54 protein-coding genes and 1 tRNA gene are annotated in these 41,113 nt (G+C 64.5%); 41 read left to right on the top strand and 14 right to left on the bottom strand.

Annotated features, from left to right (window positions below; genetic code table 11):
* Window positions 1-277: 277 nt before the first annotated feature.
* The 20 genes from rpsJ (at window position 278) to rpmD (ending at window position 9,638) form a co-directional block, all read left to right on the top strand.
* On the top strand, window positions 278-586 hold the full coding sequence (gene rpsJ, locus TW83_RS07585) for a 30S ribosomal protein S10 (RefSeq protein WP_042247848.1): 309 nt from the start codon (window positions 278-280) through the stop codon (window positions 584-586).
* An 11-nt stretch (window positions 587-597) separates the two neighbouring features.
* The gene (gene rplC, locus TW83_RS07580) at window positions 598-1,488 is read left to right on the top strand and encodes a 50S ribosomal protein L3 (protein ID WP_045982165.1); all 891 of its coding nucleotides are present in this window, start codon (window positions 598-600) and stop codon (window positions 1,486-1,488) included.
* A complete protein-coding gene (rplD, locus tag TW83_RS07575; RefSeq protein ID WP_045982164.1) occupies window positions 1,488-2,108 on the top strand; it encodes a 50S ribosomal protein L4 in 621 nt (206 codons plus the stop codon). The genes rplC and rplD overlap by 1 nt, the downstream gene beginning before the upstream one ends.
* Window positions 2,105-2,401 carry a 50S ribosomal protein L23 gene (locus TW83_RS07570; protein ID WP_045982163.1) on the top strand — a complete coding sequence of 99 codons (297 nt, stop codon included), beginning with the start codon at window positions 2,105-2,107 and terminating at the stop codon, window positions 2,399-2,401. Before rplD ends, TW83_RS07570 begins: the two co-directional genes overlap by 4 nt.
* Before the next feature lie 93 nt (window positions 2,402-2,494).
* The gene (gene rplB / locus TW83_RS07565; protein ID WP_045982162.1) at window positions 2,495-3,334 is read left to right on the top strand and encodes a 50S ribosomal protein L2; all 840 of its coding nucleotides are present in this window, start codon (window positions 2,495-2,497) and stop codon (window positions 3,332-3,334) included.
* A gap of 3 nt (window positions 3,335-3,337) precedes the next feature.
* Window positions 3,338-3,616: a 30S ribosomal protein S19 gene (gene rpsS / locus TW83_RS07560; RefSeq protein ID WP_045982161.1), complete on the top strand. Its 279-nt coding sequence runs from the start codon at window positions 3,338-3,340 to the stop codon at window positions 3,614-3,616.
* Window positions 3,617-3,621: 5 nt separating this feature from the next.
* On the top strand, window positions 3,622-4,002 hold the full coding sequence (rplV, locus tag TW83_RS07555; protein ID WP_042247864.1) for a 50S ribosomal protein L22: 381 nt from the start codon (window positions 3,622-3,624) through the stop codon (window positions 4,000-4,002).
* Entirely contained in the window at window positions 4,002-4,712 is a 711-nt protein-coding gene (rpsC, locus tag TW83_RS07550) for a 30S ribosomal protein S3 (protein ID WP_045982160.1), read from the top strand. The genes rplV and rpsC overlap by 1 nt, the downstream gene beginning before the upstream one ends.
* A 13-nt stretch (window positions 4,713-4,725) precedes the next feature.
* A complete protein-coding gene (gene rplP / locus TW83_RS07545) occupies window positions 4,726-5,139 on the top strand; it encodes a 50S ribosomal protein L16 (RefSeq protein WP_045982159.1) in 414 nt (137 codons plus the stop codon).
* A gap of 192 nt (window positions 5,140-5,331) precedes the next feature.
* Window positions 5,332-5,538: a 50S ribosomal protein L29 gene (gene rpmC, locus TW83_RS07540; protein WP_045982158.1), complete on the top strand. Its 207-nt coding sequence runs from the start codon at window positions 5,332-5,334 to the stop codon at window positions 5,536-5,538.
* 12 nt (window positions 5,539-5,550) lie between these two features.
* A complete protein-coding gene (gene rpsQ / locus TW83_RS07535) occupies window positions 5,551-5,796 on the top strand; it encodes a 30S ribosomal protein S17 (RefSeq protein ID WP_045982157.1) in 246 nt (81 codons plus the stop codon).
* A 77-nt stretch (window positions 5,797-5,873) separates the two neighbouring features.
* On the top strand, window positions 5,874-6,242 hold the full coding sequence (gene rplN, locus TW83_RS07530; protein WP_022708219.1) for a 50S ribosomal protein L14: 369 nt from the start codon (window positions 5,874-5,876) through the stop codon (window positions 6,240-6,242).
* Complete coding sequence (gene rplX, locus TW83_RS07525) at window positions 6,242-6,547, top strand: 50S ribosomal protein L24 (RefSeq protein ID WP_045982156.1); 306 nt, start codon at window positions 6,242-6,244, stop codon at window positions 6,545-6,547. The genes rplN and rplX overlap by 1 nt, the downstream gene beginning before the upstream one ends.
* Window positions 6,547-7,107, top strand: a complete 561-nt coding sequence (rplE, locus tag TW83_RS07520; RefSeq protein WP_045982155.1) for a 50S ribosomal protein L5 — start codon at window positions 6,547-6,549, stop codon at window positions 7,105-7,107. The genes rplX and rplE overlap by 1 nt, the downstream gene beginning before the upstream one ends.
* A 19-nt stretch (window positions 7,108-7,126) precedes the next feature.
* On the top strand, window positions 7,127-7,432 hold the full coding sequence (gene rpsN, locus TW83_RS07515) for a 30S ribosomal protein S14 (RefSeq protein WP_042247889.1): 306 nt from the start codon (window positions 7,127-7,129) through the stop codon (window positions 7,430-7,432).
* Between the two features lie 16 nt (window positions 7,433-7,448).
* Window positions 7,449-7,841: a 30S ribosomal protein S8 gene (gene rpsH, locus TW83_RS07510; RefSeq protein ID WP_045982167.1), complete on the top strand. Its 393-nt coding sequence runs from the start codon at window positions 7,449-7,451 to the stop codon at window positions 7,839-7,841.
* A 10-nt stretch (window positions 7,842-7,851) separates the two neighbouring features.
* Window positions 7,852-8,385: a 50S ribosomal protein L6 gene (gene rplF, locus TW83_RS07505; protein WP_045982154.1), complete on the top strand. Its 534-nt coding sequence runs from the start codon at window positions 7,852-7,854 to the stop codon at window positions 8,383-8,385.
* A 12-nt stretch (window positions 8,386-8,397) separates the two neighbouring features.
* Window positions 8,398-8,757, top strand: coding sequence for a 50S ribosomal protein L18 (gene rplR / locus TW83_RS07500; protein WP_045982153.1), 360 nt, complete (start codon window positions 8,398-8,400; stop codon window positions 8,755-8,757).
* Between the two features lie 113 nt (window positions 8,758-8,870).
* A complete protein-coding gene (gene rpsE / locus TW83_RS07495) occupies window positions 8,871-9,440 on the top strand; it encodes a 30S ribosomal protein S5 (RefSeq protein ID WP_042247897.1) in 570 nt (189 codons plus the stop codon).
* Between the two features lie 12 nt (window positions 9,441-9,452).
* Window positions 9,453-9,638: a 50S ribosomal protein L30 gene (gene rpmD, locus TW83_RS07490; protein WP_045982152.1), complete on the top strand. Its 186-nt coding sequence runs from the start codon at window positions 9,453-9,455 to the stop codon at window positions 9,636-9,638.
* Between the two features lie 58 nt (window positions 9,639-9,696).
* Here the strand turns inward: rpmD and TW83_RS07485 are convergent, their stop codons facing one another.
* A complete protein-coding gene (locus TW83_RS07485; protein WP_045982151.1) occupies window positions 9,697-10,323 on the bottom strand; it encodes a hypothetical protein in 627 nt (208 codons plus the stop codon).
* Window positions 10,324-10,556: 233 nt separating this feature from the next.
* On the opposite strand from TW83_RS07485, the gene rplO reads away from it, so the two are divergent.
* The 18 genes from rplO (at window position 10,557) to TW83_RS07395 (ending at window position 26,322) form a co-directional block, all read left to right on the top strand.
* Window positions 10,557-11,036, top strand: coding sequence for a 50S ribosomal protein L15 (gene rplO, locus TW83_RS07480; RefSeq protein WP_045982150.1), 480 nt, complete (start codon window positions 10,557-10,559; stop codon window positions 11,034-11,036).
* 110 nt (window positions 11,037-11,146) lie between these two features.
* Window positions 11,147-12,517, top strand: a complete 1,371-nt coding sequence (gene secY, locus TW83_RS07475; protein ID WP_045982149.1) for a preprotein translocase subunit SecY — start codon at window positions 11,147-11,149, stop codon at window positions 12,515-12,517.
* A gap of 64 nt (window positions 12,518-12,581) precedes the next feature.
* Complete coding sequence (locus tag TW83_RS07470) at window positions 12,582-13,163, top strand: adenylate kinase (RefSeq protein ID WP_045982148.1); 582 nt, start codon at window positions 12,582-12,584, stop codon at window positions 13,161-13,163.
* A 155-nt stretch (window positions 13,164-13,318) separates the two neighbouring features.
* On the top strand, window positions 13,319-13,687 hold the full coding sequence (rpsM, locus tag TW83_RS07465; RefSeq protein ID WP_045982147.1) for a 30S ribosomal protein S13: 369 nt from the start codon (window positions 13,319-13,321) through the stop codon (window positions 13,685-13,687).
* A gap of 12 nt (window positions 13,688-13,699) precedes the next feature.
* Window positions 13,700-14,089, top strand: coding sequence for a 30S ribosomal protein S11 (gene rpsK / locus TW83_RS07460; RefSeq protein ID WP_042247912.1), 390 nt, complete (start codon window positions 13,700-13,702; stop codon window positions 14,087-14,089).
* Window positions 14,090-14,203: 114 nt separating this feature from the next.
* Window positions 14,204-15,220, top strand: coding sequence for a DNA-directed RNA polymerase subunit alpha (locus tag TW83_RS07455; protein ID WP_042247914.1), 1,017 nt, complete (start codon window positions 14,204-14,206; stop codon window positions 15,218-15,220).
* Between the two features lie 108 nt (window positions 15,221-15,328).
* A complete protein-coding gene (gene rplQ, locus TW83_RS07450; protein ID WP_042247916.1) occupies window positions 15,329-15,748 on the top strand; it encodes a 50S ribosomal protein L17 in 420 nt (139 codons plus the stop codon).
* Between the two features lie 298 nt (window positions 15,749-16,046).
* On the top strand, window positions 16,047-16,658 hold the full coding sequence (locus TW83_RS07445) for an autoinducer binding domain-containing protein (protein ID WP_045982146.1): 612 nt from the start codon (window positions 16,047-16,049) through the stop codon (window positions 16,656-16,658).
* Between the two features lie 61 nt (window positions 16,659-16,719).
* On the top strand, window positions 16,720-17,310 hold the full coding sequence (locus TW83_RS07440) for an acyl-homoserine-lactone synthase (RefSeq protein ID WP_045982145.1): 591 nt from the start codon (window positions 16,720-16,722) through the stop codon (window positions 17,308-17,310).
* A 63-nt stretch (window positions 17,311-17,373) separates the two neighbouring features.
* A complete protein-coding gene (locus TW83_RS07435; RefSeq protein ID WP_045982144.1) occupies window positions 17,374-18,690 on the top strand; it encodes a replication-associated recombination protein A in 1,317 nt (438 codons plus the stop codon).
* A gap of 32 nt (window positions 18,691-18,722) precedes the next feature.
* Window positions 18,723-19,082, top strand: a complete 360-nt coding sequence (locus TW83_RS07430; RefSeq protein WP_045982143.1) for a CrcB family protein — start codon at window positions 18,723-18,725, stop codon at window positions 19,080-19,082.
* Complete coding sequence (locus tag TW83_RS07425; protein ID WP_045982142.1) at window positions 19,079-20,134, top strand: RluA family pseudouridine synthase; 1,056 nt, start codon at window positions 19,079-19,081, stop codon at window positions 20,132-20,134. Before TW83_RS07430 ends, TW83_RS07425 begins: the two co-directional genes overlap by 4 nt.
* Window positions 20,131-20,787: an HAD-IA family hydrolase gene (locus TW83_RS07420; RefSeq protein ID WP_045982141.1), complete on the top strand. Its 657-nt coding sequence runs from the start codon at window positions 20,131-20,133 to the stop codon at window positions 20,785-20,787. The genes TW83_RS07425 and TW83_RS07420 overlap by 4 nt, the downstream gene beginning before the upstream one ends.
* Window positions 20,784-21,497, top strand: a complete 714-nt coding sequence (locus TW83_RS07415; RefSeq protein WP_045982140.1) for an ATP12 family protein — start codon at window positions 20,784-20,786, stop codon at window positions 21,495-21,497. The genes TW83_RS07420 and TW83_RS07415 overlap by 4 nt, the downstream gene beginning before the upstream one ends.
* A gap of 169 nt (window positions 21,498-21,666) precedes the next feature.
* Window positions 21,667-22,692, top strand: a complete 1,026-nt coding sequence (locus TW83_RS07410; protein WP_045982139.1) for an amino acid ABC transporter substrate-binding protein — start codon at window positions 21,667-21,669, stop codon at window positions 22,690-22,692.
* A gap of 120 nt (window positions 22,693-22,812) precedes the next feature.
* A complete protein-coding gene (locus tag TW83_RS07405; protein ID WP_045982138.1) occupies window positions 22,813-24,069 on the top strand; it encodes an ABC transporter permease subunit in 1,257 nt (418 codons plus the stop codon).
* 1 nt (window position 24,070) lies between these two features.
* Window positions 24,071-25,525 carry an amino acid ABC transporter permease gene (locus TW83_RS07400; RefSeq protein WP_045982137.1) on the top strand — a complete coding sequence of 485 codons (1,455 nt, stop codon included), beginning with the start codon at window positions 24,071-24,073 and terminating at the stop codon, window positions 25,523-25,525.
* A gap of 11 nt (window positions 25,526-25,536) precedes the next feature.
* A complete protein-coding gene (locus tag TW83_RS07395; RefSeq protein WP_045982136.1) occupies window positions 25,537-26,322 on the top strand; it encodes an amino acid ABC transporter ATP-binding protein in 786 nt (261 codons plus the stop codon).
* A gap of 36 nt (window positions 26,323-26,358) precedes the next feature.
* On the opposite strand, the gene TW83_RS07390 is transcribed toward TW83_RS07395, so the two are convergent.
* The 10 genes from TW83_RS07390 to rpmH form a co-directional block, all read right to left on the bottom strand.
* Window positions 26,359-26,877: a histidine phosphatase family protein gene (locus TW83_RS07390; RefSeq protein WP_045982135.1), complete on the bottom strand. Its 519-nt coding sequence runs from the start codon at window positions 26,875-26,877 to the stop codon at window positions 26,359-26,361.
* Between the two features lie 91 nt (window positions 26,878-26,968).
* Complete coding sequence (argB, locus tag TW83_RS07385; RefSeq protein ID WP_045982134.1) at window positions 26,969-27,868, bottom strand: acetylglutamate kinase; 900 nt, start codon at window positions 27,866-27,868, stop codon at window positions 26,969-26,971.
* A 63-nt stretch (window positions 27,869-27,931) separates the two neighbouring features.
* The gene (gene yihA, locus TW83_RS07380; protein WP_045982133.1) at window positions 27,932-28,582 is read right to left on the bottom strand and encodes a ribosome biogenesis GTP-binding protein YihA/YsxC; all 651 of its coding nucleotides are present in this window, start codon (window positions 28,580-28,582) and stop codon (window positions 27,932-27,934) included.
* Entirely contained in the window at window positions 28,579-29,340 is a 762-nt protein-coding gene (locus tag TW83_RS07375) for an MOSC domain-containing protein (protein WP_045982132.1), read from the bottom strand. Before TW83_RS07375 ends, yihA begins: the two co-directional genes overlap by 4 nt.
* Complete coding sequence (yidC, locus tag TW83_RS07370; RefSeq protein ID WP_045982131.1) at window positions 29,337-31,199, bottom strand: membrane protein insertase YidC; 1,863 nt, start codon at window positions 31,197-31,199, stop codon at window positions 29,337-29,339. Before yidC ends, TW83_RS07375 begins: the two co-directional genes overlap by 4 nt.
* A gap of 152 nt (window positions 31,200-31,351) precedes the next feature.
* Window positions 31,352-32,626 carry an EAL domain-containing protein gene (locus TW83_RS07365; protein ID WP_162198031.1) on the bottom strand — a complete coding sequence of 425 codons (1,275 nt, stop codon included), beginning with the start codon at window positions 32,624-32,626 and terminating at the stop codon, window positions 31,352-31,354.
* Between the two features lie 79 nt (window positions 32,627-32,705).
* Window positions 32,706-33,593: a tRNA 2-thiocytidine(32) synthetase TtcA gene (gene ttcA / locus TW83_RS07360; RefSeq protein ID WP_045982130.1), complete on the bottom strand. Its 888-nt coding sequence runs from the start codon at window positions 33,591-33,593 to the stop codon at window positions 32,706-32,708.
* Window positions 33,577-33,840, bottom strand: coding sequence for a membrane protein insertion efficiency factor YidD (yidD, locus tag TW83_RS07355; RefSeq protein WP_045982129.1), 264 nt, complete (start codon window positions 33,838-33,840; stop codon window positions 33,577-33,579). The genes ttcA and yidD overlap by 17 nt, the downstream gene beginning before the upstream one ends.
* Complete coding sequence (rnpA, locus tag TW83_RS07350) at window positions 33,837-34,166, bottom strand: ribonuclease P protein component (protein ID WP_071209473.1); 330 nt, start codon at window positions 34,164-34,166, stop codon at window positions 33,837-33,839. The genes yidD and rnpA overlap by 4 nt, the downstream gene beginning before the upstream one ends.
* 113 nt (window positions 34,167-34,279) lie before the next feature.
* Window positions 34,280-34,414 (bottom strand): 50S ribosomal protein L34, encoded by a 135-nt coding sequence (gene rpmH / locus TW83_RS07345; RefSeq protein ID WP_042247969.1) that lies wholly within the window; start codon window positions 34,412-34,414, stop codon window positions 34,280-34,282.
* 250 nt (window positions 34,415-34,664) lie between these two features.
* On the opposite strand from rpmH, the gene TW83_RS07340 reads away from it, so the two are divergent.
* Window positions 34,665-36,086, top strand: coding sequence for a HAMP domain-containing sensor histidine kinase (locus tag TW83_RS07340; RefSeq protein ID WP_045982127.1), 1,422 nt, complete (start codon window positions 34,665-34,667; stop codon window positions 36,084-36,086).
* Between the two features lie 84 nt (window positions 36,087-36,170).
* Window positions 36,171-36,247 (top strand) — tRNA-Arg (locus TW83_RS07335).
* 596 nt (window positions 36,248-36,843) lie between these two features.
* On the opposite strand, the gene TW83_RS07330 is transcribed toward TW83_RS07335, so the two are convergent.
* Window positions 36,844-37,581 (bottom strand): outer membrane beta-barrel protein, encoded by a 738-nt coding sequence (locus TW83_RS07330; protein ID WP_157001393.1) that lies wholly within the window; start codon window positions 37,579-37,581, stop codon window positions 36,844-36,846.
* A 13-nt stretch (window positions 37,582-37,594) separates the two neighbouring features.
* A complete protein-coding gene (locus TW83_RS07325) occupies window positions 37,595-38,911 on the bottom strand; it encodes an amidohydrolase family protein (RefSeq protein ID WP_239441306.1) in 1,317 nt (438 codons plus the stop codon).
* A 775-nt stretch (window positions 38,912-39,686) separates the two neighbouring features.
* On the opposite strand from TW83_RS07325, the gene TW83_RS19760 reads away from it, so the two are divergent.
* On the top strand, window positions 39,687-40,451 hold the full coding sequence (locus TW83_RS19760; RefSeq protein ID WP_162198030.1) for an alpha/beta fold hydrolase: 765 nt from the start codon (window positions 39,687-39,689) through the stop codon (window positions 40,449-40,451).
* Window positions 40,452-40,891: 440 nt separating this feature from the next.
* Here TW83_RS19760 and TW83_RS07315 read toward each other — a convergent pair.
* On the bottom strand, window positions 40,892-41,113 hold a 222-nt coding region (locus TW83_RS07315), incomplete at its 5' end, for an integrase core domain-containing protein (protein ID WP_045982123.1).

Below are 41,113 nucleotides of genomic sequence, written 5' to 3'. Positions count from 1 at the left end.
CAAGATCATCAAGTGATCCAGGGCCCGAACGGGCCAAGGAACGCTGCGGGAAAGGCCACCCTTCGGGGTGGCCTTTTTCATGCGGCCCGCGGCGCTTGACGGGCAGGCCGATTTGCGGCATAGGACCGCAACGCTGCCGGTTCGCGAAGAATCGTCGGTTTTGCGCGTGGCCGCCTCATCGTGGGCGGCCTGCGTTTTTTTCGTACGGTCCGATGCTGGCGCCGCGTGGTGCGCCGTCAGCCTCTCGACTGGAACTCCCCGCAAGAGGGATGTCTTTATGCAAAGCCAGAATATCCGGATCCGGCTGAAGGCCTTCGATTACCGCGTGCTGGACGCCAGCACCCAGGAAATCGTCAACACGGCCAAGCGCACCGGCGCGACCGTCCGCGGCCCGATCCCGCTGCCGAACAAGATCGAGAAATTCACCGTCCTGCGCGGTCCGCACATCGACAAGAAGTCGCGCGACCAGTGGGAAATCCGCACGCACAAGCGTCTGCTGGACATCGTCGATCCGACCCCGCAGACCGTTGACGCCCTCATGAAGCTCGACCTCGCCGCCGGCGTGGACGTCGAGATCAAAGTCTGAGGAGGCAGATCATGTTGCGTACTGGTATCATCGCCAAGAAACTGGGCATGACCCGTCTGTTCCTCGAGGACGGCCGTCAGGTTCCCGTCACCGTCCTGCAACTGGACGGCCTGCAGGTCATCGCGCAGCGCACCGCCGCGACCGATGGCTATACCGCCGTCCAGCTGGGCGCCGGCGAGGCGAAAGCAAAGCGCACGACCGCAGCGATGCGCGGTCACTTTGCCAAGGCCTCGGTCGCGCCCAAGCGCAAGATCGTGGAATTCCGCGTTGCGGAAGAGAACCTGATCAACGTCGGTGAGGAGATCACGGCTGACCACTACTTCTCGGGTCAGTATGTGGACATCGCCGGCATCTCGATCGGTAAGGGCTTTGCTGGCGCCATGAAGCGCCACAACTTCGGCGGTCTGCGCGCGTCGCACGGCGTGTCCGTCAGCCACCGTTCGCACGGTTCGACCGGCCAGTGCCAGGACCCCGGCAAGGTGTTCAAGGGCAAGAAGATGGCAGGTCACCTGGGTGCCGTCCGCGTCACCACGCAGAACCTGCAGGTCGTCCGCACGGATTCCGAGCGCGGCCTGATCATGGTCAAGGGCTCGGTGCCGGGCTCGAAGGGTGGCTGGGTCACCGTCAAGGACGCCGTCAAGAAGGCGACGCCCGAGAACCTGATCTATCCGGCCGCCCTGCGGTCCGCCGCCCGCGAAGCCGCGCGTCTGGCTGAGGAAGCCGCCGCCGCCGCCGCCGCCGAGGAAGAAGCCGCCCGCGAGGAGGCCGCCCGTCTGGCCGCCGAGCAGGAAGCCGCCGCCCTGGCCGAGGCCGAAGCCTCGATCAAGTCGGACAAGGACGCTGCCGATCCCAACGCGGAAGAGCCGGCATCCAATGACGACGCGCCGGAAGGAGACAAGTGATGAAACTTGATGTGATCAAGCTGGATTCCGGCGCAGCCGGGTCGATCGATCTGGCCGACGACATCTTCGGGCTGGAGCCGCGCGGCGACATCCTGCAGCGCGTCGTGCGTTGGCAGCGCGCCAAGGCACAGGCCGGCACCCACTCGGTGCTGGGCAAGTCGGACGTCAGCTACTCGACCAAGAAGATCTATCGCCAGAAGGGCACCGGCGGCGCACGCCACGGCTCCCGCAAGGCGCCGACCTTCCGCCACGGCGGCGTCTATAAGGGTCCGACCCCGCGGTCGCACGCTTTCGATCTGCCCAAGAAGGTCCGTGCCCTGGGTCTGCGTCACGCGCTGTCGGCGAAGGCCACCGCGGGTGAACTGGTCATCATCGAGGATCTGAACCTCGCCGATGCCAAGACCGCAGCCGTCGCCAAGGCCGTCCGTGAGAACGGCTGGAAGCGCGTGCTGGTGATCGACGGTGCCGAAGTGAACGAGAACTTCGCCCGTGCCGCCCGCAACATCGAAGGCGTGGACATCCTGCCGTCGATGGGTGCCAACGTGTATGACATCCTCAAGCGTGATACACTGGTCATCACGCGCGCCGGTGTCGAAGCTCTGGAGGCTCGTCTGAAATGAGCGCGAAAGCAGAACATTACGACGTGATCGTCAAGCCGATCATCACCGAGAAGGCCACCATGACGTCCGAGAACAACGGCGTCGTGTTCCAGGTCGCCAAGGACTCGAACAAGCCGCAGATCAAGCAGGCCGTCGAGACCCTGTTCGGCGTCAAGGTGAAGGCGGTCAACACCACCATCACCAAGGGCAAGCAGAAGCGCTTCCGCGGCCAGCTGGGTCGTCGCAGCGACGTCAAGAAGGCCTATGTGACGCTGGAAGCCGGCAGCACCATCGACGTTTCGACCGGTCTCTGATAACCGGACGCGATCTGGCGGCCCCGGCATTCCGGGGCCGCCGCAATTGACTGAAACGGACCACCCTGGTCCAAAGCAACGGAAGACAGAAAGATGGCATTGAAGTCGTACAAACCGACGACGCCTGGCCAGCGTGGGCTGGTTCTGATCGACCGTTCGGAGCTTTGGAAAGGTCGCCCGGTCAAGAGCCTCACCGAGGGTCTGACCAAGAAAGGCGGCCGGAACAACACCGGACGGATCACCATGCGGCGCCAAGGCGGCGGCGCGAAACGCCTGTATCGCATCGTCGATTTCAAGCGCACCAAGTTCGACATGGCCGGCACGGTCGAGCGGATCGAGTACGATCCCAACCGCACCGCCTTCATCGCGCTGATCAAGTACGAAGACGGCGAGCAGACCTATATCCTGGCACCGCAGCGTCTGGCCATCGGCGACAAGGTCGTCGCGGGTTCCAAGGTCGACGTGAAGCCGGGCAACGCCATGCCCTTCAGCGGCATGCCCATCGGCACGATCGTCCACAACGTCGAGCTGAAGCCCGGCAAGGGCGGTCAGATCGCGCGTTCGGCGGGCACCTATGCCCAGTTCGTGGGTCGTGACGGCGGCTATGCCCAGATCCGCCTGTCCTCGGGCGAGCTGCGCCTGGTCCGTCAGGAATGCATGGCGACCATCGGCGCCGTGTCGAATGCCGACCATTCGAACCAGAACCTCGGCAAGGCCGGCCGCAACCGCCACAAGGGCATCCGCCCGAGCGTCCGCGGTGTCGCCATGAACCCGATCGACCACCCGCATGGTGGTGGTGAGGGCCGCACCTCGGGTGGCCGCACGCCGGTCACGCCCTGGGGTAAGGACACCAAGGGCAAGAAGACCCGCAGCAACAAGGCGACCGACAAGTACATCTTGCGTTCGCGTCACGCGAAGAAGAAGGGGCGCTGACCTATGGCACGTTCTGTTTGGAAAGGCCCCTTTGTTGACGCCTATGTGCTCAAGAAAGCCGAGAAGGCCCGTGAGTCGGGGAAATCCGACGTCATCAAGATCTGGTCGCGTCGCTCGACCATCCTGCCGCAATTCGTCGGCCTGACCTTTGCCGTCTACAACGGGCACAAGCACATCCCCGTGAACGTCAGCGAAGAGATGATCGGTCAGAAGTTCGGTGAATATTCGCCCACGCGCACCTATTACGGGCACGCCGCGGACAAGAAAGCCAAGAGGAAGTAATCGTCATGGGTAAGGAAAACAATCCGCGCCGCGTGGCGGAGAACGAGGCCTTCGCCAAGACGAAGATGCTTCGCACCTCGCCGCAGAAGCTGAACCTGGTGGCTCAGCTGATCCGCGGCAAGAAGGTCGACAAGGCTCTGGCCGACCTGACCTTCTCGCACAAGCGCATCGCCGGCGACGTGAAGAAATGCCTTCAGTCCGCCATCGCGAATGCCGAGAACAACCACGGTCTGGACGTCGACAACCTGGTCGTCGCCGAGGCGTGGGTCGGCAAGAACCTGGTGATGAAGCGTGGCCGTCCGCGGGCACGTGGCCGCTTCGGCAAGATCATGAAGCCGTTTTCGGAAATCACCATCAAGGTGCGCCAAGTCGAGGAGCAAGCGTAATGGGTCAGAAGGTCAATCCGATCGGCATGCGCCTCCAGGTCAACCGCACCTGGGACAGCCGCTGGTACGCCGACGACAAGGACTATGGCAATCTGCTGCTTGAAGACCTGAAGATCCGGGACTTCATCCGCACCGAAGCCAAGCAGGCCGGCATCAGCCGCGTCATCATCGAGCGCCCCCACAAGAAGTGCCGCGTGACCATTCACGCAGCGCGTCCCGGTGTCATCATCGGCAAGAAGGGTGCGGACATCGAGACCCTGCGCAAGAAGCTGGCGAACTTCACTGACAGCGAACTGCACCTGAACATCGTCGAAGTGCGCAAGCCCGACGTCGATGCGCAGCTGGTCGCCGAGTCGATCGCTCAGCAGCTGGAGCGTCGCGTGTCGTTCCGCCGCGCGATGAAGCGTTCGGTCCAGAACGCGATGCGCATGGGTGCCCTGGGCATCCGCGTGAACGTCGCCGGCCGTCTCGGCGGTGCCGAGATCGCACGGACCGAGTGGTATCGCGAGGGCCGCGTGCCCCTGCACACCCTGCGGGCCGACATCGACTATGCACTCTGCGAAGCCACGACCCCGTACGGGATCATCGGCGTGAAGGTGTGGATCTTCAAGGGCGAGATCATGGAACATGATCCCCAGGCCCATGATCGCCGCGCTGCCGAGGCCCAGGAAGGTCCGGCCCCCCGTGGTCCGCGCCGCGACGCCCGGTAAGGAGTAGAAAACAATGCTGCAACCGAAACGGACCAAGTTCCGCAAACAGCACAAGGGCCGTATCCACGGCGAGGCAAAGGGCGGTTTCGACCTGAACTTTGGCTCGTTCGCCCTGAAGGCAACCGAACCGGAGCGCGTCACCGCGCGCCAGATCGAGGCGGCCCGCCGCGCGATCACCCGTCACATGAAGCGTCAGGGCCGGGTCTGGATCCGGATTTTCCCGGACGTCCCGGTGTCGTCCAAGCCCACCGAGGTCCGGATGGGTAAGGGCAAGGGTTCCGTCGACTTCTGGGCGGCCCGGGTGCATCCCGGCCGGATCATGTTCGAGATCGACGGCGTGAACGACACCATCGCCCGCGAGGCCCTGCGCCTCGGCGCGATGAAGCTGCCGGTCCTGACCCGCATCGTCGCACGCGAAGACTGGTAAGCGTCGGCCCGCCGGGCCAGCGCGAAAGGGGGCCCCGCCGAGCGATCGGCGGGGCCCCTGCCTTTTCCAGCAAACGGGCTTGCCAAACGGGCGTTCAGCCTGTATGCGCAGGCCTTCATCACGAAACTCCACCGGAATCAGGGTGGCCCTGGCGACAGGGGCTCTCCGGTGATGTTGAAAGGAAGACGCGTCATGGACGCCACCGAACTGAAGTCGAAGACGCCCGACCAGCTGAAGGATCAGCTGGTTGCGCTGAAAAAAGAGGCCTTCAACCTGCGCTTTCAGCAGGCGACCGGCCAGCTGGAAAGCACCGCACGCATGCGCACCGTCCGTCGCGACGTGGCCCGCGTGAAGACGATTCTGAACCAGAAAGCGGCCGAAGCCGCGGCCTCAAACTAAGGAGCCCGGCCCATGCCCAAACGTATCCTGCAAGGCCGCGTCACCAGCGACAAGAACGAACAGACGATCACCGTCCTGGTCGAGCGCCGCTTCAAGCATCCCGTGCTGCACAAGATCGTGCGCTCGTCGAAGAAATACCGCGCGCATGACGCGCAGAACCAGTTCAAGATCGGGGACACCGTTCGCATCGTCGAATGCGCCCCGATCTCGAAGACGAAACGCTGGACTGTCCTGACGGACGAAGCGGTCAACGCCTGAAGTCCATCATTACAGATCAGAAATGATCGAAACCCTGGGGCCGCAGTCGGCGGTCCCCAAAGGTCGGGAGAAACCAAATGATCCAGATGCAGACCAATCTGGATGTTGCTGATAACTCGGGCGCTCGCCGGGTTCAGTGCATCAAGGTCCTGGGTGGTTCGCACCGTCGCTATGCGTCGGTGGGCGACATCATTGTCGTGTCCGTGAAGGAAGCCATCCCCCGGGGCCGGGTGAAGAAGGGTGACGTCCGCAAGGCCGTCGTCGTTCGCACCGCCAAGGAAGTGAATCGCGAAGACGGAACCTCGATCCGCTTCGACCGCAACGCCGCCGTCATCCTGAACAACCAGGGCGAACCGGTCGGCACCCGTATCTTCGGGCCGGTCGTGCGCGAGCTGCGTGCGAAGAACTTCATGAAGATCATCTCGCTTGCACCGGAGGTGCTGTGATGGCTGCCAAGCTGAAGAAGGGCGACAAGGTCGTCGTGCTGGCCGGCAAGGACAAGGGCAAGCAGGGTGAGATCACCGCTGTCATGCCCAAGGACAACAAGGCCATCGTGGACGGCGTGAACGTCGCCATCCGCCACACCAAGCAGTCCCAGAACAGCCAGGGCGGCCGCGTGTCGAAGGCCATGCCGATCGACCTGTCGAACCTGTCGCTGATGGACAAGAACGGCAAGGCAACCCGCGTCGGCTTCCGCATGGAAGACGGCGGCAAGGTCCGCTTTGCCAAGACCACGGGAGACGTGATCTGATGCTGGACGACGCCAAGTACACGCCCCGCCTGCGCGCGGTGTTCACCGACACCATCAAGGCCGCGCTGAAGGAAGAGTTCAGCTACAAGAACGACATGCAGATCCCGCGTCTGGACAAGATCGTCCTGAACATGGGTGTCGGCGAAGCCGTCAAGGACACCAAGAAGGTCAAGCAGGCGGCCGACGAGCTGTCGCTGATCGCCGGTCAGAAGGCCATCATCACCTATGCCAAGAAGTCGATCGCCGGCTTCCGCGTGCGTGAGGAGATGCCGCTTGGCTGCAAGGTGACCCTGCGCGGCGACCGCATGTACGAATTCCTGGACCGCCTGATCAACATCGCGCTGCCCCGCGTCCGCGACTTCCGCGGCGTGAAGCCGACGTCGTTCGACGGCCGCGGCAACTATGCGATGGGCCTGAAAGAGCACATCGTTTTCCCGGAAATCAACTTCGACAAGGTCGACGAAGTTCTGGGGATGGACATCATCATCTGCACCACCGCGACGACCGACGCGGAAGCGAAGTCGCTGTTGAAGCATTTCAACATGCCGTTCACCAGCTGATCGCGGAGGGAAAGAAGATATGGCAAAGAAATCCATGATCGAGCGCGAGAACAAGCGCGCACGTCTGGTCAAGCAATACGCTGCAAAGCGTGCTGAACTGAACGAGGTCATCAAGGACCAGTCCCGCCCGATGGAAGAGCGGTTCAAGGCCACGCTGAAGCTGGCCGAACTGCCGCGCAACTCGTCGGCGACGCGCCTGCACAACCGGTGCCAACTGACCGGTCGTCCGCATGCGTATTACCGCAAACTGAAACTGTCGCGGATCATGCTGCGCGAGCTCGGCTCGCACGGTCAGATCCCCGGCCTGGTCAAGTCCAGCTGGTAAGGGGGCACATACCATGATGAACGATCCTCTCGGCGATATGCTGACCCGCATCCGCAATGCGCAGATGCGCGGCAAATCGACCGTCCGCACCCCCGCCTCCAAGCTGCGTGCCTGGGTTCTGGACGTGCTGAAGAACGAAGGTTACATCCGCGGCTACGAGGAAGTGACCACCACCGAGGGCCACAAAGAGCTGGAAATCGGGCTGAAGTACCACGACGGAACCCCGGTCATCCGGGAACTGTCGCGCGTGTCGAAGCCGGGTCGCCGGGTCTATGCCGGGTCTAAGGAAATCCCGCAGGTCCGTCAGGGTCTGGGCGTCTCGATCGTCTCGACTCCCAAGGGCGTCATGTCGGATGCAGCGGCTCGCAATGCCAATGTTGGCGGCGAAGTCCTCTGCACCGTGTTCTAAGGAGGGCAGAATGTCTCGTATTGGTAAGAAGCCGGTCGAACTGCCCAAGGGCGTGACGGCCGAGATCAAGGGTCAGACCATCGAAGTGAAGGGGCCGAAGGGCACCCGTCATTTCACGGCGACCGATGATGTGGATCTGGTGCTGGAAGATGGTTCCGTCGCGGTCAAGCCGCGCGGAACGTCCAAGCGTGCGCGCCAGCAGTGGGGGATGACCCGCTCGATGATCGAGAACCTGACCGTGGGCGTGTCCACCGGGTTCAAGAAGGAGCTGGAGATCCAGGGTGTGGGTTACCGCGCCAACATGCAGGGCAAGGACCTGAAGTTGGCTCTGGGCTACTCGCATGACGTGATCTTCGAGGTGCCGGAAGGCGTCACGGTGTCGTCTCCGAAGCAGACCGAAATCGTTGTGGAAGGCATTGACCAGCAGCTTGTTGGCCAGGTCGCAGCGAACATCCGCGAGTGGCGCAAGCCCGAGCCCTACAAGGGCAAGGGTATCCGCTACAAGGGCGAGTTCGTGTTCCGCAAGGAAGGCAAGAAGAAGTAAGGGGCGCATGAAATGGCACTGAAAAAGCAAGAGCTGTTCCAGAAGCGCCGCCTGCGCGTTCGGAACAAGCTGCGGGCGATGTCGAACGGCCGTCCGCGGATGTCGATCCACCGGTCCTCGAAGAACATCTTCGTGCAGGTGATCGACGACCTGAAGGGCGTGACCCTGGCTTCGGCAAGCACGCTGGAGAAGGACCTGGGCCTGATCGGCAAGAACAACGTCGAGGCTGCGGCCAAGATCGGTTCGACCATCGCCGAGCGTGCGAAAGCCGCTGGCGTGGAAGAAGTTGTGTTCGACCGCGGCGGCTTCATCTTCCACGGCAAGGTCAAGGCTCTGGCCGACGCCGCCCGTGAAGGTGGTCTGAAGTTCTGATCCTGCGGACGGCGCATGCCCCAGTGGCGGCGCCGTCCCGATGATCCGGGAACATCCGTTCACCGGGATCGACACAACCGGCGCCGCGCGCGCCCGCGTACAAGGAATGCCTCATGGCAGAACGTGACAACAACCGCCGGGGCGGTCGCAACGACCGCGAAGAGAACCCGGAATTCCAGGACCGCCTGGTTGCCATCAACCGCGTGTCCAAGACGGTCAAGGGCGGCAAGCGCTTTGGCTTTGCGGCACTCGTCGTCGTCGGTGACCAACGCGGCCGCGTCGGTTTCGGCAAGGGCAAGGCCAAAGAGGTCCCCGAGGCGATCCGCAAGGCGACCGAGCAGGCCAAGCGCGGCCTGATCCGCGTCCCGCTGCGTGACGGCCGTACCCTGCACCACGACATCGAAGGTCGTCATGGCGCCGGCAAGGTCATCATGCGTACGGCCGTCGCCGGTACCGGCATCATCGCAGGCGGCCCGATGCGCGCCGTGTTCGAGATGCTGGGCGTGCAGGACGTCGTGGCCAAGTCGCAGGGGTCGCAGAACCCCTACAACATGATCCGCGCCACCCTGGACGGTCTGAAGAAAGAGTCGAGCCCCCGCAGCGTCGCGACCCGTCGCGGCAAGAAAGTGGCCGACATCCTGCCCTCGAACGACAAGCCGGCTGACGCCGCTGTCGAAGCGTAAGGAGCGAGACGCATGGCAACCATCGTCATCAAGCAGATCGGATCGCCGATCCGCCGCCCCAAGGACCAGCTGGCCACCCTGAAGGGCCTGGGCCTGAACAAGATGAACCGCACCCGCGAACTGGAGGATACCCCCTCCGTGCGCGGCATGGTCAACAAGATCCCGCATCTGGTGGCGATCATCGAAGAAAAGGCCTGATCCCCGCGGTCAGGTCAGTGAAACGCCCCGCCATTGCGGGGCGTTTTGCGTTTCAGCGCTATTCGCGGCAGGCATAGAGCGTGCCGCCCACTGCCACGACCGATACCGCAGCCCCGGTCAGCAGCACCGGAGAGGCCGCGACCGCCGCCGCCGCACCGCCAAGCGAGGCCAGTGCCCCGGACACCGCCGTGCCCGCGCCGCTGAGGATCACGGCCCCGGACGCATCGGGCAGCGCCTGCAGCCCCTGTACGGACCGTCTGGCCGCGGCACCCGACAGCGCCCCCGCGGCGGCGGTCGTCTGGTTCACGCGGCGACAGACGGCGCGGGTCTGGCTGCGGCACACGCCCCAGGCATCCCGCGCCCCCAGGTCATAGCCCATCACCGATTCGCTGGCCTTGTCGAAGCGGAGGCAGAAGGGCAGGCGTTCCTCGTCCGTCAGTTCGGGCGTCAGGCTGCGCAGGACGACATAGCTGGGGCAGTCGTGGCGCCCGATGCGGGTGGCCAGCTGTTCGCGGCGCGAATAGGTGTCCGACAGCCGCGCCTCGGCCTTGTCATAGCCCATGACGACATCGCGGTCATTGATACGGGCGGTGCAGAAGGTCGGCTCTGCCTCCTGTGCGGCGACGGGCGCGGCCGGCAGGGAGGAGAGCAGGGCAAGGATGGGGATCAGGGCAAGGCGGGGCATGGCAACTTCCGGTAGTATCGGGGATGGCCCATGCGTGGGGCAGGGGGGCGCGCCACTCAAGACACAAGATGGTGTCGGGCGTGATTGGCAACGCCCCTGTGGCGGGATCGCTTGAAAGATGCGGGCATTGCGCGTATAGGGCCCCGGTGCTCAATGGCACAGTGATTCAACAAGCAAGAAAAGCCGTGGCCCCCTGTTTCGCTTCGAGGGAGTGTCCGGCAAGGAGAAGCGACATGAAACTGCATGAAATCCGCGACAATGATGGCGCGAACCGCTCGAAGAAGCGCGTTGCGCGTGGTCCGGGCTCGGGCAAGGGCAAGACCGCCGGCCGGGGTATCAAGGGCCAGAAGTCGCGTTCGGGCGTCGCCCTGGGCGGATACGAAGGCGGCCAGATGCCGCTGTACCGCCGCCTGCCCAAGCGCGGCTTCAGCAAGCCGAACGCAAAGTCGTTCGCCGTTGTGAACCTGGGCCAGATCCAGGGCTTCATCGATGCGGGCAAGATCGACGGCAAGGCAGAGCTGACCGAAGACGCGCTGGTCGCATCGGGTCTGGTCCGCCGCAAGCTGGACGGCATCCGTCTGCTGGCCACCGGCGAGCTGAAGTCGGGCATGACCATCACCGTCACCGGTGCCTCGAAAGCCGCGATCGACGCGGTCGAGAAGGCGGGCGGCAAGGTCAACCTGCCGGCAGCGCGCGACGCGGCGGCCGAATAAGCTGTTGAAGGGGGCTTTCCTGCCCCATAGATAGCATCTAGGTTTTCAGGCGCCGCCGGTCCCCGCGAAAACGGGTCGGCGGCGCTGTCATGACACGGGACATAAACAGCATGGCGTCAGCCGCAGAACAGATGGCCGCGAACCTCTCCTGGGGGCAGCTCGGCAAGGCCACGGAACTTCGCCAGCGGATCTGGTTCACGATCGGCGTGCTGATCATGTACCGCATCGGCACCTATATTCCGGTGCCCGGCATCGACGGCGCGGCGCTGCGCAACTTCATGGAGCAGGCCTCGACGGGCATCGGCGGCATGCTGTCCATGTTCACCGGCGGCGCGCTTGGCCGGATGGGTGTTTTTGCCCTGGGCATCATGCCCTACATCTCGGCCTCGATCATCGTTCAGCTGCTGACCTCGATGGTCCCGTCGCTGGAGCAGCTGAAGAAGGAAGGCGAGACCGGCCGCAAGAAGATCAACCAGTACACCCGCTACGGCACCGTGGCGCTGGCGCTGTTCCAGGCATACGGCCTGGCACGCAGCCTGGAGGCCGGCGGCCTGGCGCATGAACCCGGCCTGTTCTTCCAGGCATCGGTGGTCATCACCCTGGTCGGCGGAACCATGTTCCTGATGTGGCTGGGCGAACAGATCACCGCACGCGGCGTCGGCAACGGCATCTCGCTGATCATCTTCGTGGGCATCCTGGCCGAAATCCCGGCCGCGCTGGCCACCTTCTTCCAGCAGGGTCGCACGGGCGCCATCTCGACCCCGGTGATCCTGTTCGTGATCGTGATGCTGGTGGCGATCATCGCCTTCGTGGTGTTCATGGAACGCGCGCTGCGCAAGATCCGCATCCAGTATCCCCGGCGCCAGGTCGGCATGAAGGTCTATGACGGTCAGACCAGCCACTTGCCGGTCAAGGTCAACCCCGCGGGCGTGATCCCGGCGATCTTCGCCAGCTCGCTGCTGCTGCTGCCGATCACCATCTCGACCTTCTCGGGGAACGAGACCGGTCCGATCATGTCGGTGATCCTGGCCTATTTCGGGCCCGGCCAACCGCTGTACCTGCTGTTCTTCGCGGCAATGATCGTGTTCTTCACGTATTTCTACACGCAGAACGTCTCGTTCAAGACCGACGACGTGGCCGAGAATCTGAAGAACCAGGGCGGCTTCATTCCGGGCATCCGTCCGGGCAAGCGGACCCAGGACTATCTTGATTACGTGGTGAACCGCCTGCTGGTGATCGGCTCTGCCTATCTGGCACTGGTGTGCCTGATGCCCGAGATCCTGCGCGACCAGTTCTCGATCCCGGTCTATCTGGGCGGAACCTCGGTCCTGATCGTGGTGTCGGTGACGATGGACACGATCAACCAGGTTCAGAGCCACCTGCTGGCGCACCAGTACGAGGGGCTGATCGAGAAATCCCAGCTGCGCGGCAAGCGCAAGCCGGGTACCGCCAAGCCGCGCCGCCTGCCGTCGCGCCGCTGAGGGCGCGACCGTACCGACGACACGACAAGGCCGCATCAATGGCCACCTGAGGGGGACAGACGCCATGACCATCAACATCATCCTGTTGGGGCCGCCGGGTGCCGGCAAGGGAACCCAAGCCGGCCGCCTTGTGGCCGACAAGGGCCTTGTCCAGCTGTCCACCGGGGACATGCTGCGTGCCGCCCGGTCGTCGGGGACCGAAATGGGCCGCCGCGTCGCTGAGGTCATGGACCGGGGCGAACTGGTCACGGACGAGATCGTCATCGGCCTGATCCGCGAGCAGCTTGAGAAGGGCGGCAAGGGCTTCATCTTCGACGGCTTCCCCCGGACGTTGGCTCAGGCGGATGCCTTGGGGCGCCTTCTGGCCGAATCCGGCATGGCGTTGGATGCGGTGATCGAGCTGCAGGTCGATGACGAGGCCTTGGTCGGACGGATCGTCAAGCGCGCCGAGGAATCGCGCGCCGCTGGTCTGCCGGTGCGCCGCGACGACACCCCCGAGGTCTTTGCCGACCGCCTGCGCGAATACTACAAGAAGACCGCGCCGCTCTTGGGATACTACTACGCCAAGGGCAACCTGCAGACCGTCGACGGCATGGCACCGATGGAGCAGGTCGCCGCCCAGATCGCGGCAAAGCTGCCTGCTTGACGACGCGGCGATCTGCCGCTAGTTCACGTCATCTCGCAAGAGAATCACCCGGATCGCGGGTGGACCATCGATTTGGCCCGGAGGCACAGCTTTCGGGCCTTGCGTTGTGAAAAAAGGTTCCGGCGTTACGGAACCGCAACTGAAAAGGAAAACGCGTGGCTCGTATTGCTGGCGTCAACATTCCGACGGGGAAACGCGTCCCCATCGCTCTGACCTATATCCACGGCATCGGCGACCTGTACGCCGCTCAGATCTGCGAAGCGACCGGCATCGACACGTCGCGCCGCATCAACGATCTGTCGGACGCAGAAGTCCTGGCCATCCGCGAATACATCGATGCCAACCTGACCGTCGAGGGCGACCTTCGCCGCGAAGTCCAGATGAACATCAAGCGCATGATGGACCTGGGCTCGTATCGCGGTCTTCGCCACCGTCGCGGCCTTCCGGTCCGCGGTCAGCGCACGCATACCAATGCGCGCACCCGCAAGGGCCCGGCCAAGCCGATCGCCGGCAAGAAGAAATAAGGGGCAAGCGACATGGCACGTGACAAGACCCGCATGAAGCGCAAGGAACGCAAAAACATCGCCACCGGCGTTGCGCATGTGAACTCCAGCTTCAACAACACCAAGATCCTGATCTCGGACGTCCAGGGCAACGCCATCGCTTGGTCCTCGGCCGGCACGATGGGCTTCAAGGGTTCGCGCAAATCGACCCCTTACGCCGCCCAGATGGCTGCCGAAGATGCCGGCCGCAAGGCGCAGGAACACGGCGTCCGCACGCTGGACGTCGAAGTCCAGGGCCCCGGTTCGGGCCGCGAATCGGCGCTGCGCGCGCTGGCCGCTGCCGGCTTCAACATCACGGCCATCCGTGACGTGACGCCGATCGCGCATAACGGCTGCCGCCCGCCCAAGCGCCGTCGCGTCTGATCCTGGATCATCATTGACCGGCCCGTGCGTCCGCGCATGGGCCGGACTTTCGCATTTCACCTCGGGCGTTTCCGGCCACGGTCATGGGCAGGAAGCAAGTATGGAGGAAAATCCATGATCCACAAGAACTGGGCCGAACTGATCAAGCCGACTCAGCTGGTCGTCAAGCCGGGCGCCGACGCGACCCGCACGGCCACCCTGGTCGCCGAGCCGCTGGAGCGGGGCTTCGGCCTGACGCTTGGCAACGCGCTGCGCCGGGTGCTGATGTCCTCGCTGCAGGGCGGTGCCATCACGGCCGTGCAGATCGACAACGTTCTGCACGAGTTCAGCAGCGTCGCCGGCGTCCGCGAGGACGTGACCGACATCGTGCTGAACCTGAAAGGCGTCACGCTGAAGATGGACGTCGAAGGCCCCAAGCGCCTGACGCTGTCCGCCAAGGGTCCGGGCGAAGTCAAGGCCAGCGACATCCAGGAAACGGCCGGCATCACCGTTCTGAACCGCGACCACGTCATCTGCCATCTGGATGACGGCGCCGAGCTGAACATGGAACTGACCGTGCAGACGGGCAAGGGCTATGTCGCCGCCGACAAGAACCGTCCCGAGGATGCGCCCATCGGTCTGATCCCGATCGACGCGATCTTCTCGCCGGTCAAGCGCGTCAGCTATGAGGTGCAGCCCACCCGTGAGGGGCAGGTGCTGGACTATGACAAGCTGACCATGAAGATCGAGACCGACGGGTCGCTGACGCCGGAAGACGCCGTGGCCTATGCCGCGCGCATCGTTCAGGACCAGTTGTCCGTGTTCGTCAACTTCGACGAGCCGGAAGCCGCGAACCGCCAGGACAGCGACGATGGCCTGGAATTCGATCCGCGTTTGCTGAAGAAGGTCGACGAGCTGGAGCTGTCGGTCCGCTCGGCGAACTGCCTGAAGAACGACAACATCGTCTATATCGGCGATCTGATCCAGAAGACTGAGGCAGAGATGCTGCGGACCCCGAACTTCGGCCGCAAGTCCTTGAACGAGATCAAGGAAGTGCTGTCGGGCATGGGCCTGCACCTGGGCATGGACGTGGTCGACTGGCCGCCGGAGAACATCGAGGACCTGGCCAAGCGTTTCGACGACCAGTTCTGAGATCACGGCGGGGGGTGACCCCCGCTGACCACCGGGCATCTGCCCCAAGGAGAGCGGCCCGCACGCATGGGCCGCCGGACAAAGCAAAACACGCTGTAGGAGATCATCATGCGTCACGCCCGTGGCTATCGCCGCCTCAACCGTACCCACGAACACCGCAAGGCGCTGTTCGCCAACATGTCCGGCTCGCTGATCGAGCACGAGCAGATCAAGACCACCTTGCCGAAAGCCAAGGAACTGCGTCCGATCGTCGAGAAGCTGATCACGCTGGCCAAGCGTGGCGATCTTCACGCCCGCCGTCAGGCGAACGCCCAGCTGAAGCAGGACATGCATGTCGCCAAGCTGTTCGACGTTCTGGGTGAGCGTTACAAGGACCGCCAGGGCGGCTATGTCCGCATCATGAAGGCCGGCTTCCGCTATGGCGACATGGCGCCGATGGCGATCATCGAACTGGTCGACCGCGACACCAGCGCCAAGGGTGCCGCCGACCGTGCGCGCCTGGAATCGGAATTCACTGCCGAAGACTGATCGCGCAGCCCGGATGGGCCAGTGATTTAAACCCCGTCGCAAGAGATTGCGGCGGGGTTTGCTAATTTAGCACAGCCAAAACGCGTTGACGTAGAGGAACGAAAAATTCTTCACCTTCCGCGAGTGGCTTCGCGTATGTATCATCCACGGACGGAATGTTGGTGAGCGTAGCGCCGATTCCGCGAGGGAGGGTGATGTATTTTATCGCGAAGCCGAGGACGTTAACCAAATCGAAACTTCGATGGGTCACAACTTGTTTGAACCTTGACCTCAATCATTTCAACATATCCAAAAAGCCATGTCATCTCGTGCAGACATAAATGCAGATCTCCGAAAGCTGGGCAAGCATGCCCTGTCCGGCTATTTCGTGGGGCTGCATATCCGTTTCGCTGCACCGCTGATGCAGTTTCAGACCTATGACGAAAAATGGTCCGAATTTTATTCCCAGAACGGCTATGCCCTGCGCGATCCGACAATCGCCTGGGGGTTCTCGACGACCGGCGCCTGCCGGTGGTCCGCGCTGCCGATCCCAGACCCGTTCAACATCCTCAAGGATGCCGCAGATCACGGGCTGATCTTCGGTCTGACCGTGTCCCACGGTCCGATCGCATCGCGCACCATCGCGTCCTTCGCGCGCGCTGATCGCGAACTTTCCGATGCCGAGATCGAGGAGATCTCGACCACGGTACGGCGGCTTCACGACATGACCGAGCCGCCTGCGAGCCTGACAAAGGCTCAGAAAGAAGCCCTTCGATGCATTGCGGAGGGGGATCGTCATGCAGCAGCGGCTGCCAAGCTTGGCATTACCGAAAGCGCGTTCAAGGCAAGGTTGATTTCTGTCCGGGAACGCCTGAAGGCGCGGACGACCGCCGAGGCGCTGCAGAGGGCCAAGGAATACCGTTTGCTGTAGATGTGTCGCCCAAGGGGTCCGCGAGGCGAGGAAGGGTGCCCTCACACCCCAGGAGTATCAGATGCAGACGACAACACTTTCTTTTTCAAATCTTCACAACCACGGCGAATTGTTTGCCAACCTGTTTCGCGCCCGCAAGCAGAGCTTCATTATCCAGAAGAACTGGGATTTGCCCGAATCCGAGGATATGGAGTTCGACCAGTACGACACCCCGCAAAGCCGCTGGATCGCTATCCATGACCGGACCGAGGTTCTGGCCGGAATCCGCCTGACCCCGACGACCGCGCGCTGCGGCATCTATTCCTACATGATCCGCGACGCGCAGGAGGGGATCCTGGGCGGCAGCATTCCCCAGGACCTGCTGTTCGAGAAGGCGCCCGTCGACCCACATGTGTGGGAATGCTCGCGCGTGTTCGTCAGCCACTCCATCCCGCAGATGTACCGGCGCAAGGTGCACTTCAAGATGGTCGAGGCGATGACCGGATCGGCCCGTGACATGGGCGCGACCAAGCTGATCGCGCTGACCGGGTCGAACTGGCCGCGCTGGTACGGCCGCTGCGGCCTGTCCGCCGTCGCCCTGGGGCGTCCGCTGTTCATCGACGACGGCGAGTTCCAGTGCGTGGCGATCGACCTGGCCACCAAGATGCACTGACCGCCGATGGCCCTGCGAACAGGGCTGTCGCGCCTGCCCGGACATGCCTAGAATGGGCGCGTCATGGCAGATCTGTTCGATACCGCACCGCAGGCAGACCCCCCGTCCGGGACGGGGGCAAGGCCGCTGGCCGACCGCATCCGACCCACCCGCCTGTCCGAGGTCATCGGTCAGGCGAAGGTGCTGGGCCCCGATGGGCCGCTTGGCAGCATGCTGGCATCGGGCAGCCTGTCGTCGCTGATCCTGTGGGGCCCGCCGGGCGTCGGCAAGACGACCATCGCCCGCCTGCTGGCGGACGAGACAGATCTGGCATTCGTGCAGATCAGCGCCATCTTTACCGGCGTGCCCGACCTGCGGAAGGTCTTTGACGCCGCCCGCCTGCGGCGGAGCCAGGGTCGCGCCACGCTGCTGTTCGTCGACGAGATCCACCGGTTCAACAAGGCGCAGCAGGACAGCTTTCTGCCGCATATGGAGGACGGCACGATCCTTCTGGTCGGCGCCACGACAGAGAACCCGTCCTTCGAGCTGAACGCCGCGGTCATGTCGCGGGCCCAGGTCGTCGTGCTGGAGCGTCTGACGCTGGCCGATCTGGAACTGCTGGCGCAACGCGCGGAACGCGAGCTGGGACGCAAGCTGCCCCTGACGGCGCAGGCGCGCGACACCCTGCTGGAGATGGCCGATGGCGACGGCCGTGCCGCGCTGAACCTGATCGAGCAGGTGGCCGCCTGGAAGGTCGAGGGCAAGGTCGATCCCGACGCCTTGGCGAAACGTCTGAACAAACGTGCGCCCAAGTACGACAAGTCAGGCGAGGAGCATTTCAACCTGATCTCGGCCCTGCACAAGTCGGTGCGGGGCAGTGACCCGGACGCCGCGCTGTACTGGCTGGCGCGCATGCTGGAGGGGGGAGAGGACCCGCGCTATCTGGCGCGGCGTATCACGCGCATGGCGATCGAGGATATCGGCCTGGCCGATCCTGCCGCCGCCCGGCACTGCCTGGATGCCTGGGCGCTGTACGAGCGGCTTGGTTCGCCCGAGGGGGAACTGGCCCTTGGCCAGGCGGTCATCTATCTGGCGCTGGCGCCGAAATCGAATGCTGGATACGCGGCCTACAAGAACGCTCGGGCCGAGGCCCGGCGCACCGGCAGCCTGATGCCCCCTGCCCATATCCTGAACGCGCCCACCAAGATGATGAAGGAGCAGGGATACGGCGCGGGCTATGCCTATGACCACGATGCCGAAGACGGGTTCAGCGGCCAGAACTACTTCCCCGACGGGCTGAAGCGCCCGGTCCTGTACACGCCCGTCGAACGCGGGTTCGAACGCGAGCTGAAACGCCGCCTGGACTGGTTCGTCAGCCAGCGGCTGAAGCGCGGCGGTTGACTTTGCGCGCGCGGGGCCACACAGACGCGCGCATGAACCCCTTTCTGCAAGTCGCCATTGGCGGGGCCCTTGGGGCGACCTGCCGCTATGCCACCTATCGCGTCATGCCGCTGGCATGGTCGGCGACGCTACTGGTCAATGTGGCGGGCAGCTTTGCGATGGGGCTGCTGGCCGCATTGCTGGCGCACAGGCTGGGCAATGCCTGGGCGCCGTTCCTGCTGACCGGCGTGCTGGGGGGATTCACGACGTTTTCGGCCTTTTCGCTGGATGTGCTGACGTTGTGGGAACGGGGTCAGGGCGTCATGGCACTGGCCTATGTGGGGCTTTCGCTCCTGCTGTCGCTGGCGGCCGTGATGGCCGGACTGGCCTTGGGACGAGGGATTTGGGCATGAGTGCCGTGCAGACCATCATTGTCGGCGACGACGACGCAGAGATGCGGCTGGATCGCTGGCTGAAGAAACGCTTTCCGCAGCTGTCGCAGGTGGCCATCGAGAAGATGTGCCGCAAGGGAGAACTGCGCATCGACGGGGGGCGCGTCAAGGCCGCCACCCGCATCGCGCCGGGCCAGGAGGTCCGCGTGCCGCCTCTGCCCGAACCCGGCCCCGCGGCCGAACGGTCTGAACGCCCGCTTGGGCCGCGCGTGACCGACAGCGATGCCGAGATGATCCAGGCCGCCGTCCTGTGGAAGGACGAGCATATCATCGCGCTGAACAAGCCGCCGGGTCTGCCCAGCCAGGGCGGCAGCGGGCTGGGGGGGCGTCATGTCGACGGCCTGACCACCGCGCTGCTGTTCGGGTTCAAGGAGCGTCCCAAGCTGGTGCACCGGCTGGACAAGGACACGTCGGGCGTCCTGCTGCTGGCGCGGACCGACCGCGTGGCGCGGGCCCTGTCCGAGGCGTTCCGGTCGCGTACCACGCGCAAGATCTATTGGGCGGCGGTCGCGGGCGTGCCGCATCCGCGGATGGGCACGATCCGCTATGGCCTGGTCAAGGGCGGGCAGGGCCGGGGCGGCGACAACGAGAAGATGATTGCCGTCCACCCCCGCGACATCGACGCGACCGAGGGCGCGAAACGCGCCACGACCGATTACGCCGTGCTGGACGCGCTGGCCACGCGGGCCAGCTGGTGCGCGCTGGTGCCGATCACGGGCCGCACCCATCAGCTGCGCGCCCATATGGCCGAACTGGGCCATCCGATCGTGGGCGACGGCAAGTACGGCGGATCGGGGCAAGAGAATCTGGGCGATGGCTGGGGCGCCCAGCTGGGCGGAGAGATCAGCAAGAAGCTGCACTTGCACGCGCGCTCGATCACCTTCGACCATCCGATCACCAAGAAACGCATGACCATCACCGCGCCCTTGCCCGACCATATGGGCAGGACCTGGAAATCCGTCGGCTGGCACGAGAACGACGTGCCCGACGATCCGTTTGCGGACGATGCATGAGGCTGGTCGTCTTTGACGTCGACGGCACGCTGGTCGACAGCCAGAACCACATCACCCACGCGATGGGCTTTGCCTTCGACCAGGTCGGCCTGACGCCGCTGCCGAAATCGCAGGTCCTGTCCATCGTCGGGCTGTCGCTGCCCGTGGCGGTCGCCCAGCTGGCGCCCGACGTTGATGCGGACACGCAGGCGCGGATCGTGGCGGGCTACAAGGAAAGCTTCATGCGCGCGCGGCTGGACAGTGCCGCGCCGCTGTATCCGGGCGCGATGGAATGCCTGGACCGGCTGGCCGACCGCGACGACCTGCTGCTGGCGGTGGCGACGGGCAAGTCGCGCCGAGGCCTGGATGCGATGATCGCGGCGCACGGTCTGCAGGGGCGGTTCCTCAGCCTGCAGACGGCGGACGGGCATCCCTCCAAGCCACACCCCTCGATGCTGCACGCGGCCCTGGCCGAGACGGGGACCGAGGCCGGACGCGCCGTCATGGTCGGCGATACCAGCTTTGACATGGAGATGGCGCGGGCGGCCCGGCTGGCCGGTTTCGGCGTCAGCTGGGGCTATCACCCCGCGCATGCGCTGCAGGATGCCGGGGCGATCCGGATCCTGGACGATTTCACCGGACTGACAACGGCCATCGAGGAGTGGGCGGCATGAGCGAATGGAAGGCGCGCAGGTTCTGGACCGATGCGGACCTGCGACCCGCGGATGGCGGGTTCGAGATCATGCTGGACAGCCGCGTTCTGCGGACGCCCGGAAAGCATGCGCTGGTCCTGCCGACCGAGGCGCTGGCCCGCGCCGTGGCCGACGAATGGCTGGCCCAGGGCGAGGTGATCGCGCCGCAGACCATGCCGCTGACCCGCGCCGTGAACTCTGCCGTAGAGAAGGTGGCCCCGCAATTCGATGCGGTCGCGGCCATGCTTGCCAATTATGGCGGCACCGATCTGCTGTCCTATCGGGCAACCGATCCGCAATCGCTGATCGACCTGCAGGCGCGCGAGTGGGACCCGCTGATCGACTGGTCTGCCCGGCATCTGGACGCGCCGCTGCGGGTCACGCAGGGGGTGATTCCCATCGATCAGGACCAGGGTGCGCTTGACCGCCTGCATGCGCGGGTACGCGCGCAGGACCAATGGGGGCTGACCGCGCTGCACGATCTGGTGACGATTCCAGGATCGCTGATCCTGGGCCTGGCGGTGATCGAGGGTCGCATCGATGGAGCCGAGGCGCACCGCCTGTCCCGCATCGACGAGGATTTCCAGGCCGAACGATGGGGCGCGGACGAAGAGGCGGCCGAGGCAGCCGAGGGCCGGCGCCTGTCCATACTTTCGGCAGAACGGCTGTGGAGCCTGTCCCGCCGGGGTTGAAAGCGCTTGCGCGACCGGACGGGGTTCTTGACGCGGCAACTTGTATCGGCACAATACCGCCTAATAGGACGGCAGCCGCTGTCGTGCTATGCCGACAAGGACCCCCCGAAGGGTCCGCATCAGCGTTCGCGGACCGATCGGCCGCGGGCGCTCCAACACAGAGGTAACTATGAAAAAATCGGTTTTCCTGGGGACGGCGGCCGCGGCGACCCTGCTGGCAGGCATGGGCATGGCCCAGGAGGGGTCGACGCTGGCCCAGGTCAAGGAGCGCGGCGAGCTGAACTGCGGCGTCAACACCGGCCTGGTCGGATTCGCGGCGCCCGACGCCAGCGGTAACTGGACCGGCTTTGACGTCGCGTTCTGCCGCGCGCTGGCCGCAGCCGTCCTGGGCGATCCCGCCAAGGTCAAATTCGTGCCGACCACCGGCCAGACGCGCTTTACCGCGCTGTCGTCGGGCGAGGTGGACGTCCTGGCCCGCAACTCGACCTGGACCTATTCGCGCGACACCGACCTGAAGCTGGATTTCATCGGGGTGAACTATTATGACGGCCAAGGCTTCATGGTCCGGTCCGATCTGGGCGTGACCTCGGCCAAGGAACTGGACGGCGCGACGATCTGCATCCAGACCGGCACCACGACCGAGCTGAACCTGGCCGACTATTTCCGCGCCAACAACATGACCTATACGCCGGTCAACATCGACAGCAATGCCGAGGGCGAGCAGCAGTACATGGCCGGCGCCTGCGACGCCTATACCACCGACGCGTCGGGCCTTGCGGCCACCCGTGCGGCCTTTGCCGACCCGGAAACCCACATCATCCTGCCCGAGATCATCTCCAAGGAACCCCTTGGGCCGGCCGTGCGCCACGGCGACAGCAACTGGGGCGACATCGCCCGCTGGACCCTGAACGCGCTGATCGCCGCCGAAGAATACGGCGTGACCTCGCGCAACATCGAGGAGCTGGTCCGGTCGTCCGAGAACCCCGAGGTTCAGCGCCTTCTGGGCACCACGGACGAGCTGGGCGCGATGATGGGCCTGGACGCCGAATGGGCGCGTCGCGCCATCCTGGCGGGCGGCAACTATGGCGAGATCTTTGCCGCCAACATCGGCGAGCAGACCCCGATCGGCCTGGCCCGCGGCCTGAACGCGCAATGGACCCAGGGCGGCCTGCTCTACGCACCGCCGTTCCGCTGATCGGCTGACACGACAGGGGGTCGGACCCATGACGGGCCCGACCCCGACCCTCCATCAACGATAATCCTGCCCAAGCGAAAAACGGCGCAAAGCCGATGGCAGGCGACAGGGGTAAGAAAGATGACGGACATCCGGGCAACGGCGACGCCGCCGTTCCGGCTGAGCATGCTGGTCAACGACCAGCGGTATCGGTCCCTGACATTTCAGGTCATCGTGTTCATTCTGGTCATGGCCGCCGCATGGTGGCTGGTCGACAACACGATCCGCAACCTGGCCCTGATGGGCAAGAGCTTCGATTTCGGGTTCCTGTTCCAGCGCGCGGGCTATGACATCCCGCAGACGCCGATCCCCTATACCGCCGACGATTCGCACCTGCGCGCATCGGTCGTGGGCCTGCTGAACACGCTGATCGTGGCGGTGCTGGGCTGCATCGCGGCAACGGTCCTGGGCGTGATCGTGGGCGTGTCGCGCCTGTCCAAGAACTGGCTGTTCGCCCGGCTGATGACCGTCTTCGTCGAGATCTTCCGCAACATGCCGCTGCTGCTGTGGATCCTGATCGTCTATGCGATCTTCACCGAGATCCTGCCGCCGCCCAACGCCTTCCGGGGCGAGGCCGCGACATCGGGGATGATCCTCTTTGACCACGTGGCGCTGACGAACCGCTATACCGCGCTGCCCACGCTGGCGATGATGAACGATCCGGGCAGCCTGGACCTGGGCGCGCGCATCACCTTCAACTGGGCCACCATCGCCTTTGTCGTGCTGCTGGTCGGGGGGTGGTTCGCACGCCGCATGATCGCGTCCTGGGCGCAGGACGTGCAGGACCGCACCGGCAGCCGGCCCACCACCTGGTGGATGTCGCTGGCGGTGATGATCGTGCCGTCGCTGCTGCTGATCTGGTATTTCGGCCTGCATCTGGAGCCGCCCACGCTGCAGGGCTTCAACTTCACCGGCGGGCTGAACGTGTCGAACTCGCTGGTCGCGCTGTGGCTGGCGCTGACGCTGTACACCGCCGCCTTCATCGCCGAGATCGTGCGCGCCGGCATCCTGGCCGTCAGCCGCGGCCAGTCCGAGGCGGCATTCGCCTTGGGCCTGCGCCCGAACCGCACCATGAGCCTGGTGATCCTGCCGCAGGCGCTGCGCGTGATCATTCCGCCGCTGATCTCTCAGTACCTGAACCTGACCAAGAACAGCTCGCTGGCAATCGCCGTGGGCTACATGGACCTGCGCGGCACCCTGGGGGGGACGACGCTGAACCAGACCGGCCGCGAGCTGGAGGCCATCGTGCTGATGATGCTGACCTATCTGGCCCTCAGCCTGATCATTTCCGCGGGGATGAACGTCTTCAACGCCCGCGTCAAACTGAAGGAGCGGTGAGATGAGCGACACCCACGCCCAGACCGTGCCCTTCGTGCGCGACACCATGCTGCCCTCGGCCGCGCCGCCGGTCCGCGAATCGGGGGCGATCCGCTGGCTGCGGACGAACCTCTTCTCGGGGCCGGTCAACACGGTGCTGACCCTTCTGGGGGCGCTGATCATCTGGTTCCTGGTCTCGACCTTCTGGGACTGGTTCGCCCATTCGGTCTGGAACGCCTCCAGCCTGAACGAATGCCGCGCGATCATCGCGGCCACCTGGGGCGAGGGCGCCCGCGGCGCCTGTTTCGCGGTGATCCGCGAACGCTGGAACCAGTACGTCTTCGGCTTCTATCCGGTCGAGCTGTACTGGCGGCCCACGATGACCTTCGGCCTGCTGATGGTCGCGCTGGCGCCGGTGCTGTTCTCGGCCTCGCTGTCGATCCGCCGCGTGGTGCTGGGCATCACCGCCGTCGTCACGCTGTGGGCGATGGTCGTGCTGGGCGCACCGGCGGGCTGGCTGATCTTCGCGGCCGCGGTGCTTGTCGCGGGACTGGTCGCATCAGAGCGCAACATCAGCTGGATGCTGCCCTTCTCGCTGGTCTATCCGCTGCTGGGCGTATGGTTCCTGTGGGGCGGCACCCTGTGGGGGCCGATCTTCGTGCTGGTCGGGCCGCTGCTGGGCTGGCTTGCCTGGCGTGCGCTGTCACGCGTGTCGCCGATGCTGGCGACGGTCGTGGCGATCCTGGTGACGGTGTTGTTCTGGCTGGTGCTTGCAGGTGACGCGGCCCGCGATGCCGAGGCGCTGCTTCCGCTGTCGATCGACGCGGTGCGGTCGGACCGTTTCGGCGGCTTCCTGCTGTCGCTGACCATCGGGGTGGCGGGCATCGCGCTGTCACTGCCCCTGGGCATCGTTCTGGCGCTGGCGCGTCAGTCGGACATGTTCCTGATCAAGTCGCTGGCGGTGATCTTCATCGAGTTCATCCGCGGCGTGCCGCTGATCACGCTGCTGTTCGTGGCTTCGCTGCTGCTGAACTACTTCCTGCCCCCGGGCACCAATTTCGACATCATCCTGCGCGTCATCATCATGGTGACGATCTTCGCCGCCGCCTACATGGCCGAGGTGATCCGCGGCGGTCTGGCCGCGCTGCCCAAGGGGCAGTACGAGGCCGCCGATGCCCTGGGCCTGGACTACTGGAAGGCGCAGCGCCTGATCGTGCTGCCGCAGGCGCTGAAAATCTCGATCCCGGGGATCGTGTCGACCTTCATCGGCATGTTCAAGGACACGACGCTGGTGACCTTCGTGGGGCTCTATGATCCGCTGAAATCCATGTCGGACGCGGTGCGCGCCAATGTCGAATGGAAGGGCATCTACTGGGAGCCGTTCATTTTCGTCGGCGCCATCTTCTTTCTCATCTGCTTCGGCATGTCGCGATACTCGATGTATCTGGAACGCCGCCTGCAACGCGACCACAGGTAAGGACCCTGGTTATGGAACACATCGAACGCCGCATCGACCGCAGCCAGATGACCGTCAGCGACGAGGTCGCCATCGACATCCGCAACATGAACAAGTGGTACGGCACGTTCCACGTCCTGCGCGACATCGACCTGACCGTGCACAAGGGGGAACGGATCGTCATCGCCGGTCCGTCGGGGTCGGGGAAATCGACCCTGATCCGCTGCATCAACCGGCTGGAGGAGCATCAGGCGGGCCATATCGTCGTCGACGGGGTCGAACTGACCAGCGACATCAAGAACATCGACAAGGTCCGTTCCGAAGTCGGCATGGTCTTTCAGCACTTCAACCTGTTTCCGCACCTGACCGTGCTGGAGAACTGCACCTTGGCGCCCATCTGGGTGCGCAAGGTGCCACGCAAGCAGGCCGAGGCGACCGCGATGCGGTTCCTTGAAAAGGTCAAGATCCCCGAACAGGCCGGGAAATATCCGGGCCAGTTGTCGGGCGGCCAGCAGCAGCGCGTGGCCATCGCCCGGTCGCTGTGCATGCAGCCCAAGATCATGCTGTTCGACGAGCCGACCAGCGCCCTGGACCCCGAGATGATCAAGGAGGTCCTGGACACCATGATCGAGCTGGCCGAGGAGGGGATGACCATGATCTGCGTCACTCACGAAATGGGCTTTGCGCAGGCCGTGGCGAACCGGGTAATCTTCATGGATCAGGGTCAGATCGTCGAGCAGAACAATCCCACCGACTTCTTCAACAACCCGAAATCCGAGCGGACCAAGCTGTTTCTCAGCCAGATCCTGGGTCACTGATCGACGGCGGGGGCGCAAAGCCCCCGCCGGACATCCTCAGATGCGCCCGTCCAGGCGCACGAAATCCATCACGCTGCCCTGACCCTTCTGCAGGTCGGCCCAGCTGTCGATCTGGAAATCCACCACCAGCGTTGCGCCGGTCGGATAGCGGCGGAAATCCGGGTCCATCGGCAGGCGCGCGGGCAGCATCGATGCGAATTCCGAAATGCCCGGGTTGTGGCCCAGCATCATCACCGTCGGCATCGTCGCCGTCTTCAGCACCGCCATCATCTTTTCCGCGCCCGCCTGATACAGGCCCGGCTCGATCCTCATCAGCGGCCGTACCTCGAGGGGAGCACCGGCGATGACGGCCCAGGTTTCCTGCGTGCGGGCCGAGGACGAACACAGGACCTCCTCGGGTTCATACCCGCGGCTGGCCAGCCAGTCGCCCAGGGCGCGCGCGGACCGGCGACCGCGGTCGTTCAGCGGCCGGTCGTGATCGTCCAGGGTGGGATCGTCCCAGGCCGATTTCGCATGACGCGTCAGGATCAGGCGTCTGTGTCCAAGTGGGGTCATGAAAATGCTGCCTCTTTGTGCCATGCTGTCGGTTTCGGCAGCCTGCCACAGGCGCTGGCGAAGGGGCAAGCGCCCTTCGCCAGCGCCCCGATCACAGGCTGCTGGCGACCTGACGCAGGCCGCGCGGGGTCACGCGCGGTTCGGTGGTCCGGATCAGCGATCCGGCGCCGTGTTCGGTGAACAGCTCCAGCAGGCAGGCGTTGGGCACGCGTCCGTCCAGGATCACCACCGCACGCACCCCGTCGTCCAGCGCCTTCAGCGCGGTCTCGGTCTTGGGGATCATGCCGCCGGCGATCTGGCCGTCGGCGATCATCGCGCGGACCTGGTCGGGATGCAGCTGCGTGACCACCTGGCCGGTCGCGTCCTTGACGCCCGCGACATCGGTCAAAAGCAGCAGGCGGTCGGCCTTGAGCGCGCCGGCGATGGCCCCCGCCGCGGTGTCGCCGTTGACGTTGAAGGTCTCGTTATCCTCCATGCCGGTGGCGACGGGGGCGATGACCGGGATCATCCCGGCGGTATACAGGTCGCGAATGATCTGGACGTTCATCTCGACCGGGCGACCGACGAAACCCAGTTCCGGGTCGTCGGCCTCGCACACCATCATGTCGTCGTCCTTGCCCGAGATGCCGACCGCGCGGCCCCCTGCGTCATTGATCGCCTGGACGATGCGCTTGTTGACCAGGCCGGACAGCACCATCTCGACAACCTCGACGGTCTCCTTGGTGGTGACGCGCTTGCCGCGGACAAAGCGGCTCTCGATGCCAAGGCGACCCAGCAGGTCGTTGATCATCGGCCCGCCGCCATGGCAGACGACCGGGTTCATGCCGACCTGCTTCATCAGCACGACGTCGCGGGCGAATTCGGCCATCGCCTCGTCGTCGCCCATGGCGTTTCCGCCGAACTTGACCACGACGACCGCCCCGGAATAGCGCTGCAGGTAGGGCAGAGCTTCGGATAGGGTGCGTGCGGTGGCGATCCAGTCACGGTTCATGTTCTGTGTTCTCATCCTTGGGGCCCCGATCTGACGGGGCGGACCCTAGGACGCATGCGCCGATCAGTCCAGCCCGGCGATGATCGCGCGCAGCGTGGCGATGCCCTGGTTCTTTTCGGAGCTGGTGACGACCAGTTCCGGATAGGCGGCAGGGTGTTTCTGCAACGCTTCGCGCACCTGGTCCAGGACCGGGGCCAATGCGTTCGGGCCCAGCTTGTCGGTCTTGGTCATCACCACCTGGAACGGCACCGCGGACCGGTCCAGCAGGGTCATGATCTCGTGGTCGACATCTTTCACGCCATGGCGCGAATCGATGAGGCAGAACGCGCGGCGCAGGGTCTGACGCCCGGCCAGGTAGGATTTCAGCAGCGCTTGCCATTTCGCGACGACGGCGACGGGGGCCTTGGCAAAGCCATAGCCCGGAAGGTCGACCAGATAGGAGTGCTCGCCCAGGGCGAAGTAGTTGATCTCTTGCGTGCGGCCCGGTGTGTTCGACGCGCGGGCCAGACCCTTGCGGCCGGTCAGCGCGTTGATCAGGCTGGACTTGCCTACGTTCGATCGGCCCGCAAAGCAGACTTCGGGACGGTTCGGCGGCGGCAGGCCGTCCATGTGGACGACGCCCTTGACGAAATCGACCGGCCCCGCGAACAGCAGGCGAGCCTGCTCTGCCTTGGAGGCTTCGGGATCGGGGGCGGTGGGAAAGGCGACTTTCATGCGTGGACCTGATCTTGCAGGCGGACCGGACCGCCGGTGACAACCTCGGCGAAGATGCCGAAATCGGTGTGGCCGTAAAGCCGGTCCAGCGTCTGGACCATGTCGATATCGCGCGTCCCGCTGTCGGTATCCGCGCTGGTGGCGTCGCAGCGGCCGACATGTTCGGTGACCCGCAGTTCTGCCGCGCCGATGCGGATGGTGCGGCCGATCAGGTCGCGCTCCGCAAAGGGCGCCCAGCCATCGACCCACAGGTTGCCGCGCCACCGATGCGTGCCGAAGGCCTGGCCGCATTGAGCTTCCAGATGGGCGAGGCTGGACAGGGACAGGATGGACACAAAGGGCCGCTTCTGATCGGTCCAGACGGCCGCTCCATGCACCAGCCGGGTGGGGGCAGGGGCATCGGTCGGCCAAAGCGGGCGCAACCAATCGATCAACTGCTGTCCCTGGGTGGCAGGATCCAGCACCAGCGTGCCAGCCCGCGGGTGGGACAGGTGCAGCATGCCGTCCCGCCACCCGCCGACGATGGCCTGCAGGTCGGCCGAGACGACGCCGCGCAGGAAGCAGGATTTGGGCAGCCAACGATCCGGCTGTCCGTCGGTCTGGTGGGCCAAGGCGTGGCGTTCACCGGCCTCTGTCAGCACCGCCCATTCACGATCGCCGGGCAGGCGACGGCCGGTCTGCAGGGTGACCTGCTCCAGCCCCTCTCCGCCGACCGACTTGATCGGATGGCGGCGGATCAGGGCCAGATGCGCGGTCACTTTCCTGCGCCGGGCTTGTTGCCGGGACGCTTGCGCGTGGGCATCGACGACTTGATGTTGCCGAACAGGTCCGGACGGTGCCCGTGCATCGACATGATCGTGTACTGCTGCAGGATCGTGATCACGTTGTTGGTGATCCAGTACAGCACCAGACCCGAGGCGAAGCCGCCCAGCATGAACATGAAGATCCACGGCATCCAAGCAAAGATCATCTTCTGCGCGGCGTCCGTGGGGGCCGGGTTCAGACGCTGCTGCATCCACATGCTGATGCCCAGGGCAATCGCCAGCGCGGGCAGCGTGACCGAGTGCAGCAGCGTCCCCTGTGCCGGCACGCCATAGGGCAGCAGGCCATAGAGGTTCAGCAGGCTGGACGGGTCGGGTGCGGACAGATCCTGGATCCAGCCGAACCACGGTGCATGGCGCAGTTCGATGGTGACGAAGATCACCTTGTAGAGCGAGAAGAAGATCGGGATCTGCAGCAGGATCGGCAGGCAGCCCGCGGCAGGGTTCACCTTTTCCCGCTTGTAGAGCTCCATCACTTCCTTCTGGAACTTCATCCGGTCGTCACCGGTGCGCGCCTTGATCTCCTCCATTTGCGGCTGCAGTTCCTTCATCTTCGCCATCGAGATGTAGGACTTGCGGGCCAGCGGAAAGACAAGCGTCTTCAGCACGAAGGTCAGCGCGATGATCGCCCAGCCCATGTTGCCGATGATGCCGTGCAGCCAGTGCAGCAGCTGGAAGATCGGCTTGGTCAGGAAGTAGAACCAGCCCCAGTCGATCGAATCGACGAAGCGCTGGATGCCGGGGGTCTCCTCATAGCCGCGGATAACCTCCCAGACCTTGGCGCCGGCGAACAGGTAGCTGTCGGCGCTCAGCTGGGTGCCGGGCTCCACGGTCTGCATCGGGAAGCGGGCCTCGGTCTGATAGATGTCGGCGCCGTCGGCGTATTTTACGACCGCGGTGAAGGCCTGGCCGGGCGCGGGGGCCAGCGAGGACATCCAGTACTTGTCGGTGAAGCCGATCCAGCCGTTGCCGGTGACGTTATAGACCTCGGCCCGGCCTTCGCGGTCGATCGGGTCCAGTTCGGCGACGTCGTCGTATTTCATCTCGACCAGGGTGCCGTCGACCATGCCGACCACGCCTTCGTGCAGGATGAAGTTGTTCTGAGTGTCGGGGCGGCCATGGCGCGCGATGATGCCGTAGGGCGCGGCCGAGAACGCGGCATCGCCGTTGTTCTGCAGGCTCTGGCCGACGGTGAACAGGTAGTTGTCGTCCAGCGCGAAGGTCCGGCGGAAGATCTGGCCCGCGCCGTTGTCCCATGCCAGCGTCACCGGCTGACCGGGGGACAGCGTCTCGCCCGATTCCAGCGTCCAGACGGTTGCGGGGTTCGGAACCAGGCTTGCGTCCACGCCCGGTCCGGGCGTCCAGCCATAGACGACGTAATAGGGTTTGTACTGGGCGCTGTCGACGGGGATGCTGTCATCGGCCGTCGCGCTGGACGGCGTCAGCAGCCGCACGTCCGGTGACCCCTCGTCGCGGGTTTCCTGATAGCGGGTCAGCAGAAGGTCGTCGATGCGACCGCCGGCCAGCGAGATGGACCCCGACAGCGCCGACGACTGGATCGCGACCCGGCCGGCGGGTTCTGCGGCATCCGGCTCGGCCGCCAGGTCGGCGGGGGCCGTCGTGGCCGCTCCCGTTCCGGGGGTGGCCAGCGGCTGGTCGCCCACGACCTGTTCCGTCAGCGGCTGCCCCGAGGGCTGGTCGGAGACGGGTTCGGGGGCGAAGACCGTATACCATACCAGGATCACCAGAAACGACAGGACCGTTGCCAGGATCAAATTGCGGTTGTTGTCTTCCATTCCGTCACCACCGTCATCGCGTCAGTCTGGGCGGTTCAACAGAACGCACCCCCAAAGGTCAAGCGGATTTGCCATTTGACGCAGGAATGCAAGGGAATTCGCCGAAACGCCCCGCGCGTGCGACCGCGGGGCGCGGGTCCATGGGGCGGGTGTCAGCCGCGCAGGCCGATCGTGGGAAGGCGCGCCGCGGCGTCCGCGTGGCTGGCCAGGAAGTCCAGGCTTTTCGTCAGCGGCATGGGCCGGGCGATGGCATAGCCCTGGACCTCGTCGCAGCCCATCTGCGCCAGGAACGCATATTCCTCGCGGGTTTCAACCCCTTCGGCCAGGGCCGCGATGCCCAACCGCTCGGCCAGGGCCAGGATCGCCAGGATCATCCGCTGTTGGCCGTTGTCGATGTCGCAGGCCGTGACGAAGCTGCGGTCGATCTTGATGCGGTTGATGCCGAACTGTCGGATCGCGTCCAGGCTGGCATAGCCGGTGCCGAAATCGTCCAGGTCGATCTGGCATCCGGCCTCGGCCAGCTTGCGCAGGTTCTCGCGGGTCTCTCCGCTGCTGGTGACGGGGCCCACGCTTTCCAGCACCTCGACCACCAGGCGGCGTGGAGAGATCTCGTGGCGATCCAGCTCCCACAGCAGGCAGTCGGCAAAACCGCGGTCCGACAGTTCGCAGTTCGAGATGTTGATCGACACGGTGGGCACGTCGAACCCGGCCTTGTCCCAGGTCTTCAGCGCGGCCATGGACTGCGCCAGCATGAACAGTGTCAGGGTGTTGTGATCGGCAGGCGACATGTGCGGCAGGAACACCCCCGGGGCAAGGATGCCGCGGGTCGGGTGGTTCCAGCGGGCCAGCGCCTCGAACCCGGTGATCTGGCCGGAATTGCAGCACACCTGCGGCTGGAACCATGCCTCCATCTGCGCCGCGACCACCGCGTCGCTGACGGTCGCGATCAGGCCCGGGCCGGACAGGGCAGGGTCGTAGGGATAGAGGCGCAGCTGGCCCAGGGCGCAATCCTCGACCAGGTTCATCCGCTGGCGGGCATTGTCGACCAGCGCGGTGATCGAGGGCAGGTCGGGGGTCGTTGCATGGATCAGAACGCCGGTCATCACCGGGGTGACCTGCTGGCCCGACAGGGCGACGGGCGTCTGTCCCTGCTGGTGCAGCCTGCGCGCGACCTGCAGCGCGTCGCGGTCGGTCCGGTCGCGCAGCACGAAGGCGAACAGGCCCGGCGCCAGCACCTGCACCGGATCATAGGGACGCACCGCGCCACCCAGGGTCATCGACAGCTGCACCATAAGGTGCCCCATCGCGGCCTTGTCCAGGATGTTGCCCAGGGCTTCGGTGTTCTCCAGCCGCATCAGCAGCAGGCTGCGGGACAGGTCCTGACCCCGCTTGGCGCCGCCAAGCAGCCTGCGGAGGGGCGAGAACAAGCGGTTCGCATTCTTTGACATACCGGACCTTTCACGGAATCACCGGGGTCAGGAATAGATCAAATTGCTTGTCGTACCGTTAATGTTCCCCGGCCAGATCGCGCAGGATCGGCGGAAGGGCGGGCTTATCACCCTGTTCGGGCGGGAAAATCGCGGAAAAATCGAATAGTTCAGTATCCAGCAGGTGCGACGGCCGGACATTCATCAGCGACCGGAACATCACCTGCCGTCGTCCGGGCGTCCGCGCCTCCCATTCGTCCAGCATGCGTTTCACCTGGACGCGCTGCAGCCCTTCCTGGCTTCCGCACAGATCGCAGGGGATGATGGGATAGTTCATCGCCCGCGAAAAGCGGTCGCAATCGTCCTCGGCCACATAGGCCAGCGGGCGCAGGACGGTCAGGTCGCCATCCTCGTTCAGCAGCTTCGGCGGCATGGTGGCCAGGCGACCGCCATGGAACAGGTTCATGAAGAACGTCTCCAGCATGTCGTCGCGGTGATGGCCCAGCACGACGGCGGAACAGCCCTCCTCGCGCGCGATGCGGTACAGGTTGCCTCGGCGCAGACGCGAACACAGCGCGCAATAGGTGCGGCCGGCCGGGACCTTCTCCTTCACGATGGAATAGGTGTCCTGGTATTCGATCCGGTGCGGCACGCCGCGCGCCTTGAGGAACTCGGGCAGCACCGTGGCCGGAAAGTTGGGCTGCCCCTGGTCCAGGTTGCAGGCCAACAGCTCGACCGGCAGCAGCCCGCGCCACTGCAGCTCGTGCAGGATCGCCAACAGGGTATAGCTGTCCTTGCCGCCCGACAGGCACACCAGCCAACGGTCGCCGGGGCGGACCATCGCGTAATCCTCGATCGCGGCACGGGTCTCGCGGACCAGCCGCTTGCGCAGCTTGCGGAACTCGGTCCCCTGGGGGGCGCCCGCGAACAGGGGGTGGATCTCGGTGGTGTCAGCGTCGTCCAGCATCGCGGGCCCTTTCATGGTCGGGATCGGCGCCGGGCACCGGGTCATAGCCGTGCCCGCCCCAGGGATGACAGCGCCCGATGCGTCGCAGGGCCAGCCAGCTGCCGCGCAGGGCGCCGTGGCGGGCCAGCGCATCCAGCGCATAGGCCGAACAGGTCGGCTGGAACCGGCAGCCATGCCCGACCCAAGGAGAGGCCAGCAGCCGATAGCCGCGCACCGGCAGCGCGACAAGGCGCGCCAGCGGGCTCATGCGTGGATCTTGGCCATGGCGCGCGCGAAATCGCCCTGCAGATCGGCAAAGGGCCGGGCGATGGTCGCTTCGGGGCGTCCGACCAGGACATAGTCCCATCCGGCATGACCCAGATCGCCCAGCCCAAGGCGGGCGACCTCGCGCAGGCGCCGCTTGGCCCGATTGCGGGCCACGGCATTGCCGATCTTCTTGGAGCAGGTGAAACCGATCCGTGCCGGGCCGTCATCGTCCCGCCTGCGGGCCTGCAGCAGGAAGCCCGGCATTCCCTGACGGCGCGCACGGGCGGCGGCCAGGAAATCGGCGCGTTTCTGCAGGACGGGCGGCATGCGAAATGCCGCCGTGCCGACATCCTTGGGCTGAACTTCAGCAGGATGGGGCAGAGGCGGCATGTCGAAAGCCTTTACGTGGCGGTCGTGACCGCCGGCAGGATCACGAATGATCAGGCCGACAGACGCTTGCGGCCCTTGGCGCGGCGGCGGTTCAGCACCAGACGGCCGCCTTTGGTGGCCATGCGGGCGCGGAAGCCGTGACGGCGCGCACGAACGAGGTTCGACGGTTGGAAGGTGCGCTTCATGATCAGTCTCCGGGTCGGTTCTTGCGGGGCGGATCGGGACGGGGCAGATTGCAGAAGACTGCCCTGCGCCACGACGCCGGTTGTTCGAAGCCCGCTGGATAGTGGACCCGCAGGCCCACGTCAACCATCCAAACCGGTAAATCACGGGCCAATCGGTCCGGGAACCGGGTCACGATCACATTCGTTTGATGTGCAAACCCGCAATCGCTTGGCTGACAAGTCCGGCCCGCGACACCATAACCCGGACACGATGCGACTGAACACGATCTCTGGCCGATTCGCCGCGCTGACAACCATGTTCGTCATCCTGGCAGAGCTGTTCATTCTGCTGCCATCCTTGGCGGGCTTCCGGCTGGACTATCTGGAGAGCCGGCTGGAACGGGCGCAGATCGCCAGCCTGGCCCTGCTGGCCACCGACGAATCGATCGCCCTGGACCTGGAGGCCGAGCTCCTGCAGACGGCCGGCGTGTTCAACGTCGTGCTGCGGCGCAACGACGTGCGCCAGCTGGTCCTGTCGTCGCCCATCCCGGGCCCGATCGCCGCGACGTATGATCTGCGGTCCGAAGGCGTGCTGCACACGATCGGCGATTCGCTGCGGGCGCTGGCCGACCGACAGAATCGCGTGATCCGCGTCATCGGCGCACCGGTGAACCAGGCGGGCCAGCTGATCGAGATCACCATGGAGACCGCGCCGCTGCGTCAGGCGATGATCGACTACGGCCTGCGCCTGCTGGCGGTATCGGCCGCGTTCTCGATCCTGACGGCGGTCCTGCTGTTCACAGCCGCGCAACGGATGATCCTCGTGCCGATCCGCCGCGTGATCACCCACATGTCCGCCTATGCCAGCGCGCCCGAGGACAGCCGCCACATCATCATCCCCGACGCGCGCCTTGCGGAACTGCGCGAGGCCGAGACCGCCCTGCAGTCGATGCAGCAGACCGTGACCTCCGCCCTCAAGCAGAAGGAGCGGATGGCACAGCTGGGCCAGGCGATCGCAAAGATCAGCCACGACCTGCGCAACATCCTGACCACGGCGCAGATCTTTGCCGACCGTCTGGAGGACAGCGCCGACCCCAAGGTTCGTCGCGCCGCGCCCAAGCTGGTCAATTCGATCACCCGCGCCGTGAACCTGTGCGAGACGACGCTGGCCTTCGGCAAGGCCGAGGAGCCTGCGCCGACGCTGTCACGCTTCAACCTGGCGCAGCTGGCTGCCGAGGTGATCGAGGCCGAGACCCTGGCAGGGGAGGCGGCAGGGCGGGTCGAGTTCCTGACCGACATTCCCCCCAGCCTGGTGATCCGCGCCGATCGCGATCAGCTGTACCGCGTGCTGGCCAACCTGGCCCGCAATGCCCGCCAGGCGATCGAGGCGACCGGCGGCCCCGGCACGGTCGAGATTGGCGCCGGCGAGGCAGAGAGCGATTGGTGGATCAAGGTATGCGATTCGGGACCGGGCCTGCCGGACAAGGCGCGCGAGTACCTGTTCAAGCCCTTCACGGGCAGCACGCGCCGCGGCGGCACGGGCCTGGGTCTGACGATCGCGGCCGATCTGGTGCGTGGGCACGGGGGCCGGCTGATCCTGCTGCGCAGCGATGCCGAGGGCAGCCAGTTCTGCATCCACATCCCCCGCGGGATGGCCGATCTGTCGGCCCGCGCCGACGCCGCGGCGCGCTGAAGGACGATTTGCCAAAAGGAGTCATCTTTTTGTCTTTTCGCCCTTGCATCCCCCCGGCGTGGCCGCTAATTCCCACCGCATGTTGCACCCGTAGCTCAGCTGGATAGAGCACCAGACTACGAATCTGGGGGTCGGGCGTTCGAATCGCTCCGGGTGCACCATTTTTCCTTTTTTGTGAACACCATGCAAAATTGCCGTTTCTGTTACGGCTTTGCCTTTTAGGTGACCCGACATCTCCGCCCGCTCCTTCTTGTTCCGCCAGTGGTGAAGCCAGCGCTGCGTTTCACTTTGGATGACCTGATGTCATTCGAAGGGCAAAGCAGGGTGGGCGCAGCCCGACCTGCGGCCGGACGGTGATCCGACACACGGGGCTGGAGCGGTGAAATTGGGAGGGACCCGCGCGCTTGCGCGTGGGAGGAACCGGATCTCTCCGTGGAGGCTGACGCGCAGCGGCACCACAGCCCGTGTTCGGATCGCCGGCCGGATGGCAGGCGAAAAACGAAATGAAAGATCGTCAGCGGTGCCAGTGCGAAGCGGAGGCGCGGCTGTCTCCTGGATCAGCGATCGCGGTGCCCGCGATCACCATATCTCTGAAAAGCAGCCTCTCGACTGCCAGGCAGCATGGACGCGAAGAGCCTATAGACGACACTCATGCCACCTGCAGCTAATGCAGTCGCAGCATGAGCGCTCGGCCTATCGCAGCAACTCAGCCTCCGTCGCTAACCGCGCAACATCATGCGCTAGCAGTCGCGGCAACTTAGAACCGCAAGGTTGCTCCAATGATCGGCCCCGCCATCGTCATGTCAATCCGGGTACCGCCATCACGATAATCCACATTCAGCTGCCGATAGCCGCCAGAAAGATAAAGCTGATCGGTTACTTGATAGTTGGCAGTAGCGACGATCTGGCTGGTGTCATGTGAGCCTCCGACGTCAAATCCACCATAATCGGCATAGAACAGGGCGCTCCAGCGCGGCGACAGGGTGTAGTTCACACGAACGGCCAAGACCGGGTCAGCAAAGGACTTGTCGCCGCTGCGCGTGATCGCGCCACCAAAGACGTCGGCTGTCCCTTCGATCTGCCACAGTCGTGCGCCCGCCAGGACGTCCATGTGCATTTCCGGCAGATCGACTGCCCTGTAGCCACCCAGCAGGGTCAGCGAGCTTTGGCGGATCTTGGCGCGCGCTGGAATGCCTGGCGGCACCATCCCCTCTTCGCTGGCCGACGCGATACTGAGGTCACCCATCAACACGAAGCGGTCGCGGCGGGCATAGCCAGACAGGAAGATGGCGCCGTCCAGATTGTCGAGGACGTCCGACAGGGACTTGTCGACCTCGACGGTTGTGGCGCCGGTGAAGGGCGTGACATCGCCGCCGAGGCCAGCACCCCAGACATAGGCCGTGGCCTGGCCCTGCCAGGCACTGTCCTGCGCGGCAGCGGGCAGGACAGGCAGAACGATCACGGCCATCGCCGCCAGCAGCTTGGTCAAACGCATCGTCATCTTCCTTTCACAGGCTGTTCTTGTGGATGCGGCCGTTCTTGACGATCAGCCGCAGATTGCCGGTGTCCTCCAACCAGGCGAGGCTAGCCTCCGGATCGCCTTCGACGACCAGCAGGTCGGCAAAGGCTCCGGGCGCGATCACGCCAAGCTGGCCGTCATAAGGGGCCCGCGGTCCCGACATGGCCAGCAGCTGCCCCGCCGCCCCGGTCGCACGATGCAGCGCCTCCAGCGGCGACATGAAGCGCGCCAGCTTGGTCAGATGCCGGCCCTGCTTTTCGGCCCCGCCGAACAGCACGTCGCTGCCAAAGGCCCAGTTCACGCTGTGCGTCCGCGCAAGATCAAAGGCCCGCATGGTGCCCTCGGCCACCATCTTCTGCGCGGCGATGGCGGCAGGATCGGAATACTGGTTCGAATCCTCGTCGGCCAGGAAGGGCTGCAGCGACCACCAGACGCCGTTATCGGCCATCATTCGGACTGTCTCCTCGTCAGCCAGCTGGCCGTGTTCGATGGACTTCACGCCGGCGCGGATGCAGCGCTGAATCCCGCGCGAGGTATAGACATGGGCGCAGACATATGTGTTCCAGTCGTCGGCCGCCTGAACGGCCGCGCGCATCTCCTCTTCCAGGAACTGCGTGGAATCGATTGGATCAGAGGGAGAGGCGACCCCACCGCCCGCCATGATCTTGATCTGGCTGGCACCCTTCATAAGCTGCTCGCGCGTCCGCCGAAGCACGTCGGCGGGCCCGTCGGTAATGGCAGTCATGCCGTTTTGCATGGCGTAATCCGCCTTGTCCGACGGCATCAGCGGCAGTTGGTTGGGAAAGCGGAAATCGCCATGCCCTGATGTCTGAGAAATCATTGCGCCCGACGGGAAGATGCGGGGGCCTTCGACCACACCCCGGTCAATCGCGGCCTTCAGGCCAAAGGCAGGTCCGCCCACATCACGCACGGTGGTGAAACCGCGCTGTAGCGTGGCACCGGCCTGCTGGCCGGCCAGCAGATGGACCAGCCCGATATCCTGCGTCAAGGCAACGACCTGACTGACCGATGCCAGCGTGGCATGCCAATGCGCATTGATCAGTCCGGGGATCACGCTGCGCCCACCGCAATCGATGCGTTCGGCGTCCTCAGGGCCCTGACCGGCCGCCGGAAGCCCGGCGATGCGCCCGTCTTCGATCAGGATGTCGACGCCCTGGCGCATCGACAAGGTCTCTCCATCGAACAACCTGAGGTTGGTCAGTAGCAGAGGGCGGGCCGGGGTCTGGGCGCGAAGCTCCCGCGGTGCAAGGCCGAAACCCGCGAACATCCCGACCACGGCCGCCATGCCGCCGATCATCTGTCGACGAGATATGTCGGCCTCGATCCGGCGCATCGCCGTCTGCGTCTCTGGCCGTCCGCAGTGACAAAAACTCTGTGTTCCCGGCTTGTTGACACCCTCAAAACAGGCAAAGCACATCGCGCACCCTTTGTCGTTGTGACCGCAAGCCCGGCAAAAATATCGAGCCCTCTTCACAAAAAGGTAACCTTAGGTTGCGTTAGTTTCATACAAGAAAAATCTCGTATTTCTGCCGCCGTCGTGCGTCATCATGACACGCAGATGTCCCGCTATGCTTTATTGAGGATGTTCGGGTTTCGGCAGACGGCACTCAGCGCGAAAGGAGACATCTCGCTGAGTATTCCTGCCAGTAAGCACGAGTAGCCAAGTGTCTAGGCAGCCGTCGCATCGGCAAAGAGGAGTTGCCAGAATGATAGGATGGTCCAATAGACCTTTCTGTTTTGTTCCCGGACATCAGATGCGATCCATCACTGCGGCATTTTTAGTTATGACAATTTCCGCCTGCGGCGCACGTCCAACGAACGAGGTGCTTCGCCCGACCTCGGCGATAGTTGAAGATGCACAGATCACGCAGGTCTACGTCGCAACCACGCGTGCCCCCCGTACGGCAGGCAGTACAGACTTTGGATATGTCCCATCACTTGGTCCCAGCTATGCCACCTTCTTGGTGTCGACACCCCCCGGACACCAAACGGGGCGGATAGAGTGGCCAGGGGGTCAGACTGACCCGGCCACCAGCTTTGCCACGGTGGACAGCACTATTATGAGGGAAGACGAATTCCGAACAGCGGTGTCCAATGACCCGCGCAAGGGATCAGGTGTTGTCGTCTTTGTTCACGGCTTCAATCACAACTTCCCCGAGGCACTCTATCGATTGGTGCAGCTTTCCGTCGATTCCCGGGCTGATGGAGTGCCGGTGCTGTTTTCGTGGCCGTCTGCGGGGTCCCCTTTTGCTTATCTGGCTGACAAAGATGCGGTGGCTTTCTCGCGTGACGGGCTGGCGCGAACGCTGTCCGCGCTGGTCGACGACGCCGAGGGCGCCCCAGTCCAGGTCGTTGCGCATTCGATGGGGGGGCTACTGACCATGGAGGCTCTGCGACAATTAAAGCTGGAAGGACAAGATGATGTTCTGGACCAGTTGTCTGTCGTCATGGCGGCCCCGGACATTGACCCCGATGTTTTCCGGGCGCAGATTGCCGTGATCGGTCCGATGGCCCGAACGATGACCCTTCTGGTCTCGCAGGACGATCGAGCCTTGGATTTGTCATCCCGGCTCTCCAGCCACCGGGCCCGGGTTGGCGCGCTGGACGTCGCCGATCCCAGGGTGGAAAGAGCCGCACGCGCTGCCAACATCGCGATTGTGGACATATCGGCTCTGCCAGCGTCGAACCGGATCAACCATGACCGCTATGTCGAATTGTCCGCAATCTACGGGGAGCTGAACTCGGAGCAGTCACCATATCGCACAGGCGCCACTGCATTGAGCGAGGCAGGGGTGCATGTGCTCGATGCGTTTCTGAGGAACTAGGGGTAGTCTCGACGGGGTCCGACGTCTTTGCTGCGTATTGTCGGATTGCGAATGACTTAGCGGAGCAATCGTCCGCTCTTAAACTGATACAGTAGCGGCTATGCTGCACAAATTACAAACTGCATTTCACCGTTTGCGGCGATCCCTAGGAACAGAGGGCCAGTAACGCTGCACCTGCAGCGAACGACCGAAAGGTCCCGCATAGCCGGCGGTTCACGATAGCCCCCATCCGTCATTTATGCGGGACCTTCCAGAAGTCCGCTGCAGTTGCAGGACTCGTGTACCCGTCAACTCAAAGGCCGATACGAAGGAAGGAAAGCCGACTTTCGCTGCGCCTGCTCTATGCTTGCTGTGCACCTCTTGTCACTGTTGATTTCCACCCAGAACTGAGCCGGGTATGGAGTGAACCCCATGGGCTGGGCCACATGGCACCATTCGAACTAAGCCGCTTTCTGGGCAAACAGGGTTTCGAATTCCTCGGGGGTTCTGTAGCTGAGGGCTGAGTGAAGCCTTCTCGTGTTGTAGATCTGCTCAATGAAGATCGGCAAGCGGACTGCCACATCGGCAAAAGTCTCGTAACCGGCTCGATAGACCTCCTCGACCTTCAGGGTTTTCATAAAGCTTTCAGCCTGCGCGTTATGATGTAAGCGCGACGCGGCCCC

Source organism: Paracoccus sp. S4493 (assembly GCF_000967735.1).
GTDB classification, from domain to species: domain Bacteria; phylum Pseudomonadota; class Alphaproteobacteria; order Rhodobacterales; family Rhodobacteraceae; genus Paracoccus; species Paracoccus marcusii.
Note: the sequence above shows the minus strand (reverse complement) of the source record. Positions and strands in the feature narration are given on the sequence as shown.

What these genes read in the sequence shown, in the direction of transcription:
- rpsJ (WP_042247848.1), top strand. Translation starts at nt 278, where the DNA reads ATGCAAAGCCAGAATATCCGGATCCGGCTGAAGGCCTTCGATTACCGC.
- rplC (WP_045982165.1), top strand. Translation starts at nt 598, where the DNA reads ATGTTGCGTACTGGTATCATCGCCAAGAAACTGGGCATGACCCGTCTG.
- rplD (WP_045982164.1), top strand. Translation starts at nt 1,488, where the DNA reads ATGAAACTTGATGTGATCAAGCTGGATTCCGGCGCAGCCGGGTCGATC.
- TW83_RS07570 (WP_045982163.1), top strand. Translation starts at nt 2,105, where the DNA reads ATGAGCGCGAAAGCAGAACATTACGACGTGATCGTCAAGCCGATCATC.
- rplB (WP_045982162.1), top strand. Translation starts at nt 2,495, where the DNA reads ATGGCATTGAAGTCGTACAAACCGACGACGCCTGGCCAGCGTGGGCTG.
- rpsS (WP_045982161.1), top strand. Translation starts at nt 3,338, where the DNA reads ATGGCACGTTCTGTTTGGAAAGGCCCCTTTGTTGACGCCTATGTGCTC.
- rplV (WP_042247864.1), top strand. Translation starts at nt 3,622, where the DNA reads ATGGGTAAGGAAAACAATCCGCGCCGCGTGGCGGAGAACGAGGCCTTC.
- rpsC (WP_045982160.1), top strand. Translation starts at nt 4,002, where the DNA reads ATGGGTCAGAAGGTCAATCCGATCGGCATGCGCCTCCAGGTCAACCGC.
- rplP (WP_045982159.1), top strand. Translation starts at nt 4,726, where the DNA reads ATGCTGCAACCGAAACGGACCAAGTTCCGCAAACAGCACAAGGGCCGT.
- rpmC (WP_045982158.1), top strand. Translation starts at nt 5,332, where the DNA reads ATGGACGCCACCGAACTGAAGTCGAAGACGCCCGACCAGCTGAAGGAT.
- rpsQ (WP_045982157.1), top strand. Translation starts at nt 5,551, where the DNA reads ATGCCCAAACGTATCCTGCAAGGCCGCGTCACCAGCGACAAGAACGAA.
- rplN (WP_022708219.1), top strand. Translation starts at nt 5,874, where the DNA reads ATGATCCAGATGCAGACCAATCTGGATGTTGCTGATAACTCGGGCGCT.
- rplX (WP_045982156.1), top strand. Translation starts at nt 6,242, where the DNA reads ATGGCTGCCAAGCTGAAGAAGGGCGACAAGGTCGTCGTGCTGGCCGGC.
- rplE (WP_045982155.1), top strand. Translation starts at nt 6,547, where the DNA reads ATGCTGGACGACGCCAAGTACACGCCCCGCCTGCGCGCGGTGTTCACC.
- rpsN (WP_042247889.1), top strand. Translation starts at nt 7,127, where the DNA reads ATGGCAAAGAAATCCATGATCGAGCGCGAGAACAAGCGCGCACGTCTG.
- rpsH (WP_045982167.1), top strand. Translation starts at nt 7,449, where the DNA reads ATGAACGATCCTCTCGGCGATATGCTGACCCGCATCCGCAATGCGCAG.
- rplF (WP_045982154.1), top strand. Translation starts at nt 7,852, where the DNA reads ATGTCTCGTATTGGTAAGAAGCCGGTCGAACTGCCCAAGGGCGTGACG.
- rplR (WP_045982153.1), top strand. Translation starts at nt 8,398, where the DNA reads ATGGCACTGAAAAAGCAAGAGCTGTTCCAGAAGCGCCGCCTGCGCGTT.
- rpsE (WP_042247897.1), top strand. Translation starts at nt 8,871, where the DNA reads ATGGCAGAACGTGACAACAACCGCCGGGGCGGTCGCAACGACCGCGAA.
- rpmD (WP_045982152.1), top strand. Translation starts at nt 9,453, where the DNA reads ATGGCAACCATCGTCATCAAGCAGATCGGATCGCCGATCCGCCGCCCC.
- TW83_RS07485 (WP_045982151.1), bottom strand. Translation starts at nt 10,323, where the DNA reads ATGCCCCGCCTTGCCCTGATCCCCATCCTTGCCCTGCTCTCCTCCCTG.
- rplO (WP_045982150.1), top strand. Translation starts at nt 10,557, where the DNA reads ATGAAACTGCATGAAATCCGCGACAATGATGGCGCGAACCGCTCGAAG.
- secY (WP_045982149.1), top strand. Translation starts at nt 11,147, where the DNA reads ATGGCGTCAGCCGCAGAACAGATGGCCGCGAACCTCTCCTGGGGGCAG.
- TW83_RS07470 (WP_045982148.1), top strand. Translation starts at nt 12,582, where the DNA reads ATGACCATCAACATCATCCTGTTGGGGCCGCCGGGTGCCGGCAAGGGA.
- rpsK (WP_042247912.1), top strand. Translation starts at nt 13,700, where the DNA reads ATGGCACGTGACAAGACCCGCATGAAGCGCAAGGAACGCAAAAACATC.
- TW83_RS07455 (WP_042247914.1), top strand. Translation starts at nt 14,204, where the DNA reads ATGATCCACAAGAACTGGGCCGAACTGATCAAGCCGACTCAGCTGGTC.
- rplQ (WP_042247916.1), top strand. Translation starts at nt 15,329, where the DNA reads ATGCGTCACGCCCGTGGCTATCGCCGCCTCAACCGTACCCACGAACAC.
- TW83_RS07445 (WP_045982146.1), top strand. Translation starts at nt 16,047, where the DNA reads ATGTCATCTCGTGCAGACATAAATGCAGATCTCCGAAAGCTGGGCAAG.
- TW83_RS07440 (WP_045982145.1), top strand. Translation starts at nt 16,720, where the DNA reads ATGCAGACGACAACACTTTCTTTTTCAAATCTTCACAACCACGGCGAA.
- TW83_RS07435 (WP_045982144.1), top strand. Translation starts at nt 17,374, where the DNA reads ATGGCAGATCTGTTCGATACCGCACCGCAGGCAGACCCCCCGTCCGGG.
- TW83_RS07430 (WP_045982143.1), top strand. Translation starts at nt 18,723, where the DNA reads ATGAACCCCTTTCTGCAAGTCGCCATTGGCGGGGCCCTTGGGGCGACC.
- TW83_RS07425 (WP_045982142.1), top strand. Translation starts at nt 19,079, where the DNA reads ATGAGTGCCGTGCAGACCATCATTGTCGGCGACGACGACGCAGAGATG.
- TW83_RS07420 (WP_045982141.1), top strand. Translation starts at nt 20,131, where the DNA reads ATGAGGCTGGTCGTCTTTGACGTCGACGGCACGCTGGTCGACAGCCAG.
- TW83_RS07415 (WP_045982140.1), top strand. Translation starts at nt 20,784, where the DNA reads ATGAGCGAATGGAAGGCGCGCAGGTTCTGGACCGATGCGGACCTGCGA.
- TW83_RS07410 (WP_045982139.1), top strand. Translation starts at nt 21,667, where the DNA reads ATGAAAAAATCGGTTTTCCTGGGGACGGCGGCCGCGGCGACCCTGCTG.
- TW83_RS07405 (WP_045982138.1), top strand. Translation starts at nt 22,813, where the DNA reads ATGACGGACATCCGGGCAACGGCGACGCCGCCGTTCCGGCTGAGCATG.
- TW83_RS07400 (WP_045982137.1), top strand. Translation starts at nt 24,071, where the DNA reads ATGAGCGACACCCACGCCCAGACCGTGCCCTTCGTGCGCGACACCATG.
- TW83_RS07395 (WP_045982136.1), top strand. Translation starts at nt 25,537, where the DNA reads ATGGAACACATCGAACGCCGCATCGACCGCAGCCAGATGACCGTCAGC.
- TW83_RS07390 (WP_045982135.1), bottom strand. Translation starts at nt 26,877, where the DNA reads ATGACCCCACTTGGACACAGACGCCTGATCCTGACGCGTCATGCGAAA.
- argB (WP_045982134.1), bottom strand. Translation starts at nt 27,868, where the DNA reads ATGAACCGTGACTGGATCGCCACCGCACGCACCCTATCCGAAGCTCTG.
- yihA (WP_045982133.1), bottom strand. Translation starts at nt 28,582, where the DNA reads ATGAAAGTCGCCTTTCCCACCGCCCCCGATCCCGAAGCCTCCAAGGCA.
- yidC (WP_045982131.1), bottom strand. Translation starts at nt 31,199, where the DNA reads ATGGAAGACAACAACCGCAATTTGATCCTGGCAACGGTCCTGTCGTTT.
- ttcA (WP_045982130.1), bottom strand. Translation starts at nt 33,593, where the DNA reads ATGCTGGACGACGCTGACACCACCGAGATCCACCCCCTGTTCGCGGGC.
- yidD (WP_045982129.1), bottom strand. Translation starts at nt 33,840, where the DNA reads ATGAGCCCGCTGGCGCGCCTTGTCGCGCTGCCGGTGCGCGGCTATCGG.
- rnpA (WP_071209473.1), bottom strand. Translation starts at nt 34,166, where the DNA reads ATGCCGCCCGTCCTGCAGAAACGCGCCGATTTCCTGGCCGCCGCCCGT.
- rpmH (WP_042247969.1), bottom strand. Translation starts at nt 34,414, where the DNA reads ATGAAGCGCACCTTCCAACCGTCGAACCTCGTTCGTGCGCGCCGTCAC.
- TW83_RS07340 (WP_045982127.1), top strand. Translation starts at nt 34,665, where the DNA reads ATGCGACTGAACACGATCTCTGGCCGATTCGCCGCGCTGACAACCATG.
- TW83_RS07330 (WP_157001393.1), bottom strand. Translation starts at nt 37,581, where the DNA reads ATGCGTTTGACCAAGCTGCTGGCGGCGATGGCCGTGATCGTTCTGCCT.
- TW83_RS07325 (WP_239441306.1), bottom strand. Translation starts at nt 38,911, where the DNA reads ATGGCGGCCGTGGTCGGGATGTTCGCGGGTTTCGGCCTTGCACCGCGG.
- TW83_RS19760 (WP_162198030.1), top strand. Translation starts at nt 39,687, where the DNA reads ATGAGGGAAGACGAATTCCGAACAGCGGTGTCCAATGACCCGCGCAAG.